This is a genomic window from Streptomyces sp. CMB-StM0423 (assembly GCF_002847285.1).
Taxonomy (GTDB): Bacteria; Actinomycetota; Actinomycetes; order Streptomycetales; family Streptomycetaceae; genus Streptomyces.
Genome location: NZ_CP025407.1, coordinates 2897023 through 2952370, shown reverse-complemented (window position 1 = coordinate 2952370; position 55348 = coordinate 2897023). Strand labels below are relative to the sequence as shown.

Here is a 55348-nt window from a genome sequence, read left to right as displayed (position 1 = left end):
GCCCCGTATCCAGAGGGCCAGCCGATCGCCCTGCTCGCCGGTCTGCTTGTGGCACGTCGCGGATCTCACGAGAATGCTGCTCACGACAAGGGGGACTGAGGGGGAGACACATGACCGTGCCGGGTGAGCAGGAACTCGGTGCCTTCGTAGGGCGCCATCAGACCGACGTGGCGCGCCACGGGCGGACCGGGATCATCTCGTTAGTGATCGGAGTGGCGGCCGGGGCCGCGTCCATCCCGATCGTCATCCAGACCTTCGAGGAGTCCTCCAGCGGCACCTTCGCCGGCCTGGTGGTGGGCGTGGCCCTCCTCTGCCTGTGGTCGGGCATCACCAACGGCCTGCGCTACACCACCCGCCACGGCGAGGTCTACACGGTCCGCGAGGGCGGCCTCGTCTACCGCAGGACCGGCGAGTCCCGGGTGATCCCCTGGGAGAGCATCCGCAAGGTCTCCGACAGCGGCCAGCAGAACGCGATCAGCGCGGCCATGGGCTGGGACGTCCACTGCCGCATAAAAGTCCACAACGGCAAACGCCTCCTGCTCACGGGCTTCACCCACGACGCGGCGAACCTCTCCCGGACGATTCAGCGGGCAGTAAAAGAGGGAATCCACCCCCTCCCTCCGGAACGCACCTGACCCTCGTCCGCCGTGGAGTGGATATCGCCTGTAAGCACGGCACTCGGCGCGGCGATCGGCGTAGGGGCCACGCTGCTCGCCGACCGGCTGCGCTGGCGGCGAGAGCGCGAGGACCGCGCGCTGGAGTCGCGAAAGCAGTTGTACGCGGACTACTCTGCGGCGCTTTCGCGCATCAGGACCGCCCTGAACGAAGCGGTGCACGACCAGACACTGTCGGGTGAAGAACGCCGCGCACGCGTACGGGAACTGTTCCTTGCCCCCGGCGCCTACGAACTGCGCCACCAACTCGCCATTCTGGCCCCGGAGACGGTGATCGCAGCCTCCACCCGCGCCTTCAAGATCCTCCGCGACACCCGGGACGCCATCCTCGAAGGCGCCGACGCGACCAGCACCGACTACACCGACCTCGAAGACGCCTTCGACCACGCGGTAGGCGACCTCCGCCGCGTCATGCGAGCGGACCTCGGAGTACGCAACGCACACCCCCGCGGCACCGACTGAACCCCGACCCTGCCCAACCGGCTCCACGCTCCACAACGACCGCTGCGGTACTAGCCCGTGACGTCGAGTGCCGTTCCGTACAGCCGGTTCACCTTCAACCGGATGACCACGCGCCGCTCGGCGACCATCTGCTCCAGGAACGCGCCCTCGTCCTCCGGCTTCGCAGCCCCCGGAACCATCGCAAGCAGTTCCCGCCCCACCGCATCCCCCGGGGCCGTCGAGACGTCGGACACCTCGGCCTCCCCTTCGGCAACGGCGAACGACCACACATCGTCCCCCCGCACATGCACCGCCGCCCGCGGATCGCGCCGCAGGTGCGCAACCTTGACCCGGTCGACCGTCGTCGAAAACCGCACGACGCGAGCGTCCGGGTCCCAGTCGTACAGCAGGGTCGTCATATGGGGATGGCCACTGCGCTTGACGGTGGCGAGAGTGCCGAACTGCTGCTTGCCGAGGAGACCCGAGAGGGCTTCGTCGGAGAGTGGGCGAGGCGCCGGTCCTTGAGTCACGACCTGATCAACGCGTGAAGAAGCCCCACGGTTTCACCGGGTCAGAATGCAACCCCGGCACAAACACCACCCGAGCCCACCGCCACTCTCGGCAGGAACTCAGCCGTCCGACCTGGCAACGCCCACCGGGCAACTCACGCCCGTGCCGCCTATGCCGCAGTAGCCGCCCGGGTTCTTGTCCAGGTACTGCTGGTGGTAGGGCTCCGCCGGGTAGAAGGGGCGGTCGGCTGCCGGGAGGATTTCCGTGGTGATGTCGCCGTAGCCCGAGGCGGACAGGACCTGCTGGTACGACGCGCGAGACGTGTCCGCCGCCTTCGCCTGGGCGGGGGTGTGGGTGTAGACCGCCGAGCGGTACTGCGTGCCGATGTCGTTGCCCTGGCGGAAGCCCTGCGTGGGGTCGTGGGACTCCCAGAACAGCTTGAGCAGGTCGTCGTACGACACCACCGCCGGGTCGTACACCACCCTGACCGCCTCCGTGTGGCCCGTCCGGCCCGAGCAGACCTCCTCGTACGTCGGGTGTGTCGTGTGCCCGCCCTGGTAGCCGACCAGGGTGGTCCACACGCCCGGCGTCTGCCAGAAGTTGCGCTCCGCGCCCCAGAAACAGCCCAGGCCGAAGTCCGCGACCTCCAGGCCCTCCGGGTACGGGCCCTCCAGAGGATTGCCCAGCACCGTGTGGCGCTCCGGGACGGGGAAAGCGGGTGCGGGGCGGCCGGGAATCGCCTCGTCCTTGGTCACCAGGTGGTTCTTGTGGCGGTTCAGGAACATCTCCGGCCTCCTCCGCTGACGCTGCTGATTTCCCTTCGAGAGAACGTATCGTGCACCTCTGACATTCCCCGCCGCCTCACTTCAACGCCGCACCCCTGCCGCCCTCGTACCCCGCTACCGCCAGCGCCCGGTACGCCGCGTACTCCGCCGCCGGCTGCTCGCTCAGCGACCACGGGAGCGCGCCCACGTACCCGTCCACGTGCCGCATCTGCTCCAGTGCCTCCTCGTACCGCTCCGCCCGCACCAGGAAGCACGCCAGCAGGTGCCGTACGTGCGGCAGCATCGGGTGGTCCGCCGGGGCGTGGTGCACGGCGTACTGCGCGCCCTCGATCGCCTCCCTGACGACCTCGCCCTCGTACAGCCCCCGCACCAGGTTCGCCTCCGGCAGGTGCTCCCAGACCGCGAACAGCGGCAGCGCAGGCAGCAGCGTCCCCGGCCCCGCCGACGCGGCCGCGCGCTGCGCGAAGTCGTACGCCGCCTCCCTGGAGCCGTGCCACTTCTCGCACGCGTACTGCAGCGCCGCGAGGTGCGCGCCCATGTGGTCGCCGGCGCGCTGTTCGACCGTGTGCCACAGCTCCTCGAAGTCCGCCTCGCGGTAGTGCGCCCCGCGCGCGATGGCCAGCTCGATGATGTACGGCATGGGGCTGCCCGGCGCCAGCATCGCCGCTTCCGCGCAGACCTTCTTCGCCTCCTCCAGGATCACCGGGAACTCCGACGCCTCCGCTCCGGCCATCCACGCCTGCCGCACCAGGAACTCCGCGTGCACCTCGGCACCGCCCACGTCCTTGGGCTTCTCCGCCCGCCACGAACGCAGCCACGCCCCGCCCTCGCCCGGTGCCCGCGCCAGCTCGAAGGCCGCCGCCCCCGCCAGTGTCTGCACCCGCTGCCAGCGCAGCTCCCACTCGTCGTCGGTGAGCGCGAGCAGCCGGGAGGCGGCCTGCCAGTCCTGGTCCTCCTGCAACTCCCGAAGGACCTCGGCGAGCTGCGGGTCGGGGCCGGGGAGACGGACGTCGAGTTCGTCGACGGGTACGAAGCCGTAGCTTCCGGCCGGGTCGACGGCCCGCGCGTTCGACTGCAGCACCTCCCGGCCGCCCCGGGCACGCCGCAGCAGGGGCACGGCGACCCAAGCGATCAGGGCGATGGCGAGGAGTGCGAACAACAGTTCCATTAATATGTCCTGGGTTCTCAAAGAGGGTGCGGGCCGGGTGGTACACGTACGGGTCCTCCCCTCCAGCAAACCAGACGGCCGCGCGCAGCGGCCCCCCTCCAGGGCTTATCCTCGGGCCGCATGAGCCAGCCCAGCTTCGAGACCGTCGCCATCCACGCGGGCCAGGAGCCCGACCCGGCGACGGGCGCGGTCGTACCGCCGATCCACCAGGTGTCCACGTACAAGCAGGACGGGGTGGGGGGCCTGCGCGGAGGCTACGAGTACAGCCGTTCCGCGAACCCCACCCGCACCGCCCTGGAGCAGAACCTCGCCGCGCTGGAGGGCGGGGCCCGCGGCCTCGCGTTCGCCTCCGGCCTGGCCGCGGAGGACTGCCTGCTGCGCACCGCGCTCACCCCCGGCGACCACGTGGTCATCCCGGATGACGCGTACGGCGGCTCCTTCCGGCTCTTCGCGCAGGTCGCGTCGCGCTGGGGGGTGGAGTTCTCGGTCGCGCACACCGGGGACCCGGCGGCGGTACGGGCCGCGCTGACCGACCGTACGAAGCTGGTGTGGGTGGAGACGCCCAGCAACCCGCTGCTCGGCATCACCGACATCGCCGCCTCCGCCGCCGTCGCGCACGAGGCCGGCGCCCTGCTCGTCGTCGACAACACCTTCGCCAGCCCCTACCTGCAGCAGCCGCTGGCGCTCGGCGCCGACGTCGTCGTGCACTCCACGACCAAGTACATGGGCGGGCACTCGGACGTCGTCGGCGGCGCGCTCGTCGTGGCCGACCGCGAGCTGGGCGAGCGGCTGGCGTTCCACCAGAACGCGATGGGCGCGGTGGCCGGGCCGTTCGACGCCTGGCTGGTGCTGCGCGGCATCAAGACGCTGGCCGTACGGATGGACCGGCACAGCGCCAACGCGGCCCGCGTCGCGCACATGCTGGACCGGCACCCGCGCGTGACGCACGTGTACTACCCGGGCCTCGAAGACCACCCCGGGCACGAGACGGCCGCGAAGCAGATGCGCGACTTCGGCGGCATGGTGTCGTTCCGCGTCGAGGGCGGCGAGGAGGCGGCGGTCGAGGTCTGCAACCGGGCGCGGCTGTTCATCCTCGGGGAGTCGCTGGGCGGCGTCGAGTCGCTGATCGAGCACCCGGGGCGGATGACGCACGCCTCGGCGGCGGGGTCGCCGCTGGAGGTGCCGGACGACCTGGTGCGGCTGTCGGTCGGGATCGAGTCGGTGGACGACCTGCTGGCGGACCTCACGCAGGCCCTGGGCGGCTGAGGACGGGGACGTACCGGGCCGGGACACGCCCGGCCCGGACACCTCGGACCTGGTTCGACCAGGCCGAGACGCACCAGGCGCGGTGTTCACCGCCCCGTTGACGCACCGGCCCCGAGGGCATCGGGGCCGTCCCCGCCCGCGGGCCGGCCGCGCGGTCTCACCAGCCGTCGAAGTCCGGCGTCGTCTGTGCCGGGTGGTCCACCCACGCGCCGCTCACCACGGCCCACACCGTCAGCGCCACCAGCGCCGCGACCAGCAGCAGCCACACCCCGGACCGCAGCAGCGTCCGGCGGCGCAGCAGCCGCCGGCCGCGCGCGGCGGCCAGGTCGGCGAGCTGCGGCGGCACGGCGGGGTGCGGGCCGTCGAGGAGGTCGCGCACGGCCTGCTCCTTGCGGGCGGTGATCGAGATCACGGCGTCGCCACCTCCCGTCGCGTACGCCCCGGGGCCGCCGGCGTGTGCCGGCTGAGCATGGCGGCGCTGGCCCGCATCAGTATCTGGTGGACCCGCTCGGGCGGCAGCCCGAGCGCGGCCGCGGTCTGCTCCTCGGCGACGCCCTCCGACATCCGGAGCACGAGCACCAGCCGCTCCTGCGGTGACAGCCGGTCGAGCAGGCCGCCGGTGGTGCGGCGGTAGCGCCAGGAGGTCTGCGCGTAGCGGGCGACGAGCTGCTGCCGCGCCGTCTCGTACGGATCCTCGCCGCGCAGCCGGTCCCAGCGGGCGTACGTACGGGCCAGGGCCTGGGTCAGGAGCCGTTCGGCCTGCGGGGCGGCGTCCGGCGGCTCGGCGGTGAGCAGTTGGGCGGCATGCAGCAGCCGGCCGGCCGCGCCCGCGCAGAAGGTCTCGAACTCCAGGGCACGGCGGCGCTGTTGTGCCGAGCGCCGCTGACGCACAGCGCTGCTCCCTTCACCGCCCTCGATCCCATAGGACGGCAGCCGGGCGCCGGGGTCAAGATGTCGGCAGCACCGAACGTCGGCAGAGCACCTGACGTCGTCAGTCGCCCCCGCCCCGCGGGCCGCCCAGGCCGTCCCGCCCCCTGCTCTCCTTGCCCCTCTCCTCCTCGCTCTCCTCCCCGTCCTGGCGGCCGGACTGCCGGCCCTCCTGCTGCCCGGCGTTGGCCTGCGAGACCGAGGTGTTGAACCGCGTGAGCAGGGTGCAGAACGTGGCCCGTTCCATCGGCGTCCAGTCGGCGGTCAGCCGTGCGACCAGCTCGCGCCGTGAATCCTGCACCTCGTGCAGCCGCGCCCTGCCGAGCGCCGTCAGCTCCAGCACGACCGCGCGGCCGTCCTCGGGGTGCGTGGCGCGCTCGACCAGCCCGCCGTCGACGAGCGGCGCGACCTGCCGGGTCACGGTCGAGGAGTCGATGCCCATGCCGGCGGCCAGGGCCTTGACGCCCGTGGGGCCGTGCTGTTCGAGGCGGTTGAGCAGCAGGTAGGCGGCGCGGTCCATCGTGTTGCGCATCTGCCCGGCGCCGGCGAGGCGCGTCTGCTCGGCGCGGCGGGCGAAGACGGCCAACTGGTGCTGCAGGTCGCTCAGCAGGTCGGCCGGTGCTGGGGTGTCGGTGGGAGAAGGCGGGGAGGGCATGGACGGTGCTCACTTCGTGAGGACGTTCACTGGCTGCGGATCTGGCTGCCGCCACGGACACGGTGGCAGGGGGTGCGAACGGATGGCTGTGGATACAGGTGGGGGCACGGACGCGGGCGCGGGTCGGTCCGTGGGACGGGGGGTGAACATCGGATTCGAACTGGGCCACAGATTACGCGGCCCCGCCGATTGCCGTACCGCCTGTGGAAAACCCCCTGTGGAAAACCCGGCGTCATCTCAGCGTGCGAGACTGTGGCCATGAGCGCAGCCGCGGCCGGTGCCGTCAGTCTGGACGACGTTCGCGACGCACAGAACATCCTCGCCGGCATCGCACGGGTCACTGCGCTGGAGGGCAGCAGGTTCCTCTCCCGGCTGGTCGACGCGCCGGTCCATCTGAAGTGCGAGAACCTGCAGCGGACCGGTTCCTTCAAGCTCCGCGGCGCGTACGTGCGCATCGCCGGGCTCGGCGAGGGGCAGCGCCACCGCGGCGTGGTCGCCGCCAGCGCCGGGAACCACGCGCAGGGCGTCGCCCTGGCCGCATCGCTGCTCGGCGTGCGCTCGACGGTCTTCATGCCGGTCGGCGCCCCGCTGCCCAAGGTGGCCGCGACGCTGGACTACGGCGCGGACGTACGGCTGCACGGGCAGGTCGTCGACGAGACGCTGGAGGCGGCGGAGTCGTATGCCGCGGCGACCGGCGCCGTCCTCATCCACCCCTTCGACCACCCCGACGTGGTGGCGGGCCAGGGCACGGTCGGCCTGGAGGTGCTGGAGCAGTGCCCCGAGGTGTCGACGATCGTGGTGGGGATCGGCGGCGGCGGCCTGGCGGCCGGGATCGCGGTGGCGGTGAAGGCGGTCCGGCCCGACGTGCGGATCATCGGCGTGCAGGCGGAGGACGCGGCGGCGTATCCGCCCTCGCTCGCGGCGGGGCGGCCGGTGGCGCTGGAGTCGTTCGGGACGATGGCGGACGGCATCCAGGTCGGGAAGCCGGGCGACGTCCCCTTCAAAATCATTGGCGAGTACGTGGACGAGGTGCGTACGGTCTCCGAGGACGCGCTGTCCGCCGCGGTACTGCTGTGCCTGGAGCGGGCGAAGCTGGTCGTCGAGCCGGCCGGAGCGGCTCCGGTCGCCGCGCTGCTGTCCGATCCGGCGGCCTTCGGGGGCGGTCCGGTGGTGGCGGTGCTCTCCGGCGGGAACGTCGATCCGCTGCTCGTCCAGCGCATCCTGAGGCACGGCCTGGCGGCGGCGGGGAGGTACCTTTCGCTGCGGCTGCGCGTGACCGACCGCCCGGGGGTGCTCGCGACGCTGCTGGGGGTGTTGTCAGAGGCGGACGCTAACGTCCTCGACGTGAGCCATGTGCGGACGGATCCGCGCCTCGGGCTCTCGGAGGCCGAAGTCGAGCTACAGCTAGAGACGAAGGGGCGGGAGCACTGTGAACGAGTGCTCGATGCGCTCCGGAAAGCCGGGTACACGGTGACTGCCTGACACACACGAGTACGGCGAGCACGAAGCGCTGTCCGACGCCCACCACGCCCCACGGGCATCACGCGTCACGGAGCGCCCCCGCGCACGACGCACCGGACGCGCGCCGCGGCGCCGCAGGTCCGGCCCGTACGCAACGACGCGCATCGGCGCACACACCTCCCTCAGCCCACCATTCACCCACCCCACGCGACTCTGTCACTCGCGACTTGACGCGATATATCGCGTGTTCTATTCTCCTGCTGTTGTCCGCCCGTCCGCCCATGTCTGACATTTATTGAGAAGTGCCGCCAGACCGTCCGACACCACCGACTTCCATCCAACCTGGGGAGATCTCTATGCCAGGCGCCATCCACGCCGAAGGGCTGGTCAAGCACTTCGGCGATGTGCGGGCACTGGACGGCGTCGATCTCGACGTCCCCGAAGGCTCCGTTCTGGGCCTGCTCGGTCCCAACGGGGCCGGCAAGACCACCGCCGTCCGTGTGCTGACCACGCTGCTGCGACCCGATGCCGGGCGCGCCGAGGTCGCGGGGATCGACGTCCTCAAGCATCCGAACGAGGTGCGTAGATCCATCGGCCTGTCCGGCCAGTTCGCCGCGGTCGACGAGTATCTGACCGGCCGCGAGAACCTCCAGATGGTCGGCCAGCTCTACCAGTTGAGTTCGCGCGACGCCAAGGCGCGCGCGGGCGTGCTGCTGGAGCGGTTCAACCTCGCCGACGCCGCGGACCGCACCGCCAAGACGTACTCCGGCGGCATGCGCCGGCGGCTCGACCTGGCCGCGGCGCTCGTCGTCGAGCCGCCCGTGATGTTCATGGACGAGCCGACCACCGGCCTCGACCCGCGCAACCGCCAGCAGCTCTGGGACGTCATCCAGGAGCTGGTCAAGGGCGGCACGACCCTGCTGCTCACCACGCAGTACCTGGAAGAGGCCGACCACCTGGCGCACGACATCTGCGTCATCGACCACGGCCGCGTCATCGCGCGCGGCACCTCCGACGAGCTCAAGGCACAGACCGGCGGCGAGCGCGTCGAGGTCGTCGTGCACCAGCGCGACGAGATCTTCGCCGCCAGCGAGGTCCTCGGCGCCCTCGGCCAGGGCGAGGTCACGGTCGCGGACCACACCCGCAAGCTCACCGTGCCCGTCAGCGGCGGCGCCCGGCTGCTCGCCGACGTCATCCGGGACCTGGACGAGCGCGGCATCGCCATCGACGACATCGGGCTGCGCCGTCCCACGCTGGACGACGTGTTCATCTCGCTCACCGGCCACGCGGCCGAGACCGAGGACGGGAACGGGAAGGCAACCGAGGACAGCGACCCCACGGCCGCCGCCGACGCCGCGAAGGAGACCGACAAGTGACCGCCTCGACCGCCCCGGCGCGCCCCGGACCCACGGCGTCACCATCCCTGGGGGGTGTCAGCCAGTCCGCCCGCGACTCGCTGGTCGTCGCCAAGCGCAACCTGCTCCGGATGTCCCGGATCCCGGAAGTCGTCATCTTCGGCCTGATCCAGCCGATCATGTTCGTGGTGCTGTTCTCGTACGTGTTCGGCGGCTCCATGAACGTCGGCGGCAGCACGAACTCCGAGGTGTACCGCGAGTTCCTGATGGCCGGCATCTTCGCCCAGACCGTCACCTTCGCCACCGCGGGGGCCGGCGCCGGTATAGCCGAAGACATGCACAAGGGGCTCATCGACCGCTTCCGGTCGCTGCCGATGGCCCGCGGCGCGGTCCTCACCGGCCGCACCCTCGCCGACCTGGTGCAGACCGCGCTGACGCTGGTGGTGCTGGCCCTCGTTGCCGCGCTGGTCGGCTGGCGGTTCCACGAGGGCCTGCTGAAGGCGCTGGCCGCGTTCGGCCTGCTGCTCCTGCTGGGCTACGCCTTCACCTGGGTCGGGGCGCTCATCGGGCTGTCGGTGCGTACGCCCGAGGCGGCCACGTCCGGCGGGCTGGTCTGGCTCTTCCCGGTGACGTTCGTCTCGAACGCCTTCGTGGACTCCACCAGAATGACGCCCTGGCTGCGGCACATCGCCGACTGGAACCCCTTCAGTGCGACCGTGCAGGCGTGCCGCGAGCTGTTCGGCAACCCGGGCGTCAGCCAGTCCGACGCCTGGCCCATGCAGCACCCGGTGCTGGCCTCGCTGATCTACTCGGTCGCCATCATCGCGCTCTTCCGCACGCTGGCGGTGCGGAAGTACCGCAACTCCGCCGGGTAACGCGCCCCGCGGCACACGTCGAAGCCCCCGGTCCGGGAATCTCGGTTCCCGCCGGGGGCTTCGCGATGGGCTGCTGCGTCCGACGCGCGGTCAGGCTGCGTACGGCTTGGCGTTGAGGATCGTCACCATCGCCTTCTTGCCGTTCGGCAGCTCGTAGCTCGCTTCCTCGCCGATCTTCTTGCCGTTGACCCCCCTGCCCAGCGGCGACTGCGGCGAGTACGTCTCGACGTCCCCGCTCGCGTACTCCCGCGAGGCCATCAGGAAGGTGAGGGTGTCGCTCTCGTCGCCGTCGAAGGCGATCGTGACGACCATCCCGGGCTCGACGACACCGTCGTCCGGCGGGGCCTCGCCGACCTTCGCATTCTCGAGCAACTGCTGAAGCTGGCGCACGCGCAGCTCCTGCTTGCCCTGCTCCTCCTTGGCGGCGTGATACCCGCCGTTCTCCCGCAGGTCACCCTCTTCGCGAGCCGCCTCGATCTTCTTGGCGATCTCGCTGCGTGCGGAACCCGACAGGTGCTCCAGCTCGGCCTTGAGCTGGTCATACGCCGCCTGGGTCAGCCAGGTGACGTTGTCGCTGGTCTGGGTCACAGGTGCTCCTTGTCGGTGGTGGTTCTGGTGCTGGGGGAAGTTCTCATGCGTCTGTGATGCAGCAATCGCCCTACCCAGAAGAATTGCGCCTTCGTGGGTGGGGCGAAACCACGATCGTAACAATTCCGGCAGCGGGACGGCGACTGTTATCGCTCGTCGGCCGCCTTGCAGCCGACCAGCTCGGCGTTGGCGCCGCGCCCGGTGGTCCGGATCGACACCACGGTGTCGACGCGGGTCTTCTGCTCGTCGATGCGCACGTCGCGCACGCCCACCTCGGACTTGTCCGCTGCCAGCGAACGCAGCGTGCAGACGGCGTCGACGTCGGCCTTCTTGCGGACCTCGATGTGCGCCTGGACCTCGGTGTCGGACATCACCTGGAAGCGGATCAGCTCCCCGGACGCCTTGGAACCGGCCGTCGCGTCGACAGCGCCCCAGGCCACGAAGCCGAGCAGGGCTGCGCCGAACACGGCGCCGATGACCTTCAGCCGCCGGTCGGCACGGGTGTCGTCCGAGCGGCCGTAACGGCCCTCGGGCAGCGTTTGGGGCGCACCGGCCATGATGGTCCCTCCCGGCAGAGCGGCTGGCTGCGGCTGACGGCGGAATGAATTGTCAGTCCGCTCAGTCACTATAGAAGCCTGCCTAGACGACCTGTTACCGAGGATTGAATCTGTGAGCGATGACCTGCGGCTGATGGCCGTCCACGCACACCCCGACGACGAGTCGAGCAAGGGTGCGGCCACCATGGCCAAGTACGTCTCGGAGGGCGTAGAGGTCCTGGTCGCCACCTGCACGGGAGGCGAGCGGGGGTCGATCCTGAACCCGAAGCTTCAGGGCGATGCCTTCATCGAGAAGAACATGCACGAAGTACGGCGCAAGGAGATGGCCGAGGCGCGGGAGATCCTCGGCGTGAAGCAGGCGTGGCTGGGGTTCGTCGACTCCGGGCTGCCGGAGGGGGACCCGCTGCCGCCGCTGCCGGAGGGCTGCTTCGCCCTGCAGGAGGTCGACGAGGCGGCGGAGGCGCTCGTCCGGCTGATCCGCGAGTTCAAGCCGCAGGTCATCACGACCTACGACGAGAACGGCGGCTATCCCCACCCCGACCACATCATGACCCACAAGATCACGATGGCCGCCTTCGACGCCGCCGGCGACCCCGCGCGCTACCCGGACGCGGGCGAGCCCTGGCAGCCGCTGAAGGTCTACTACAACCAGGGCTTCAACCGGCCGCGGACCGTCGCGCTGCACGAGGCGATGCTCTCGCGCGGGCTGGAGTCGCCGTACGGGGAGTGGCTGGAGCGGTGGAAGGAGTTCGAGCGCAAGGAGCGCACGATCACGACGTACGTGCCGTGCGCCGACTTCTTCGCGATCCGCGACAAGGCGCTGATCGCGCACGCGACGCAGATCGACCCCGACGGGCCGTTCTTCAAGATCCCCATGGAGGTCCAGCAGGAGGTCTGGCCCACCGAGGAGTACGAGCTGGCGAAGTCGCTCGTGGATACTTCCCTCCCCGAGGACGACCTCTTCGCCGGCATCCGCGACAATTGAGCGTGTGAACACCACATTGGCTGCCGATCTCGTCCCGCTCGCGGAGGAGCTCGACAAGAACAAGGTCACGCCGGGCGTCCTCGGCTTCATCGTCTTCGCGCTTCTCGGCGTCGCGGTGTGGTTCCTGCTGAAGAGCATGAACCGACATCTGGGCCAGGTCGACTTCAAGGAGAAGACCGACCGCGGCGACGCCGGTCCGGGCGGCGCCCGCCCGGAGGGCGAGGGCCCGGGAGACGGGGGCGACCCGCGTGACGACGCGCCCCGCGGGGACGCACCGCGCGGGTCGGCCCCGCGCGGTGACGCGCCCCGCGGCGGCGCCCCGCGCGACGACAGCCCGCGGGGCGAGTCGCCGCGCACCCCGGCGCCGGCAGAGAGCCCGGAGGCCGACAAGCAGCCGGTCGGCCGCCGCCGCTGACGACGGCAGGCGGGCACGGCCCTCGCGCCCGTCGGCGGCGGGCACGGCGTCTGGGCTGACAGGTGCCAGTGGCCGGTACGGACCGGTGGCCGGTACGGACCGGGTCCGCACCGGCACCGGTCGGCGCGCCGTACGTATGAGCCGTCCGGTACGCCGAGCCGGGGTGCCAGGCGCGGTCGGCGCCTGGCTATGCCGGAGCGTCATCGGCCGCGGCCGGTCTGTAGTCCCCGCCCGGCTCCGGGCCGCCGTTGAGCCTGCCGGCCGCCGGTCAGCCCGCCAGGGCGCCGTCGCCCGCGGAGGCCGCGCCGTCCAGCGGGACGCCCATGACCTCCCGGGCGTGTCGGCTCGGGACCATCCCCAGGCGCCACGCCTGCCAGCCCGTCTCCGGCTCCATGCCCCGCTCCAGCACGAGCTGGAACGTCTCCGCGTAGTCCTCCAGCGCCGGGTCGACCACCCCGCGGCGCCCCGCGGTCGCCGTCCGGAGTTCGTCCAGCAGCTCTGACAGCTCCTGCTGCGCCACCGCCGCACCCACCACCGAGCCGCCCGGCGAGGCGAACGGCAGCAGCGTGCAGCGCAGGAACCGGGCCCACGTGGCCCCCCGCCGGTCACCGATGCCGCCGAACAGGTCTATCGCCGTGTCCACCAGCTCCAGCGCCTGCCCCGCGCGGCCGTTGCCGGCGTCGATCACCGCCAGCTCGATGCAGGACCACGCCTCGCCGTGGGCCACGCCCACCCGGCGGAAGTCCTGCCTGGCGTCCTGGAGCAACTGCCGGGCGAAGCCGCTGTTGCGCAGCGTGCCGGTCTGCTCGGCGCGCAGGTCGCGGGTGACCCGCGCGGAGTGGTGCCGCGCACAGGCCAGCCCGTACACGTCCCGCATGCGGCTGAACATCGAGCGGGACCGCTCCAGCGCCCGCACCGCCGACTCCCGCTTGCCCGCGCCCTCCTGGGCCTGGCCCAGGTAGTACAGCGTCCATGCCTCACCGCGCGCGTCGTCGTTCTCCCGGTGCCGGGCGAGGGCCGCCTTGAGCTGCGTCACGGCCGTGGCCGGGTCGGCGGCGACCAGCCGGGCGCGGGCGAGCTGCGTCATCGCCCACGCCTCGCCGCGGCCGTCGCGGGTGCGCGCGTACTGCTCCAGGGCCTCCTCCAACTGCACCTCGGCTCCCGGAACGTCGCCCATCCGCAGTTGCACCTGGCCGAGCTGGAAGTGCGCCCACGCCTGGCCGTGGACGCTCTCGCTCTCCTGGTGCAGCGCGAGCGCCTGGTCGAGCAGCGTCAGCGCGTCGCCCAACTGGGCGCGGTCGCGCAGGACGGCCGCCAGCGCGTGCAGCGTCCAGGCGCGGTCGCCGCGCATGTTCTCGCCCTGCTGCATCTGCAGGGCCTCGCGCAGCTTCGCCTCCGCCTCGCGGAGGCTGCCCTGCTGCTGGAGGGTGATGCCCAGGTCGCGCAGGGCCCGGGCGGCGCCGGCGGAGTGCTGGGCCTCGCGGTAGAGGTCGACCACGGAGGACAGCGTCGAGCGGGCCTTGTCCAGCTCGCCGAGCTGCCGGGCCGCGACGCCCGTACGCCACTGCACCGAGCGCATCAGCAGGCCCTGGTCGGCGGCCTTGGTCAGCTCGTTCAGCTCGCCGAGGCGGTACAGGTCGCCGCGCAGCAGGCAGTAGTCCGCGAGGGCGCCCAGCAGATGCAGCACGGCGGCCTGGTCCACGCCCTCGGCGTGCCGCAGGGCGGCGGTGATGAAGCTCTGCTCGTCGTCCAGCCAGCGCAGCGCGGAGTCCAGCGACGTGAAGCCGTGCGAGCCGAACCGGTCGGCGCGCGTCGACGTACGCCCGTCGACCAGCCGGATCACCGAGTCGGCCAGCTCCGCGTAGCTGCGGATCAGCCGCTCGTGCGCGGCGGCGCGCACCTCGGGGTCCTCCTCGTCGAGCAGGCGGGCGTACGCGAAGCGGCGCACCAGGTCGTGCACCCGGAAGCGGGAGCTGCGCACGTGCTCCACCAGCCCGGCGCGGGCCAGCGCCGTCAGCCGCTTGCCTGCCTCCTCCTCGCCGACGTCGAGGAGCGCGGCGCAGGCCGCGGCACCCAGGCTCGCCCGGCCGACCAGCGACAGCCGGCGCAGCAGCGCCCGGGTCGGCTCCGCCAGGTCGCCGTAGCGCAGCCACAGGGCGCGCTCCACAGGACCCACAGGACCGTAGGCGTCCAGCGCCTCCGCGAGCCCGACGAGGCTGCGCCCGTCCAGCGCGGAGCCCGCGATGCGCAGCGCCAGCGGCAGCCCGCCGCAGAGCACCCCGATGCGGTCGGTGGACTGGGCGTCGTACGGGTCGGCGGAGCGCTCCGCGCCCTCCGTCCCCTGCGCCATGGCGCTCAGCAGCTCCTCGGCCGCGGTCGGCTCCAGGCCCTCGACCGGCATGTGGTGCACCCACGCGTCGAGGTCGTCGGGCAGCTCAAGACGCTCCCGCGAGGTCACCAGCACCAGGCTCTCGGAGCGCTCCGGCACCAGCAGCCGGACCTGCTCGGCGTCGACCGCGTCGTCGAGCACTATCGACACCGGCAGCGACGTCAGATGCTGGTGGTACAGCTCGATGAGCCGGCGCAACTGGGCGTCGTGCGCCGGGCGCTCGCGGAACATGAGCTGGTCGCGCGGGGCGCCGAGGCGGTTGAGCAGGTGCAGCAGCGCGTCCCGGGTGGGCAGCGGGTCCTCGCCCAGGCTCTCCCCGCGCAGGTCCACCACCACGGCGGCGCGGAACTGCTCGCGCAGTTGGTGGGCGGCGCGGACCGCGAGCGTAGTGCGCCCGGCGCCGGGCGGGCCGTGCAGCAGGACGACGGTCGGCTTGGTCTCCGTGCTGGCGCGGCCCTGCTGCACCCAGCCGGCGATCTGGGTGAGCTGCGCCTTGCGGCCCACGTACACCCGGGATGCCTCGGGGAGCTGGCGGTAGGACTGCTCCAGGGTGGCCCGCTGCCGCGCCTCCTGGCTGCGGTTCCGGCGCGACTGGGGCTCGCGGTCCGTACCCCCGCCGCCGGTCGTGCTCGGCCGGGGGCGGTCGGCGGCGGGCTCGGCGCGGCTGCCCGTGCGGGTGGCGGCCGAGATCATGCGCTGCTGGTCGAAGAAGGGCCGCACGCCGCGCAGCTCCAGCGCCGTCAGCCACTGCAGCCGGAGCTGCTCCGGGCCGCCGGGCTGCCGGGCGGCGCCCGAGCGCGTGTTACCCGAGAGCCAGTGGGCCAGGCAGATCTGCACCAGGCCCGCGGCGAGCCCGGCGAGGCCGGCCGCCACCCCGGTCCAGAGCGCGGCCGTGGAGCCCAGACCCTCTTCGGCGGAGACGAGCAGGGCGATGGCGGCGGCGGTGAGCGTCGCCGTGACGGCGGGCCCGATCGACTGCGGGGTGAAGCGCTCGGCGAGCGAGCGCCTGCCGGCGGCGGCCTCGTCCAGCGCGCGCACATACGCCCCGTACTCCTCGGTGGCGCGCTCCGCCATGTCGTCCAGCGCCGCCCGCGCCCGGCCGAGCAGCACCACGCCGTCGGTCCGGCCACCGGAGCGGCGCACTTCTTCTTCCACCGCGCGGGTGAGAAGAAGCTCCGCCTCCCCCCGATGCTTGTCGCGCAGTCGGGATGCTGTGCCCGGCATGTGCTCCCCTCCCATACCCGTCGCTCGCTCGTGCAGTTGTCTTGCACCGCCAAGTCTTCCGCGTTTCCCGGGCATTCGGCATCCCCCTGTGGATAACTCGGCCGGATGACGCGGTGAATGAAGAGCTGATATCACCGCGTACCCGGTCCTCAAGCGGAATTGGGGAGGGGGGAAAACACGGACCGGCGGGTACGACGCCGTTGTCGTACCCGCCGGTCCGGCCGGCCGCGTACCAGATCAGCCCAGGCGGTTGACCAGCGCGCGGTACTCGTCCCACAGCTCCTTCGGAGTGTGGTCGCCGAAGGTGTCGAGGTGCGCGGGGATCAACGCGGCCTCCTCGCGCCAGACCTCGGGGTCCACGGAGAGCAGGAAGTCGAGCTGCTCGTCGGTGAGTTCGAGCCCGTCGACGTCCAGTGCGCCCTTGGCGGGCAGCACCCCGATGGGGGTCTCGACGCCTTCGGCCTCGCCGTTGAGCCGTTCGACGATCCACTTCAGCACGCGGCTGTTCTCGCCGAACCCGGGCCAGACGAACGATCCGTCGGCGTCCTTGCGGAACCAGTTGACGTAGTAGATCTTCGGTAGTTTCGCGGCGTCCGCGGAGGCGCCGACCTTGAGCCAGTGGCCGAAGTAGTCGCCCATGTTGTAGCCGCAGAAGGGCAGCATGGCGAACGGGTCGCGGCGCAGCTCGCCGACCTTGCCCTCGGCGGCGGCGGTCTTCTCGGAGGCGACGTTGGCGCCGAGGAAGACGCCGTGCTGCCAGTCGAAGGACTCGGTGACCAGCGGCACCGCGGTGGCGCGGCGGCCGCCGAAGAGGATGGCCGAGATCGGCACGCCCCTGGGGTCCTCCCACTCCGGCGCGATCGTCGGGCACTGCGCGGCCGGCACCGTGAAGCGGGCGTTGGGGTGGGCGGCGGGGGTGCCGGACTGCGGGGTCCAGTCGTTGCCGAGCCAGTCGGTGAGGTGCGCCGGCGGCTCGTCGGTCATGCCCTCCCACCACACGTCTCCGTCGTCGGTGAGGGCGACGTTGGTGAAGACGGAGTTGCCCCACAGGGTCTTCATCGCGTTGGCGTTGGTGTGCTCGCCGGTGCCGGGCGCGACGCCGAAGAAGCCGGCCTCGGGATTGATGGCGTACAGCCGGCCGTCCTCACCGAAGCGCATCCAGGCGATGTCGTCGCCGATGGTCTCCACGGTCCAGCCGCGGGTGGTGGGCTCCAGCATGGCGAGGTTGGTCTTGCCGCAGGCCGACGGGAACGCGGCGGCGACGTATTTGGCCTCGCCGCGCGGCGGGGTGAGCTTGAGCACCAGCATGTGCTCGGCGAGCCAGCCCTCGTCGCGCGCCATGACGGAGGCGATGCGCAGGGCGTAGCACTTCTTGCCCAGCAGGGCGTTGCCGCCGTAGCCGGACCCGTACGACCAGATCTCGCGGGTCTCGGGGAAGTGCGAGATGTACTTCGTCGAACTGCACGGCCAGGGCACATCCTGCTGCCCGGGATCCAGGGGGGCGCCGACGGAGTGGACGGCTCTGACGAAGAAGCCGTCCTCACCCAGCTCGTCGAGGACCGCGCGGCCCATGCGCGTCATGGTGCGCATGGCGGTGGCGACGTACGCGGAGTCGGTGATCTCGACGCCCAGTGCGGAGAGCGGGGAGCCCAGCGGGCCCATGCAGAAGGGGACGACGTACATGGTGCGGCCGCGCATCGCGCCGCGGAAGAGGCCGCCGTTGCCGGAGGTGCCGGTGAAGACCTCGCGCATCTCGGCGGGGTCCATCCAGTGGTTGGTCGGCCCGGCGTCCTGCTCCTGCTCGGAGCAGATGAACGTACGGTCCTCGACCCGCGCGACATCGGTCGGGTCGGACGCGGCGTGGTACGAACCGGGCCGCTTGACGGGGTCCAGCTTCGTGAACGTGCCCTTCGCGACGAGCTCGGCGCACAGGCGGTCGTACTCCACCTGGGAGCCGTCGCACCACACGATCTCGTCGGGCTGGGTGAGGTCGGCGATCTCCTGGACCCAGGAGAGGAGCCCTTCGTGCTTGGTCGGGGTGGTCATGAGTGCCGCTTGCTCCAGATGTAGAGGGTTTTGGACGATTTCTTCTCTGATGTCACATCTATCTGGTTTTCAAGACCGTTACCCCTTGGGGGTGCCAACCCGGTTGCCGCTCATATGAGCCCATCCGGTGTCGGGTGTGCGCTCGTTTGATGATGAGGTAGCTCAGACGTCATGTCCAGCGGGCTCCTGCGTGAACAGCGCCACTCCCGGGCCGCTACCTACGGACGCGTAGGTAGCATGGGCCCATGAGTGCGACGGGCGAGGGAGAGCTGCAGCGGGTGGCGAGCGCCGCGGCCGCCGCGCTCAAGCCGCGGCTGCGCGGCTGGTTGCACGCGGTGATGTTCCCGGCGGCACTGTTCGCCGGCGTGCTGCTGACGGCGATGGCCGAGAGCCCGCGCGGCCGGCTCGCCTGCGCCGTCTACACGTTGACTGCTTGTCTGCTCTTCGGCGTCAGCGCGCTCTACCACCGCGGCGACTGGGGTCCGCGGGGCACGGCCGTGCTGCGCCGGCTCGACCACGCGAACATCTTCCTGATCATCGCGGGCACGTACACGCCGTTCACGATCCTGCTGCTGGAGGGCGGCAGGCAGCAGGCGCTGCTCTGGTTCATCTGGGCGGCGGCGCTCGCCGGGATCGCGTTCCGCGTGCTATGGGTCGGTGCGCCGCGGTGGCTCTACACGCCGTGCTACATCGCGATGGGCTGGGCGGCGGTGTTCTTCCTGCCGGACTTCATGCGCGCGGGTGGTATCGCGGTGCTGGTCCTGGTGGTCGTGGGCGGTGTGCTGTACAGCGCGGGCGGCGTGGTCTACGGGATCAAGCGGCCCAATCCGTCGCCGCGTTGGTTCGGCTTCCACGAGGTCTTCCACTCGTTCACGCTGGCGGCGTTCGCCGTCCACTACGTGGGGATCTCCCTCGTGGCGTACCGCCACGCCTGAGTCGCGCGGGGGCGCGTTCGTACAGGAGTGTCCGACTGTCCGGGTGATCCGATCGTGTCGGCCCGTGAACGTCCCGGGGCGAAAGCCGCGAGGGTGCTGTTATCGGTGGGTACTACCATCCCCCGCTCCTCGTGGAGGCAGAAGATGCGCATCCGTACGCTCGCCCGCTCCCTCGCCGCCAGTGCCCTCGTGATCGGTCTCGCGGGTGTCGGCGCGGCTTCGGCCCAGGCCACCTCGCACCCGAAGCACGACAAGCAGTGCTGCTCCAAGTGGTTCAACCAGGAGATCAGCAAGAAGATCAACACCGAGGTCCACAAGAAGTGGAACAAGACCGAGGTCGAGATCGACGTCGACAACAACATCAACAACCGCGTCAGCGGCAACAAGTACACGGAGATCAACCCCACCGCCTCCGTGCAGTTCGGCTCGCAGCAGAGCCACAACCGCGAGGCGATCGTCATCGGGCGCTGAGCCCTCCGGCCCTGCTGCGGCAGGGCGCTCGCGGCACCACGCGGAGGCACTCTCCACGGATCCCCGGGTCCGGCCCGCACGTCCTGACGTGCGGGCCGGACCTTCGCCGTGCCCGCGGTCCGCCGGTTGTCCACAGGCGGTTGTCCACAGGTCTGGCGATCAAATCTGGGAGTTGCTACTTTTTGCGAGTGACTTCCAAAAAGCGCTGGTGGGCTCTCGGCGGGCTCGTCATGTCCGTGCTCGTGCTCGGGTTCGACCTGACGATCCTCAATGTCGCGCTGCCCACGATGGCGGCGGACATCGGGGCCGACACCGGCGAGCTGCAGTGGATCGTCGATTCGTACGCGGTGGTGTTCGCCGCGTGCATGCTGCCCGCGGGGCTGCTGGGGGACCGGTTCGGGCGCCGCCGGATGCTGGTGGCCGGGTTGGTGATCTTCCTGGCCGGCAGTCTCATAGGCCCGTTCGTCTCCAGTCCGGAGGCGGTGATCGTCGCGCGTACGGTGATGGGCCTGGGCGGGGCGCTGATCATGCCGCTCGCGCTCTCGGTGATCCCCACGCTCTTCGACGACGACGAGCGCACGAAGGCCGTCGGCGCGGTGACCGCCGGCATGGCCGTCGGCATGCCCGCGGGGCCGCTGCTGGGCGGCTGGCTGCTCGACCACTTCTGGTGGGGCTCCGTCTTCGTGCTGAACATTCCGCTGGTGGCCCTCGGCATCGCGGCGGCGCTGCTGCTGATACCCGAGACCCGCGACCCCTCGGTGCCGCGGGTCGACCCGGTCAGCACGGTGCTCAGCGTCCTCGGCCTCGGCGGGCTGGTCCTCGGCGTCATCGAGGGGCCGACGCGGGGGTGGGGCGATCCGCTTGTGGTGGGGCCGCTGGCCGGCTCGGCGGTGCTGCTCGGCTGGCTGGTGCTGCGGGAGCGGCGTGCGGTCCGGCCGATGCTGGACCTGGGGTTGCTGGGCGACCGCGCCTTCCGCTGGAACGCGATCGTGGCCGTGCTCGCGACCTTCGTCATGGCGGGGCTGCTGTTCGTGCTGCCGCAGTATCTGCAGGCGGTGCTGGGCAACGACCCGTTCGGCACGGGGCTGCGGCTGATGCCCGTGATGGCGGGGCTGCTGGTGACGGCGCGGGCGGCACCGCCGCTGATGGCCCGGTTCGGCTCGCGGGTCGTGGTCAGCGCGGGGATGGCGCTCTTCGCGTTCGCCATGCTGCTCGGCAGCCGTACGGACGTGTCCGACGGGTACGCCTTCACGGCGGTGTGGCTGACCGTCACCGGCTTCGGCCTCGGGTTCGCGCTGGTGCCGACGATGGACGCCGCCCTCGGTGCGCTGCCCGCGAGCCGCGCGGGCAGCGGTACGGGGCTGCTGACCACGCTGCGGCAGGTCGGCGGTGCCGTCGGGGTCGCCCTGCTGGGCAGCCTGCTGAACGGGGTGTTCACGGACCGGCTGGACACGGAGGGGGTGCCGGGGGCCGCGGCGGAGAAGGCGCGGGAGTCCGTGGTCGCGGCGCACGCGGTCGCCGGGCGGCTGGGCGCACCGCGGCTCGCGGAGTCGGCCGACTCCGCGTATGTGCACGGCATGGGCCTGGCGTTGCTGGTCTGCGGAATCGCCGCGCTGCTCACGGCGGTCGCCACCGCCGTCCGGCTGCCCGACGGCGGACGAGAGGAGGACCGGGGATCCGGGAGCCCGCGGAAGGAGGGGAGAACGGGGCGCGGCGCCGGAATAGCCGCGGCCAAGGGCGGTGCAGGACAATGAGGAGCATGGCCTCCTCCCGTACCTCCGCCGCCCCACCCGTCGCCGCCTCCCAGGCGGCTTCGGTCGCCGAGGCCGGGCTCGGTCTGCGCGAGCGCAAGAAGCTGCGCACCCGCCAGGCGATCCGGCAGGCGGCGTACCGGCTGATCGGGAAGCAGGGGTACGAGCAGACCACCGTCGAGCAGATCGCCGAGGCCGCCGAGGTCTCGCCGAGCACCGTCTTCCGGTACTTCGCGACCAAGGAGGACATCATCCTGACCGACGAGTACGACCCGGTGCTGGAGCAGGCCATCCTCGACCGGCCGGCGGACGAGCCGCCGCTCGTCGCGCTGCGGGAGGCGGTGGTCGCCTCGCTGCGGCTGCTCTACGACGAGTTCCGGCCCGAGTTCGTGCTGCGGATGCAGTTGGTGCGCGAGGTGCCGGCGCTGCGGGCGCAGATGCACCAGGGCATGGACCAGAACGTCGAGTTGCTGTGCAGGGTGCTCTCCGAGCGCACCGGGCGGCCGAGGGACGACTTCGAGCTCCGGGTGGTGGTGGGGGCCATCTTCGGGGCGCTGACGCAGGTGCTGTTCGAGTGGGTCGACCGGGGACCGGACTGCGACCTGGTGGAGACGGTCGACCGGGCGCTGGCGGTCCTGGAGCGCGGCCTGACGCTGTGAGGCGTGCCCGCGCGCTGTGAGGCGTGCCCCGTCTCAGCCCTGCGCGGGTGCGGCCGGGGTCAACTGGGCGCGTAGCTCTTCGGGCCCCGTCACCGGGGCGGCGCAGACGAAGTGGCGGCAGACGTACGCGGCGGGAGCGCCGTCGACGAGGGGCCGGTCCGCGAGGAGGGGGACGGCGTCCGGATCCTCGGGCAGTGCGGCGGCGGGCTGTGCCGCGGCGGATTCCGCGGTCGCGGCCGCCTCCGGCGCCTCACCCGTACCGGCGGGCGGCCCGGTGGCGACCACCGCGCCGGGGGCGGGGGAGAGGAGGGCCGTGCGGTGGAGCTCCGCGCGGCGGGGGTCCTCCGGGGAGCCCACGACGGCGACCTCGCGGGGACCGTCCAGCGCCGCCTCCGCCGCCGCGAGGCCCCAGCCGACGAAGCGGGGAGCCCGCGGGCCCAGCTTTGCCACGATGCCGAGGGCCTGTTCGGCGGCCTCGCGGTGCCGTTCGCTGCCGGTGTAAGCGGCGTAGGACAGCAGCGCCGCGGCGGATGCCGTCCAGCCGGACGGCGTCGGGTTGTCCGTCGGGTCCTGGGGGCGCCGGATGAGCTGTTCGGCGTCGTCGGCAGTGTCGTACAGCGTGCCGCCCTCGCCCCGGAACCGGTCGAGCACCGTGTCGAGCATCAGCCCTGCGAGGTGCAGCCACGTGCCCTCGCCGGTGACGGCGGTGAGCGTGAGGAAGCCCTCCGCCACGTCCCCGTAGTCCTCCAGCACACCGGCGTTGCCGCCGGCCGCACCGCCGCGCGAGGTGCGCACGAGCCGGGCCACCGTGCCGGGCCCGCCGGCGCCGTCCGTCATGTGCACCCGTACCAGCAGATCCGCCGCGGCCACCGCGGCGTCGACCAGGTCCGGCCGGTCGAAGTACGCACCGATCTCGGTGAGGGCGGCGATGGCCAGCCCGTTCCACGCCGTGACCACCTTGTCGTCGCGGAACGGCCGCGGCCGGTCCGCCCGCGCCGCCGCCAGCCGCTCCCGTACGGAGGCGATCCGCTCGGCGTCGAACGCCACCCCGGTGTCCGGCAGTTGCAGCACCGAGGCACCCTCCTCGAAGGTCGCCGCCTCCGGCGCCCCGGGCACCCCGTAGTACGTACCCGCCAGCGCCGCGTCCTCCGCGCCGAGGACCTCGCGCAGCTCGCCGGGCGTCCACACGTAGTACGCGCCCTCGGCGTGCCCGCCGCCGTCCGGCCGGTCGCTGTCGGCATCCAGCGCGGAGGCGAAGCCGCCCTCCTCGGTGCGCAGTTCGCGCACCATGAAGTCCGCGGTCTCCAGCGCCACCCGCCGGGCCAGCTCGCTGCCGGTCGCGCGCCAGAGGTGGGCGTAGACGCGGGCCAGCAGGGCGTTGTCGTACAGCATCTTCTCGAAGTGCGGGACGATCCATTCCGCGTCGACCGAGTAGCGCGCGAAGCCGCCGCCGAGCTGGTCGTAGATGCCGCCGCGGGCCATCGCCTCGCAGGTGGCCTGCACCATCTCCAGCGCCGCCGCCGAGCCGGTACGGGCGTGGTGGCGCAGCAGGAACTCCAGCACCATCGGCTGCGGGAACTTCGGCGCGCCGCCGAACCCGCCCCGTACCGCGTCGAACTCCTTCGTCAGCTCCAGCAGCGCCCCATGCACCTCAGCCGCCCCGGGCGCCCCGCCCTCCGCCGCGCCGAGCGTCCGCCCGGCAAGGTCGGCGGCAACCCGCGCCGCCACCTCGGCAACCTCCCCCCGCCGATCCGCCCACGCCGCCGCAACCCCCTGCAGCACCTGCCGGAACGACGGCATCCCGCCCCGCGGCCGCGGCGGAAAGTACGTCCCGAAGTAGAACGGCTCCGCATCGGGCGTCAGAAACACCGTCATCGGCCACCCACCCTGCCCGGTGGCAGCCTGCACCGCCTCCATGTACACGGCGTCGACGTCGGGCCGCTCCTCGCGGTCGACCTTGATGCTGACGAACCCGGCGTTCAGCTCCTCGGCGGTCGCCTCGTCGGCGAAGGACTCCCGCGCCATCACATGACACCAGTGACAGGAGGCATACCCCACCGACAACAACACGGGCACATCCCGCCGCCGCGCCTCCTCGAAGGCCGCCGGCGACCAGGGCCACCAGTCGACGGGGTTGTCGGCGTGCTGCAGGAGGTACGGGGAGGTCTCGTGCGCGAGTCGGGTCGCCATTCGGCCATCGTGTCACTGCCGGCGCCCGGGGCGCCGATCGGCACGGCTCGGGATCCGGTGTGACAAGCCTTGGGGGTACGGGCCCGTCCAGCTCCACGGCCCACAAGGGGCTCAGGATCGCCCGCGCCGAGCTGCGCGGCCGGCCTGCGTGACCTAGCGCTGGCGGTAGCCGTCCAGGAAGGTGCCGATGCGGGTGATGGCGTCCGTCAGGCCGTCCTTTTCGAGGAGGGTGACGATGCGGAAGTGGTCCGGGCGGGGCCAGTTGAAGCCGGTGCCCTGGACCAGGAGGATGTTCTCCGCGCGCAGGAGGTCGAGGACGAAGCGGGCGTCGTCCTTGATCTTGTGGACCTTGGGGTCCAGGCGGGGGAAGGCGTAGAGGGCGCCCTTGGGTTTGACGCAGGTGACGCCCGGGATCTGGGTGAGCAGGTCGTACGCGGTGTCGCGCTGGACGAGGAGGCGGCCGCCCGGGAGGATCAGGTCTTTGATCGACTGGCGGCCGCCGAGGGCGGTGGCGACGATGTGCTGGGCGGGGACGTTGGCGCACAGGCGCATGTTCGCCAGGATCGTCAGGCCCTCCAGGTAGCTGCGGGCGTCCTGCTTCGGGCCGCAGACGGCCAGCCAGCCGCTGCGGTAGCCGGCCACGCGGTACGCCTTGGAGAGGCCGTTGAAGGTGAGGACCAGCAGGTCCGGCGCGTAGGTGGCGGTGGGGGCGTGGGTCGCGCCGTCGTAGAGGATCTTGTCGTAGATCTCGTCGGAGCACAGCACCAGGCCGTGGCGGCGGGCGATGTCCGTCAGCCCGCGCATCAGCTCGGCGTCGTAGACGGCGCCGGTGGGGTTGTTCGGGTTGATGACGACCAGGGCGCGGGTGCGGTCCGTGATGCGGCGCTCGATGTCGTCGAGGTCGGGCATCCAGTCGGCCTGCTCGTCGCACTGGTAGTGCACCGGGGTGCCGCCGGCCAGGGAGACCGAGGCGGTCCACAGCGGGTAGTCAGGGGCCGGGATCAGGACCTCGTCGCCGTCGTTGAGGAGGGCCTGCATGGACATCTGGATCAGCTCGGAGACACCGTTGCCCAGGAAGACGTCCTCGACGTCGAGGTCGATGCCCTTGGTCTGGTAGTGCTGCATCACGGCGCGGCGGGCGGGGAGGATGCCCTTGGAGTCGCCGTAGCCGTGGGCGCTGCCGGCCGTGCGGAGGAGGTCCTCCAGGATCTCCGGGGGGCACTCGAAGCCGAAGGGGGCCGGGTTGCCGATGTTGAGCTTGAGGATCTGGTGACCTGCTGCCTCGCGCCGCATCGCCTCTTCGAGCACCGGGCCCCGGATGTCGTAGCAGACGTTGGCGAGCTTCGTAGACTGGATCACCTGCATGCGGCCACTGTACGGGCCGGTCCCCGACCCCGCCTCCGGATAACGTGCGAGGCCGGTCACATGGCCGGGGCCCGCCGGGGCCGGTCCGTAGCTGCCACAATGTCCGGATGGCGGCCCAACCCCCCACCGGCACACCGACGTTCGCCTCCCTCGGGGCCGGCACGCTCGCCCTGGTCAACGACGAGCCCGTGGCCGCCCCCGGCGACGACATCCTGGGCACCGGCCTGGCCGCCGCGCAGCTCGCCCGGCTCCTGCACGCCTCCCGCGCGTCGACGCCGTTCACCCTCGCCGTGGACGCCGGCTGGGGGATGGGCAAGTCCAGCCTGATGCGGCTGGTCGACGCCAGGCTGCGGGCCGAGCCGGACGTGGAGACGGTCTGGTACAACGCCTGGACCTCCACCGGCGCCGATGCCCTCGAAGGGCTCGTGAAGTCGGTGCTCGTCCGCTTCGAGCGGCGCACGCTCAAGCGCGCGCTGGCGCGGATCTCCCGGGCGCGCGCGGTGACGCGCGGCGTACGCGCCGTCACCACAGCGCTCGGCGGGGCGCTCGGCGCCGCCGGACTGGTCGACGAGCTGTGGACGAGCTGGGACGCGGGCCCCGAGGCGCGCAACGGGATGCGCGAGGAGATCGACCGCATGGCCCGCGAGTGGGCCGGGAACCGGCCGCAGCGGCTGCTGGTCGTCTTCATCGACGACCTCGACCGCTGCTCCGAGGAGACGGTCCTCGCCGTCTGCGAGGCCCTGAAGATCTACCTCGACGTGCCGGGGCTCGTCTTCGTCGTCGGCTGCGACCGCTCCGCGCTCGGCCCCAGCGGGCTGCTGCGCGACCTGTCGCCCGCGGGGTCCGCGTTCATGGAGAAGATCTTCCAGACCAGCTACCGCATCCCCGTCGCGGACAACGACGGCGTCGGCCGCTACGTCGAGTGGTGCGCCCGCACCGCCGGCATCGAGGGCATGCTCGACGAGGCGCTGAAGAAGCTGCTGGTCGAGCGGTCGGGGCGGAATCCGCGGCGGATCAAGCGGCTGGTCAACGGCTTCGTGCTGGAGGCCACGCTGAACCCGGTGTGGTCCGGGTTCCGCCCCGAGGCGGTCATCAGGACGCTGCTGCTCCAGTACTTCTATCCGGAGTTCTACCGGATGATGACGGGCGCGTCCGGCGCCCCGGGCGGTGACGTGGTGCAGGAGTTCACGGCCTACCGCCGGGTACGCCGCACGCTGCTGTCGTCGGTGCCGCCGGAGGCGCAGGCGCTGTCGCCGGAGTTCGCCTCGGCCGCGGAGGCCGGCGCGTTCTTCGAGCAGTACGAGTTGTCCGCGCCCGAGACCCGGGGGGAGTCGGAGCACGCGCTGGAGCAGATGGAGCGGCGGCTGCCGGTCGGCTTCCCCGAGCACGCGGACGACCAGGGGTTCACGTCCCTGCTCGGCGACCTGCTGCGGGTGCCCGACGCAGAGCGGCTGCTCGTGCTGCTGCGCGAGGGGGCACCGGTGCCGGTGGAGGGGACGGGCCAGGCGCAGCCGCCGGTCGGGCTCCCGTACGTCGCCGGGCGGGACATGGCGATCGGCCCCTGGGGGGCGTCCGCGGGCGGCGGACCGTACGAGACGGCCTCCCACGGCCACCACCAGCCGTTCCCGGTGCCCTCCCGGCCGGTTCCGAGCCAGCAGGCGTACCCGCAGCCGGGCTACGCGTACCCGCAGGGCGGGAGCCAGCCCCAGCCGGCCTACGCGAGCCCCCTCCCTCCGAGGGGCGACATCGACCTCGGCCGCCCGCTGCCGTCCTCCCTCGCGCTGGAGGGCCTGCGGATCCTGTGGGTCGACGACCATCCCGAGAACAACACGGCCCACGTCCGCCGGCTGCGCAGCCTCGGCGCCAGGATCGCCCTCGCGCGGGATCGCCAGGAGGCCGAGCAGGAGCTGGCCGTCCTCCCGTTCGACCTGCTGATCTCCGACATCACCCGCGGCGGCCAACAGTCGGCGGGCCTCGACGACCTGCGGGCCTGGCGCACCTCCGGGAGGTACGGCGGCCGCGCCGTATTCCTGTCCAGCCGGGTCACTCCCGAGCGCGAGGAGATCGCGGCCGGCCTGGACGCCCGGATCTTCAACAGCGGGGACGCTTTACTGGGCTACGCCATGGAGCTGGCCGCGTCCCTCAGCGCCCTCCGTGTCCCCGCGCCGTCCGCTACCGAACCGTCCGCCCCGGAGCCCTCCGCCCCGGAACCGGCCGCCGCCGAACCGTCCGCCCCGGCACCGCGGTCGTCCGACGCCCCTCCCGGATGACGAACTCCCCGCCCACCAGCACGTACGGCACCCCCACCGGACCCCGCCGCGGCTCGTCGTACGTCGCCCCCGCCGCCACCGTCGCCGGGTCGAACAGCACCAGGTCCGCCACGTAGCCCTCCCGCACCAGGCCCCGGTCCGGCAGCCGCAGCCGGGCCGCCGGGCGGCCGGTGAGGTGGTGGACGCACTCCTCCAGGGGCAGCACGCCCAGCTCGCGCACGTAGTGCCCGAGGTAGTGCGGGAAGGTGCCGTACGCCCGCGGGTGCGGCTTCGCGCCGTGCAGGATGCCGTCGCTGCCGCCGGTGTGCGCCGGGTGGGCCATGATCGCCCGGACGTTCTCCTCGTGCCCCACGTGCTGGAGGATCGTCGTCGCCAGCCGGTCGTCCAGCAGCAGCCCGCGGGCCGCGGCGAAGTCCGGCAGCCGCCGCCCGACCCAGTGCGCGAGCGCCGGATCGCCCACGCCCGAGACCTCGATCGTCGACCAGTCCATCGGCACCCCGTGCGACCCGTCGGAGCCCTCCACGTCCAGCGCGTGCCCGATCCGCGCCGCCGTGTCCGCGTCCCGCAGCCGCGCGAGCGCCGCCTCCGGGCCGCCCACCGCCGCCCAGCTCGGCAGCAGCGCGCCCAGCGTGGTGCAGCCGGCCAGGTACGGGTACGTGTCCAGGGTGACGTCCACGCCCTCGGCGAGCGCCCGGTCCAGCAGGGCGGTCAGCTCGGCGGCGCGGCCGGCGTTGACGTCGAAGTTGAGGGTGGCGTGCGCGAGGTGCAGCGCGCAGCCGGCGTCCCGGGCGAGGCCGAGCATCTCGGCGTACGCGCCGAGGGCACCGGCGCCGTACGAGCGGTGGTGCGGGCAGTAGTAGCCGCCGTACGCGGCGACGACCCGGCACAGCTCCGTCAGCTCTGCGGTCGGCGCGTACATCCCCGGCGTGTACGTCAGCCCCGACGACATCCCCACCGCGCCCTGCTCAAGCCCCTCCGCGACCAGCCGCTTCATGTGCGCCAGCTCGTCGTCCTTGGCCGGCCGGTCCTCCCAGCCCAGCGCCAGCATCCGCACGGTGCCCTGCGGTACGAGGTACGCGGCGTTGACGGCGAGCCCGTCGCCGTCGGGGCCGCGGTCGAGGCGGTCGAGGTACTCGCCTACCGTGCGCCAGTCGAACACCACTGCGTCGTCGCCCGGCCCGCCGCCGTTCCAGCCGGCGATCTGGCGGCGCAGCTCGCCGAGGGTGCGGTCGTCCACGGGCGCGTACGACAGCCCGTCCTGGCCGATGACCTCCAGCGTCACGCCCTGCGCGGCCTTGGCGGTGTGCGCGGGGTCGCGCAGCAGGACGAGGTCGGAGTGGGCGTGCATGTCGACGAAGCCGGGGGCGAGGACGAGGCCCCCGGCGTCGAGGACGGTGCGGCCGGTGAGCCGCGGGCCGATGGCCGCGATCCGGCCCTCGGCCAGCCCCACGTCGGCGCGGTGTCCCGGCGCCCCCGAGCCGTCGACGACGAGGGCGCCGCGGATCACCAGCTCCATGTCTCCCGCTCTCGGGCGCCGCTCAGAAGAAGGTCCGTACGTACTCCGTGACGGTACCGTCCTCCTCCACCAGCGGGATGAGCTGCCACTTGTCGAAGATCGTGCACGGGTGCGACATCGCCAGCGCCACCCAGTCCCCGACCTCCAGCTCCACGCCGTCGGGCGCCACGTCCAGCCAGGCGTGCTGGTCGGAGAGCTTGCGTACGGTGATGCCCGTCGCCGCCCGCTCCGCGCCCGCCCCGCCGGCCGCGTCGAATCTGCGCACCGCCGCCGGCACCGGCAGGTCCAGGTCGTACGCGGCGTCCCGCTTCCCGGCGTTGACGAACGCCTGCCCCGGCTCCGGCCGCGAGACCACCTGCGTCCACAGCCGGAACGCCGGCGTCAGCGACCCCTCGCCCGGCACCCGGTTGAACGGCGTCACCCGGGTGTAGTGCCCGTCGTCGTGGCTGATGTACGCGCCCGAGCGCAGCAGCTTGAGCACCGGCCGGGACAGCTCCGGCACCGCCGCGAAGCCGTCCGCGACGGCGTCGAACCACGCGCTGCCCCCGGCGCTGACCACGATCTCGCCGGTGTCCGCGAAGAGCCCCGCGGCGTCGAACTCCGCCGCAAGACCCAGCAGCCGCGCCATCCAGCCCCGTACCACCGCCGCGTCCGCGCCCGGCGCCTCCGCCTCGTACCCGGCGACCCCGACCAGCCGCAGCGTCCCCGCCCGCGCCGCCGCCTCGGCGACCGCGCGGCAGTCGGCCTCCGTACGCGCCCCGGTGCGCGCGTCAGGCCCCCCGCCCAGCTCGACCGTGACCTCCACGGGCCGGGTGGCCCCGGCCGCCCGCAGCGCCGCGTCCATCAGCTCGACGCCGCGCACCGAGTCGACGTAGCAGACCAGCCGGAAGTCCGGGTCCGCGGCCAGCTCGGCGGCGAGCCAGCGCAGCGCGGCCGCGTCGACCAGTTCGTTGGCGAGGAAGATCCGCCGGACGCCGAACGCGCGCGCCACCCGCACCTGGTGGGGGACCGCGACCGTGATGCCCCAGGCGCCGTGGCCGAGCTGGCGGTCGAAGAGTTGCGGCGCCATCGTCGTCTTGCCGTGCGGCGCGAAGGCCAGCCCGTGGGCGGCGGCGAAGCGGGCGAGCGCGCCGAGGTTGTGCGCCAGCGCGGGCGCGGAGAGCGCGAGCACCGGGGTGGTGAAGCCGCCGGTGAAGAGCGAGCGGCGCTCGGCGGCCAGCTCGCCGACGGTGAGCCCGGCCGCGTCGGGCGGCAGGCCCTTGAAGCGGTGGTCAACGCGTTCTTCTGCCAGCTCGGCGAGCGACGCCATGAAGCCCTCCAGCAGGTTGGTTGCGCAACACGCAACGTGCATTGCGTATATCGACACCGCTGTCTAACATCCGGGCGAACGGCCGGTCAACGGTCGGCGGTACGCAGCCGGGGGTCGCAGCCGGCGTACGGAGCCACGCCAGCGGGAGGTCGCGATGAGCCAGTCGGTCGGCCGCGCGCTCGCGATCCTGCCCATGCTCGCCGAAGGACCCGCGGGCCTGGAACAGGTCGCCACCCGGCTCGGCGTGCACAAGACCACCGCGATGCGGCTGCTGCGGACCCTCCACGAGCACGGCCTGGTCTACCGCCAGGACGACCAGCGCTACCGCCTCGGCGCCCGGCTCTTCGCCCTCGCCCAGGCGGCGGCCGAGAGCCTGGACGTCCGCGAGATCGCCCACCCGCACCTGGTGCAGCTCGGCGAGCTCACCGGGCACACCGTGCACCTCGCGGTCTACGAGGACCGCGAGGTGATGTACATCGACAAGGTCGACAGCCGCTACCCGGTGCGGATGTACTCGCGCATCGGCCGGCCCGTCGCGATCACCGTCGCGGCCGTGGCCAAGCTGCTCCTCGCCGACCTGCCGGAGCCGGAGCGGCGCGCCGTCGCCGAGCGGCTCGAATACCCCATGTACACCCCCCGTTCGACGCCCGACGCGCAGGCCCTGCTCGCCGAGCTGGCCGCGGTGCGCGAGCAGGGGTGGGCCACCGACTTCGGCGGCCACGAGGAGTCCATCAACTGCATCGGCGCCCCCATCCGCGGCGCCGACGGCCGTACCGCCGCCGCCTGCTCCCTGTCGGCGCCGAACGTCGTCGTGACCGCGGACGAGCTGATGACCCTCCTCCCGCAGCTCCGCCGCACGGCGGCAGCGATCAGTGACGACTACTCCGGAAGAGTGCCCGCATGAGCGACAAGGCCCAGAAGACCGACGTCACCCCCGCCACCCACGTCCCGCCGCCGGCGCGCTTCTCCGCGGGCGTGCGCAAGGGCAACATCCTCCAGGTCGCAGGACAGGTCGGCTTCCTGCCGGCCGAGGAGGGCAAGCCGCCGACCCCGGCGGGCCCGGATCTGCGGGCACAGACCGAGCAGACGCTGTCCAACGTCAAGGCGGTGCTGGAGGAGGGCGGCGCGTCGTGGGAGGACGCGGTGATGATCCGCGTGTACCTCACCGACACCGCCCACTTCGCCGAGTTCAACCAGATCTACGACGCCTACTTCGCGGAGCTGGAGCAGCCGCCGGCGGCGCGTACGACCGTGTACGTCGGGCTGCCCGCCGGGCTGCTCGTGGAGATCGACTGCCTGGCCGTCCTCAGCTGAGCGGACGTCCTCCCGGCCCGGCCGTCAGCGCCCCGCGCCGACGGCCGGGCCGCGGAACGTCCGCCGGTAGGCGTTCGGCGTGGTGTCCAGCCGGCGCAGGAAGTGGTGGCGCAGCGTCGCCGCGTTGCCGAAGCCCGCGCGGGTGGCGATGGCGTCCACCGTGGCGTCGGTCTCCTCCAGCAACTGCTGTGCCAGCAGCAGCCGCTGGCCGAGCAGCCACTGGTACGGCGTCGTGCCCGTCTCCTGCTGGAAGCGGCGGGCGAACGTCCGCGGCGCCAGATGCGCCCGCGCCGCCAACTGCTCCACCGTGGCGTCCTCGTCCAGGTGCTCCTGCATCCAGGCCAGCACGCGGGCGATGGCGTCGTCGTCGCACGTGCCGCGCACCGGCCGGTCGATGTACTGCGCCTGGCCGCCGTCCCGGTGCGGCGGTACGACCATGCGGCGGGCGATCGCGTTGGCCACCTTGCTGCCCTGCTCCTCGCGTACGAGGGCGAGGCAGGCGTCGATGCCGGAGGCGGTGCCGGCGGAGGTGAGCACCGGGCCGTCGGCGACGTAGAGCACGTCGGGCTCGACCAGCGCGTCCGGGTACTCGCGCTTGAGCATGTCGGTGTAGAGCCAGTGCGTCGTGCAGCGGCGGCCGTCCAGCAGCCCGGCCTGGGCGAGCAGGAACGCGCCCGTGCAGACGCTGAGCACCTTCGTGCCGCGCGCCACCGCCTCGCGCAGCGCGTGCAGCAGCTCCGGCGGGAAGTCGCGGTGCGCGAACTTCTGGCCGGCCGGGATGGCGATCAGGTCGGCGTCGGTGAACCGCTCCAGGCCGTGCGGTACGTCGACGGGCAGGCCCGGGTGGACGGTGACGCGGCCCGGGCGCGGGGCGGCGAAGGAGAAGTCGTAGAGCGGCAGGCCCTCCTCGCGGCGGTCCATGCCGAAGACCTCGCAGACGACGCCCAGCTCGAAGGCGTTGACGTCATCGGTCAGCAGGCACACGACATTCGACAGCATGGGTCGAGTATGCCATCCCGATGGCAGCAATTCGAAGTTCTATGGCAGGGCTGCCACTGTTTGTGTGTGCAAGGATCCGGGATCGTAGACGACATGAACGCGATCCTCGACTACACCGTCGGCACCCTGGTCCTGCTCCTGATGGCCGCGATCCTCGCGGGTCCGGCCCTGTACTTCGACCGGCGCGAGCGCCTCATCGACCGCCGGCTCAAGGCCGCCGAGCGCGGCGCCGACCCGGCGCCCGCGAAGGACGTCTCCGTACGGGACGCACTCGCCCGCTACGGCCGCGCCGCCTGACCGCAAGCCCCGCAAGCACCGCAAGGTACGGCGCGCCCCCGGTCCCGGGGGCGCGCCGCCGGCGTCAGCCGGTGCAGTACTGAGCCTCCTTGCCGATCGAGCGGTACATGCAGTCGGCGTTCTCCAGCAGTTGCAGCACCGCGTCGCGGTTGCGGCTGGTCTCCCGGTCGATGACCTCGTCGGGCGGGTAGAACCCGCCGCCGCCCGCCGAGCGCGGGTACATCTCGAACGTGTAGCTGAAGATCTTCTGCTCGCCCCAGAGGTAGTCGTTGACCGACCCGTCCGTGATGTAGAGGTCGCTCGACTGCTGCGCCGTGTAGCCGTTGCTCGCGGCCATCTTCCCGCCGACCGCGGCGAACGCGTCGCGGTCGTCCTGCGTCAGGCCCGGCCCGGTGTCGTTGTACGTGTACCCGTACGGCCACAGCACCAGCTCGCTGTACGTGTGGAAGTCGATGCCCGCCTTGATCTGCTGCTTGCCGCCCACGACCCGGCTGCGCGCGAAGTCGGCGACGACCTTGACCTCCTTGGCCGACTCGCCCGCGCTGCCGCGGTAGGTGTCGGAGGACGGGCTGCCGGAGGAGCCGCCGCAGCAGCCCCAGCGGTACTTCCAGTTGCGGTTCAGGTCCGTGCCGACCGCGCTGGAGCCGGAGTTGGGCTGGCGGTTCTTGCGCCAGCTCCGGTACGAGCCGGTGGCGATGTCGTACTCGCCGCCGTCCGGGTTCAGATCCGGCACGATCCAGATCTCGCGGCCGTTGACGGCATTGGTGATCCGCTGGTCGGTGCCGTAGCCGTCGGCGAACTCGCCCAGCAGGTACAGCGCCATCTCGACGGTCAGGTGCTCGCGGGCGTGCTGGTGGTGGGTGAAGAGGACCTCGGGCTCGGCCTCGTCGGTGCGCACGTTGTCGCTGACCTTGACGGCGACGATGTCGCGGCCCTCGTGCGAGGTGCCGATGACCTGCTTGCTGATGAGGTTCGGTTTCGCGGCGATCAGCCGGTCGATCTCCGCGGTCATCTCCGCGTAGTTGTGGTAGCCGGAGTCGGCCGGCGGGAAGTCGAGCGTCGTGGGGGGCTTGTCCGCCAGCCGCGCGGGCGGGGCGGGAAGCCGTTCGAGCCGGTAGCCGAGCGCGCGGAGCTGCCGGGCCTGGGCGCCGTCGGCGGAGACGACCACGGAGTGGTCGCGTACCTCGTCGACGGACACGCCGGTGGCGGCGAGGCGGGTACGGGCCTCGCGGCCGGTCTGGCCCGGGACCTCGTACTGCCGGATCTGCCCGCTCTGCTCGCTCCGTTCCGCCTGAGCCGTACTCCCGGTCTGCGCCGGCTCGGCGCCGGGTTCCGCGCCGGCGGCGCTGAGGGCGCCGGCGGCGGTGAGGGCGAGCACCGCGGTCAGGGTCACCGACCGAATGCGTAGTCGCATGCCTGCTCCTGGATGTGGAGGTGTGGGGTGGTGCATGGCGACGTCGTGTCGTGTGGGGCTGTGATGCGCGTCAATGGTTCTGAACCTGGCGTGATCAGGTCAAGAGGCCGTGCCGGTCTTCCGCCGCGTACGCCCTCTTGTGCGGCCGTCCGGGGATCCCTTTCAATGCCGGAGATCGCAGGGGGGACGAGCTGCGAAGGAGCCGCTCATGGCTGACCGCACCGAGCCTGCGTCCGCACCGCCCGAGATGAGAAAGGCCAAGTGGCGCTACGTCGGGCCGGGGATCGTCGTCGCCGCGACCGGCGTCGGCGCCGGCGACCTGGTGGCCACGCTGCTCGCCGGCAGCAAGTTCGGCTACACCCTGCTGTGGGCCGCCGTCATAGGCTGCGTCGTCAAGGTCGCCCTCGCCGAGGCCGTCGGCCGCTGGCATCTGGCCACCGGACGCACCCTGTTCGAGGGCTGGCGCACCCTCGGCACCTGGACCTCCGTCTACTTCGTGATCTACGTCGTCGTCTGGGGCTTCGTCTACGGCGCCACCGCCATGTCGTCCTCCGCGCTGCCGCTCGTCGCGCTCTTCCCGGACGGTCCGGAACTCAAGACCTGGGGCATCCTCACCGGCCTGTCCGGCCTGGTCTTCGTCTGGTTCAACCGCTACGCGGTCTTCGAGAAGGTCATGACCGTCCTCGTCGGCGTCATGTTCGTGGTCGTCGTCTACGTCGCGATCCGCGTCTCCCCGAACGCCGGGGACGCCTTCGCGGGGCTGTGGCCCACCCTGCCCGACGACTCGCTGCTCTACACCCTCGGCCTGATCGGCGGCGTCGGCGGCACGATCACCATGGCCGCGTACGGCTACTGGGTCAACGCCAAGGGTTGGACGGACATCGGCTGGCTGAAGGTCATGCGGCTGGACAACCGGGTCGCGTACATCACCACCGGCATCTTCGTCGTCGCGATGCTGCTCGTCGGCGCCGAGCTGCTGCACTCCACGAGCCTCTCGCTGGAGTCGGGCGACAAGGGCCTGGTGGACCTCGGCGACATCCTGGAGGAGCGCTACGGCGCGGCCACCGCGAAGCTCTTCCTCGTCGGCTTCTTCGCCACCTCGTTCACCTCGCTCATCGGCGTCTGGCACGGCGTCAGCCTGCTCTTCGCGGACTTCGTCGAGAACGTGCGCGGCGCGGGCGGCGGCGGCGACGGCAGCGCGCGGGAGGTCGCCGCGGGCGGCCGGGAGCGGTCGCTGCCGTTCCGCGTGTACCTGCTGTGGCTGACGTTCCCGCCGATGACGTTGCTGTGGCTCGACGAGCCGTTCGCCATCGTCATCACGTACGGCGTGCTCGGCGCTTTCTTCATGCCGTTCCTCGCGCTGACGCTGCTGTGGCTGCTCAACACCGACCGCACGCCGCGGCAGTGGCGCAACGGCCTGCTCAGCAACTCGCTGCTGACCGTCTCCGGGCTGCTCTTCCTCGTGCTGTGCGTGCAGCAGATCAGGGACCTGCCCTGGTAGCGGGCGGATACGGGCCCGCCCGCCCGGGTTGCACGGGCGGGCGGGCCGTGGGCCGCCGCCGCGGCCGGCAGTGCGGGAGGCGGCCGGCCGCGGGCGGCCGGTCAGGGCAGGGCGTGCACGTGCGGCCCCACGGCGCCGGACCAGGAGTTGCCCGCGGTGGCGTCCCAGTTGGTCGACCAGGTCATCGCGCCGCGCAGGTCGGGGTACGTCCGCGGGGGCTTGAACGAGCCGCAGTTCGTGCCGCGGGCGAGGCAGTCGAGCGCGGCGTTGACGACGGACGGCGCGGTGTAGCCGCCGCCCGCGGCGCGGGTGGACGCGGGCAGGCCGAGGCCGACCTGCGAGGGCGCGAGCCCGCCTTCGAGCTGGATGCAGGCCAGGGCGGTGAGGAAGTTGATCGTGCCCTGGGCGTACACGCCGCCGTCGCAGCCGAGCATCGTCCCGCTGTTGTAGTACTGCATGTTGACGACGGTGAGGATGTCCTTGATGTTCAGCGCCGTCTTGAAGTACTCGCCGGCGGTCGACTGCATGTCGATGGTCTGCGGCGCCATCGTGATGACGAGGCCGGGGCCCGCCTTCTGCGACAGCGAGCGCAGCGCCTGCGTCATGTAGGTGGAGTTCAGGCCGTTCTCCAGGTCGATGTCGACCCCGTCGAAGCCGTACTCCGTCATCAGCGCGTACAGGCTGTTCGCGAAGTTCGTCGCCGCGGTGGAGGAGTTGACGGCGACCGTGCCCTTCTCGCCGCCGACCGAGATGATCACGGACTTGCCGGCCTGCTGCTTGGCGGCGATGTCCTGCTTGAACTCGGCGACGGTGTAGCCGCCGAGCCCGGCCGAGTCGAGGTTGAAGGTCACCGCGCCCGGCGTGCCGGTCGCGTCGGCGAAGGCGACGGCGATGATGTCGTACTGGCTGCTGACGTCGCGGATCTTCTGGACGGTGGCGCCGTTGTTGAAGTTCTGCCAGTAGCCCGTCACCGCGTGCTTCGGCACGCCGGGGCCACCGCCGCCGTCCGGGGTCGTCGTGCCCGTGACCGCCGCGGACTTCGGGGACTCGCCGGCGGCGTTGGTCGCGGTCACCTGGAACTGGTACGCGGTCGAGGGCGTCAGCCCGGTGACGGTCGCGGAGGCGCCGCCGGTGCTGAGCACCTTCGTGCCGTCGCGGTAGACGTTGTAGCCGGTCGCGCCGGTGACCGGGGACCAGCCCAGCGAGACGGAGCGGGCGGCGGTGCCGGTGGCCTGGAGGCCGGTGGGCGCGGCGGGGACGGTGCCGGGATCGCCGCCGGGTCCGGTGAGGCTGACGTCGTCGGCGTGGTAGGCGGGCTGGCCGTACCAGCCGTGGGTGTAGACGGTCACCGAGGTGGTGTTGGGCCCGGTGGTGAAGCTCGTCTTGAGCTGGGTGTACGAGGACGCGCCCGAGGTCCAGGTCGAGACGTCGGTGGTGCCCGTCCCGCCGGCGCCCAGGTAGATGTACGAGCCCTGCACCCACGCGCTCAGCTCGTACGCGGAGTTGGGCCGGACCGCGACGCTCTGCGTGCAGCGGGCGTTGTCCTGCCCCGCCGGGGTGGCGCGCAGCGCCGCGGTGCCGCCGTGCACCGGGCCGGCGACGGTGGTGGCGGCGGTGCCGGAGCAGGTCCAGCCGCTGAGGCCGGACTCGAAGCCGGGGTTCTGGACGAGGTTGGGCTCCGCGGACGCGGCGAGCGGGGCGCCGAGGAGCGTGGCGAGGAGGCCGCCGGCCGCGGCGACGGCGAGCCGGCGGAAGGAGCCTCTGGCGGTACGGACGGTGCGGGGCGTGCGGGGTCTGCGTGCTCGGAACACGGGGGCCTCCGTAACGGGGGAGCGCGTGAGGAGCTGGACCGTGCGGGGTAGTGGGTGGGCCGGGGACGTACGGGTCAGGGACGGTTGCGGGTCGGTGCAGGGTGCGCCGCACAACTTGGTCCAGACCAATGCGGGTGTCAAGTCTTCCCGTACGGGAGCCGCACCGCGAACGGCGCCGTCCGGCCCGCCCCCGCCCGGCCGCCGCGCACCCCAACCCTCTTTGCACAAAAGGTGTTTCCGCAGCCCACGTCCCGGTTATGGTGCTCAGAGCGTGTCTGAGACCGGTGGGGGGACGCCCGACGTGCCAACAGCCATCGCAGTCACCGGCCCCGACCTCGTGCTCCCCGCCCCCGGTCGGCACGGGCCGCTCGGCCGGCAGGGCCCGCCCGGCCTTCCAGGACCCACGGTGATGGCGCTGCGCCACCCGCGGGAGCAACCCCTGGAGGAGGCGCTGGCGGAGGTGTCCGCCGTGCTGGAGCAGCACGGCTTCCTCGTCGTGCTCCACCCCGCCGCCGGCCCGGCCGAGGTGGTCCGCCGGCTGCACACCGTGCGGTCCGTGCTGGAGAGCGACCGGATGGCGCTGATCGCGCTGCCGTTACCGCCGCTGGCCGTCGCCGTCATCGCCCGCCAGTTGCTCCAGTTGTCCACCGCCGACCTCGGCGCCGGCGTGCTCGCCACCGCCGCCCGGCTGCTCACGCACTACATCCACGCGGGCGCCGTGCTCGGCAGCGTCGCCAAGCTCGACCGGGTGCCGGTGACCCTCGGCGCGCACGCCCGCTCCTGGGTGCCGGGCGCGCAGTTCGCCGTCCTCGCCGCGCCCCGCCCCCAGTTGGTACGGATCGGCCGCGACCCCGTGCCGCCGGGACCCGACTTCGCCACCGGGCTCGTGCACGCCTCCGGGCGCGCCGACGCGGCCTGGGTCACGGGCGAACTCGCCGCCGGATGGCGGGTGCAGGCGATGGAGATGGCGCCGCTGCCCGCAGCCTCCGCGCCCTGGTGGGCGACGGACAAGGTGTGCGAGTTCGCCGCCGGGATCACCGATCCGCTGGTGCTGAGCCGGCTGGTCGCCTCGGTGCAGCGGGCCCGCTGCTCGTGGTGCGGGCTGGAGATCATCGGCGACCGGTGCCTGCTGTGCGCCACCCCGGTGCCGCCGGGTCCCGCCGCCCCCTCGCCCCCGCTGCCGCAGGCGGTTCCGCAGTCCATGCCGCAGCCCGTACCGCACCAGGGCGCGCCCCCGCCCCTCGCGCAGCCGCCGCCGCGGTCCGTACCGCAGCCGCACCACCAGCCCGCCGTCGGCGCGGCGCCACCGTCACCCCCCGAGATCAACCGTTGAGGTCCCGTCGATGAACTCACGCCAGCGTCGCGGCATCATCCTCGTCCTGCTGTCGGTCCTCGTCGCACTCGGCGCCTTCGCCGGTGTGCTGGCGTTCGTCAGCGACGTGGAGTCCAAGGTCGGCGACGAGGCCACCGCGTACCGGCTCACCACCGACGTCGAGGCGTACGAGCCGCTGGAGCCCGACCAGTACGAGAAGACGACCATGCCGAAGCGCTGGCTGCCCGACACCGCGGTCACCGACCCGGGCGACCTGGCCGGGAAGGTCGCGCTCACGCCGCTGAAGCAGGGCTCGCTGCTGCAGAGCGACATGGTCAGCGGGCGCCCCGACCTGGAGCCCGGACAGCAGGAGATCGCCATCATGATCGACGCCTCCACCGGCGTCGCCGGGAAGATCACGCCGGGCGCGCGGGTCAACATCTTCGCCACCTTCGACGCCCAGGGCGACGGCGACAAGCCCGTCTCCCAGGTGATCGTCGCGGGCGCCCGGGTCATCGACGTCGGCGAGCTGACGCCGATCGAGCGCACCGGCGACGACGACCCGCGGGCCGACGAGGGCGAGGCCGTGCCGATCACCTTCGCCCTCGGCACCTCCGACGCGCAGCGCGTGGCGTACGCGGAGTCCTTCGCCACCCACGTGCGCCTCGCGCTGGTCGCCCCCGGCGAGGAGGACACCGACATCGCCCCCGAGGACCGCACGTACACCCTCGACGAGGACCGGTGAGGGGCCGCACATGACCATCCGCATCCGGCGCAGGGCCGTCTCCCCGCGGGCGTACGGGACGCGGGGCGCGCCCCCGTGCGCGTACCCGGCGGAAGGGGGCCGGCGGCCATGACCGTACGCATCCAGCCCGTCATCGCCGACCCCGACGCGGCGCGCGCCACCGTCTCGCTGCTCCACCAACTGCCCGACGCCGAGGCCGCCGCACCGATCGGCGACTCCGTCGCGCTCCTCGACCACCTCGCGACGCTCGCCGGCACCGGCGTGGCAGAACTCCCCGAGGTCGTCCTCGTGCACGAGCGGATCGGGCCGGTGCCCGCGCTGGAGCTGATCCGCGACGTCGCGCTGCGCTTCCCCGCCGTCGGCACCGTCCTCGTCACCGCCGACACCTCGCCCGCCGGTTATTCCGCCGCCATGGACGCCGGCGCCCGCGGCGTCGTCGGGCTGCCGCTGGCGTACGAGGAACTGGCCGCCCGGGTGCAGGCCGCCGCGCAGTGGAGCGGCGGCGTCCGGCGGCACCTCGGCGCCGCGACGGGTCCTGAGGCGTTCGGCGGCCCCGGCGGCACGCTCGTCACCGTCAGCGGTGCGAAGGGCGGCGTCGGCACCACCGTCGCGGCGGTGCAGCTCGCGCTCGCCGCGCGGGCCGCCGGGCGGCAGGTGGCGCTGGCCGACCTGGACCTGCAGTCCGGCGACATCGCCTCGTACCTCGACGTGCAGTTCCGCCGCTCGGTCGCGGACCTGGCGGGCATCAAGGACATCTCGCCGCGCGTGCTGCAGGACGCCGTCTTCACCCACCACACCGGCCTCGGCCTGCTGCTCGCCCCCTCCGAGGGCGAGCGCGGCGAGGACGTCGACGACCGGGCGGCGCGGCAGACGCTGAGCGCGCTGCGGTCGCGGTACGAGGTGGTGGTGCTCGACTGCGGCAGCCAGGTGACGACGCCGAACGCCGCGGCTGTCGAACTCGCCGACGTCGCCGTGCTCGTGACGACGCCCGACGTGATCTCCGTGCGCGGCGCGAAGCGCATGCTGCGGCTGTGGGACCGGCTGCAGATCCGCAAGGCGGAGGACACCGTCGTGCTGGTCAACCGGCTCACCCGGAACACCGAGATCCAGCCGTCGATCATCGCGCGGGCCACCGGGACGACGGTGGCGCGCACGGCGGTGCCCGCGGCGTTCAAGGAGTTGCAGCCGCTGGTGGACGCCGGGCGGCTGCAGGACCTGGAGCAGAAGTCGACGGTGCGGCAGGCGCTGTGGGCGGTGGCGGGGGAGCTGGGGCTGACGGTGGTGCCGGACCAGGCGGGCCCGGGTGCGGCCGGTGGTCCCGGCGGTCCGGGGGCGCACGGAGGCGGCGGGCCGCGGGCGCTGGGCGCGGGCGCCGTCGCCGCCGGCGGCCGCGGCACGGGCCCCGCGCCCCAGGTCGCGCAGACCGGCGCGAAGCCGGCGCTGCCGCCCGGCGCCCCGGGGGCGCCGGGGCCTGCCGCCGCGCCGGGTCCCGCGGCAGGGCGCGGGGGGCGCCGCTGGGGGACCGCGGGCAGGTGTCGGTGGAGTTCGCCGGCATGCTGCCGCTGATCGCGCTGGTCCTCGTCGTCGTCTGGCAGTTCGTCCTCGTCGGCTACACCTACTCGCTCGCCGGCAACGCCGCCGACATGGCCGCCCGCGCCGCCGCCGTCGGCGACGACCCGGCCGCCGCGGCGGCGGAGGACCTGCCGGACGCCTGGGACGCCTCGGTGTCGGTCGGCTCGTCGAACGGCGTCACCACCGCCCAGGTCGACCTGAAGGTGCCGGTCCTCTTCCCGGGCGGGCTGGACTTCCCGTTCACGGTCAGCGGCACCGCGGGCGCGACGGACGAGGGAGGCTGAGGTGGGGAGTGGATCGCGTACGGAGACGCTCCGCGCGGAGAGGACCGAGAGCCGAGAGCTGCCCGCGCGGCGACGACGGCGTGACCGCGGACCGTGCCCGCGCGCCGGCGCCCGCGCCGGGCGCCGCGCGCCGGCCGCCGAAGGCCCGCCGCCCGTGCCGGCCGCGCGCGCGGGCGGCGGCACGCCTGCCCGCCCCTGCGCCGAGTCCGCACGCCGCGCATCGGCGGCTGACGGCCCGCCGGACCCGCCGCCGCGGCGAGGGAACCGCGGACCGCGGGACCCGGACGTCGGCGGAGCCGGGCACCCCGCGCCGGCCGCCTCCCCGGGCCCGCCGGCCCCGCGCCGGGACCGGGGGTCCGTGGCGATCGAGTACATCGGCTTCCTGCCCGTGCTCATCTTCATCGCGCTCGCCGCCGTGCAGTTGGGCATCGCCGCCTACACCGCCTCCCAGGCCGGCACCGCCGCCCGCGCCGCGGCCCGGATGGAGTCCCTGGACGACCCGCCGTCCTCCGCCGCGGCCGCCGGCGCCGCGGCGATCAGCGACTGGCTGGACGCCGGCTTCTCGGTCTCCTCCGGCGACGGCGAGGTCACCGTCACCGCCAGCGTCGAGATCCCGTCCCTCATCCCCGGCGTCGACAACTTCGGCTCGGTGGAGCGCAGCTCCACCATGCCGCGGGGGAAGGACTGACGATGAGCCTGCGGGCCCGTATCACCACCCCCGACCACACCACGGAAGGCCACGGCGAGACCCTCGTCCCCACCTACCGCGCCAAGCTGCTGGAGGAGATCGACCTCGCCGAGATGTCGGCGCTGTCGCCCGCCGAGCGGCGCGCCCGGCTGGAGCGGGTGCTCGGCCACATCCTCAGCCGCGAGGGCCCGGTGCTCTCCACCGCCGAGCGCTCGCAGCTCATCCGCCGCGTCGTGGACGAGGCGCTGGGGCTCGGCATCCTGGAGCCGCTGCTGGAGGACCCGAGCGTCACCGAGATCATGGTCAACGGCCCCGACCGGATCTACGTCGAGCGGGCCGGCCGGGTCGAGCAACTGCCGCTGCGGTTCGCCTCCGACGACCAACTGATGCAGACCATCGAACGCATCGTCTCCACCGTCAACCGCCGCGTGGACGAGTCGACCCCCATGGTCGACGCCCGGCTGCCCACCGGCGAGCGCGTCAACGTCATCATCCCGCCGCTGTCGCTGACCGGGCCGACACTGACGATCCGCCGCTTCCCGCGCTCGTACACCCTCGCCGAACTCATCGGCCTCGGCACCCTCGATGAGCACATGCTGCTGCTGCTCTCCGGCCTGGTCCGGGCGAAGTTCAACGTCATCGTCTCCGGCGCCACCGGCGCCGGGAAGACCACCCTGCTGAACTCGCTCTCCGGGCTCATCCCCGAGCACGAGCGGATCATCACCGTCGAGGACGCCGCCGAACTGCAGTTGCAGCAGTCCCACGTCATCCGTCTGGAGTCGCGCCCGCCGAACGTCGAGGGCAAGGGCCGGATCACCATTCGCGACCTCGTACGCAACTCGCTGCGCATGCGCCCCGACCGCATCATCGTCGGCGAGGTGCGCGGCGGCGAGACGCTGGACATGCTGCAGGCCATGTCCACAGGACACGACGGCTCGCTGGCCACCGTGCACGCCAACTCCGCCGAGGACGCGCTGATGCGGCTGCAGACCCTGGCGTCGATGTCCGACGTCGAGGTGCCCTTCGAGGCGCTGCGCGACCAGATCAACTCGGCCGTCGACGTGATCGTGCAGCTCGCGCGGCACACCGACGGCACCCGCAAGATCGACGAGATCGTGATGCTGTCGTCCCGCGGCCGGGAGGTCTACCAACTGGTGTCCGTCTGCCGTTTCCGCGCCCTGCCGATCAGCTCGGACCGGATCGTCCGGGGCCAGTTCGAGTTCTCGCCGCTGCCGCGGCGCACCGGCGACCGCCTGTTCTACGCGGGCGAGCCCGTACCGCCGGCGTTCGGGGTCGCGCCCTCGGAGCGGCACCTGCAGACGCGGGAGGCGAGGTGATGGACCGCCAGCAACTGTTCGCGCTCGTCGTCGGCCTGTCGCTGCTCGCCGGCGCGCTCGCCGTGGGCGGCGTCGCCGTCTACGCCGCGGGCCGCGCCCGCCGCGCCGAGCTGCTCGACCGGCTCGCCGACGCCGGCGACCGGCGGCCCGGGCGCCGCTTCGCGGAGGTCGACCGGCGGGTGCGGCCGACGCGCGTCGGCCGTTATCTGGAGCGGCGCATCGCGACGACCGGGCTGGACGTCACCCCGGGCGAGTTCACGGTGTACGTGCTGGCCGGCGTCGCCGTGCTGTGGCTGCTCGCCGACGCGCTGTTCGCCGCGTTCTTCGGCCCGATCGCCGGGCTCATCGGGGTGTGGTGCGCGCACGCCTACCTCAACTGGCAGCGGCAGAAGCGCATCGAGGCGTTCATCAACCAGCTCCCCGACCTCTCCCGCATCCTCGCCAACGCCACCCAGGCCGGCCTCGCCCTGCGCACCGCGCTCGGCCTCGCCGCCGAGGAGCTGGAGGCGCCGGCCGGCGAGGAGCTGACCAAGGTCACCGACCAGCTCGCCGTGGGCGTACCGCTCGACGACGCCCTCGGCGACCTCGCCGAGCGGCTGCCGTCGCGCGAGCTGTCCGTGCTCGTCTCCACGCTGGTGCTCTCCAACAAGGCCGGCGGCCAGGTCGTCGGCTCGCTGCGGAACCTCACCGGCACCCTCAACGACCGCAAGGAGACCCGCCGCGAGGTGCGCACCCAGCTCTCGCAGGTCACCCTCACCGCGTACACCGTGCCCGTCATGGGCATAGGCACCCTGCTGCTGACCGACCAGGTGATGCCAGGATCCATCGAGCGCATGGGCTCCTCGCCGCTCGGCCAGGGCGCGGTCCTGACGGCGGTCGGGCTGTACGCGCTGGCCATCCTGCTCATCCGCCGGCTCGCGAAGATCGACGTCTGAGGGGCCGGGACTCACATGGCATACGGAACCCTCGGCCTGCTCCTCGCCGCCGCCTTCGGCCTCGCCGCCTTCGGCGTCCTCAGCGGCATCCGCGTCTACCGCGCCGAGGTCAAGCTCCCCAGCGACCTCCAGGTGGCCCTGGAGGTCGGCGCCACCCGCACCACCGTCGTCGGCTCCCTCATCGACCGGCTCGGGATGCGGTTCGCGCCGCTGGTGCTGAAGCTGATGGGCCGGCGGGCGGTGGAGAACAAGCGCCGCAAGATAGACCGCGCGGGCAACCCCGGCGGCCTGACGATCGACCGCTACGCCGCCCGCCGCGCCGTCTACGCCGCCATCGGCTACGGCGGCGCGCTCACCCTGCTCTCCTCCGGCCAGTGGGTCGGCGCGCTGGTGCTGGCGGCCTTCGGCTACGGCTGGGCGGAGGTCGGCATCTGGGCGGCCGTACGCAAGCGGCGCGACGTCATCGAACGCACGCTGCCCGACTTCCTCGACGTCCTGGCCGTGGTGGTCAGCGCGGGGCTCGGCTTCCGGCAGGCGCTGGACCGCGTCAGCGAGCGCTACTCGGGCCCCTGGGCGGACGAACTGCGCATCACCCTGCGCCAGATGGACATGGGCGTCTCCCGCCGGCAGGCGTTCGAGGAGCTGCGCCGCCGCAACGACTCCGAGCAGGTCGCCCAGTTCGTCACCGCGCTCCAGCAGGGCGAGGACCTGGGCGCGCCGATCGTCGAGACGCTGATACAGATCGCCACGGACCAGCGGCGCACGGACGCCCAGAACGCGCGCCGGCGCGCGTCCCGGGCGATCCCGAAGGCGACGCTGCTGATCACCAGCCTGATGGTGCCGGCGACGATCATCCTGCTGGTGACGGCGGTGTATCTGGGCTCCGGCTCGGAGTTCGGCGTGCTGACGGAGTAGCGGACGGGGCTCGCCGTGAAGGCGCTACGACACCAGCGGACGCACCTCCTCCGCCACCCACCGGACGAACGCCACCGGATCCGGCTCGTCGGCGGTCGGCTGGAGCACCACCGTCGTCGCCCCGGCCGCCGCCCAGCGGTCCACGGCGGCCGCGACCGCCGCGGCGTCCCCGGCGACATGGGCCTCCGCGGCCGGATCCCAGCCCATCCGGCGGGCGTCCCCGGCGAGCCGGCGCTCGGCGCCGGGGCCGGTGGCGACGAGGATCGAGGCGACGAGCGGATGCTCCCCGCCCCGCCCGGCGGCGTCCCGCCCGGCCCGTACCGCCTCGGCGGCCTCCTGCACCACCTCGGGGGAGGCACCCCCGGCGAGGATCGTCCCGTCGGCCGACTCCGCGGTGAGCCGCAGCGTCTTGGGCCCCGTACCCCCGGAGAACACCGGCGGCGCCGCGGCCGGCGGCCAGGCCAGCTCGACGCCGTCGAGGGTGACGTACCGCCCGTCGACGGTGACCTTCTCCCCGGCGAGCAGCGCGCGCAGCGCGGTCAGATGCTCCCGCAGCAACGTCAGCGGCGACGCGGCCCGCGCCCCCACCTGCCCCATCCACGACTGCACCCCGTGCCCCACCCCGAGCGTCACGCGCCCGGGGAACAGCCGGTGCAGGGTGGCGGTCTCCATGGCGACCAGCGCGACGTTCCGAAGCGGCACGGGCAGGATCCCGATGGCGACGTGCACCCGCTCGGTCCAGGCGAGTACGGCGGCGGCGGTGGCGACCCCGCTCTCGTAGAAGCAGTCCTCCCACACCCACAACTCGTCGATCCCGGCCTCGTCGGCGGCGCGAGCGACGGCGCGAAGCTGCTCGGGAGGGAACTGGGGGATGAACACGGTGGCAAGTCTCGTCATGCGGCGACGGTACCCGGGACGACCGACACCACCCGGGAGGCGGACATCCCGGGGTATTCCCCGCCGACCTCTCGCGTGCGCGAGGGGGGTGTGGGACAGTCGGCAAGCGGCCGGTTACGCTGCGCAGGTGAACGCGCCGCGGCGCGGGCTGCCGCAGGTGTAAGGCGGGCGGCGAGGGGGAGGACGGAAAATGGCCGTTCCTGACGCCAAGTCCGCTGTTACAGACCACAATTGGCTTGACGGACCGACGGCAACGGCCGCGTTGTCCGACTCCGGAGGTAGACCGCATGTGGAAACCCAACGACGTGCTGCTGAGGTCCCTGGCCGCCACCCAGCGGCTGCACCGCGGCCGCAAGCGCGATCGGGGGCAGACAGCGGTGGAGTACCTGGGGATCATCGCGGTTTCCGTGGTGATCGTGCTGGTGCTCATCCAGTCGGGGCTGGGGGACACGATCCTCAGCAAGATCAAGGCGCAGATCGACAAGCTGCCCTGAGGTCCGATGCCGGGCAGGCATTTCCCCTCTATATCGCGGCCATCGGCGGACTGCTTTTTCTGGCCGTCGCGTACTTCGCCGTCGGCCAGGCCGTGGCGCACCGCAACTATGCCCAGGGGGCGGCCGACGCCGCCGCGCTGGCCGCCGCCCACGACGCGCGCGAGCAGTTGTCGGAGGGGTTGCTGGACACGCTCCTCGACCCGGACTCGTGGGACGACATCCTCGGGGGCGAGGGCTTCGAGTACGGGTCCGCCTGCGCCGCGGCGCAGGACTTCGCCGCCAAGAACGACGCGGACACGACCGCGTGCGACCGTGTTTACGACCCGGACGACGGCTTCACGGTGACCGTGCGGAATCGTGAGGCCGTGGGGGACACGCTCGTCCCGGGAACGGAAAGCAAGCGCTCCGAGGCCACGGCGACGGCGGTGCTCGAATCCCGGTGTGATCTGAAGGAGCCCGAGGGCGGCGACGAAGGCGGTGGCGGAGACGAGGACCGTGACGAGGACCGGGACGAAGACCGGGACGAGCCGCCGCCGCTGGAGCTCGACTGCGACGGCGGCGACTGGTCCATCGACCCCGAAGACATCGACCTCCTGCCCGACCCGGAGGACCTCTTCTCCGTACGTCTCGTCGAATGAAGCGAAGGAACCCGGCACATGAGCATGTGGCGCACGAGCAGAGCCGCCCAGGGGATCGCCGCCGCGGCGCTGGCTGCCGGCCTGGCCCTCTCCGCCGCCGGCTGCGGCAGCGGCGACGGGGACGGTGGCGACGACGGAAAGTCGTCCGAGTCCTCCCAGACGCAGGACAAGAACGGCCAGGCAGGCGGAAGCCAGGACCAGGGCGAGGAGGAGGTCCCGGAGGAGCCGATCGTCGAGGTGAAGAACCAGGCCGGCGTCGTGCTCGGCGTCATGGAGATCCGGCGGGACTCCGGCGGCTTCGTCACGCTGAACGGAGAGCTGGAGAACACCGGCGAGGAGTCCTACCTGGACACGCACCTGTGGGCCGGCAGTGAGCAAGGGGTCGACAAGACCTCGCTCATGGGGGCCACGCTGGTGGACGGGGACGGGAAGAAGCGTTACTACGCCCTGCGCGACACCGACAAGCGTTGCCTGTGCACCTCCGGGCTGAGCATCCTCGAAGCCGGCAAGACCGTTCCCGTCTTCATACAGTTCCCCGCCCCGCCCGACGACACCACCGAGGTCGAGTTCCAGCTCCCCACGTTCCCGCCCGTCACAGTCGAGATCACGGACTGAGGTGAGCACCGCGATGCCCTCCCGCACAGCAGTAGCGCTCGCGCTCGCCTCCTTTCTCGCCGCCACCCCCGGTGTCGCGCACGCGCTCCCCGCGCAGGACGACGTCCCCGTCCCCTCCTCTCCGCCCGGGACCAGCACCTCCGCGCCGCCGCCCGTCGAGACCGACGCCAACGACCCCGATCTCCAACTGGAGGACGGCGCCACCCTCGACGAGCCCAAGGTGCTGGACATCGTCTCCGTCGTCGAGACCCAGGGCGGCGAGGAGCGGCGGTCCGACTCCAACTCGACCATCACCATCGCGCTGCAGGCCGAAGTCCTCTTCCCCAAGGACAGCGCCAAGCTCACCGGCCAGGCGCAGTCCCGGATCGCCGCCATCGCCGACGAGATCGAGCAGAACAGCCCGGACACCGTCCGCGTCTTCGGCTTCACCGACGACCTCGGGTCGTACGAACACGGCGTCACGCTCTCCAAGAACCGCGCCAACGCCGTGCACCAGGAGCTGACCAACACCCTCCAGGCCGCCGACGTCACCTACGTCGTCCGCGGCTACAGCGAGGACTACCCCATCGCCGACAACGCCACCGAGGAAGGCCGGAAGCAGAACCGGCGGGTCGAGGTGAGTTTCCCCCGGGGGCAGTGACCCGGATGTCCGTCGTGCCCGGTATGCTCGCCTCGGCGCGCCTGCGTGCCGGGAGGGGGCGAGGACCGCGTGACCTTCGTGGGGCGGGTGCTGCGGGTTGCCGGTGCCGTGGCCGGTGCCGCGGTGGTGCTGGGCGGCGTGCTGTGGCTCGCCGACGACGTGTTACGGGGGCTGCCCGCCGACTCCGCCCAACTGCGCCCCGCCGCCGGGCGGTCGGCCGGCACGTCGACCTACGCCGCCGCCGATTTCGCCGAGCACGTCACCGGAGTCGAGACCGAGTGGGAGGGCGACACCGCGGTGCGTACGGTCATCTCCACCGACCTCGCCGACGACGCCGCCGGCCGCCGTATCGCCGTCGGCATCAAGGTGGCGCACATGCAGCAACTCCTCGCCGACTGCGTCGAGAAGCTCCCCGTCGTCGTCGTCAACGACCGCGAAGGCGACGAGATCCGCCACGGGGACCTCCTCAGCTTCTCCCGGCAGCGGGGCGACGACTGCCCGGGACGGGCGGCCCTGACCTCCTGAGCCCCGCTCAGAACCTGCGCACCGTCCCCGGCGTGCGCGTCGCGTACACCGTGAACGCCGCCCACGCCTCCGGCGTGAACGTGAGCACCGGCCCGTCCGGCGTCTTGGAGTCCCGCACGTGCACCACCCCGGCCCCGGCGGCGACCTCCACGCACTTGGCCCCGGCCCCGCGGCTGTAGCTGCTCCTCCGCCATTCCAGGCCATCAGGGCCGTGCTCGGTGCTCATCGGTCTCCCCGCCGTATGTCACGTACCGCGCGCCGGACCACGACGCGCCCAAGGCGGCCCAATGCGGGCACAAACCTCGAAACGAATGACGACACGGCACGGCACTTAGTTCCCGTAGGGCCCGTTGTTACCGCTTCTTCCGCGCGTTCCGGTCAGCCGGCGGCGCGTTCGGCGTCGGCCGGCCGCGCGTTCCCCGTCGCTCCCCGCGCGTTCCCGGCGGGCCGACCGCCCGTTCCCGTCCCTCCGCAGGCCGCCGGCTCCTCCGCCTCACACACCCTGCCGCCCCCGCGGCCCGCGGCAGCAGGCCGTGCCGTCCGGGCCGCGGCGGACGAGGAGTCCCGCCGCCGGGTCGGGTACGGCGTCCAGCGCCGCCCGTACGCCCGGCAGCCGGCGCCACGCCTCCCCGTCGCTCTCCTCGCGGAACGCGATCTCGAAGACGATCCCGTCGGAGTGGACGTGCCACTCCCAGGTCGATGCCTTGTTGCTGATCGCCGACTCGACGAGCGCGTACTCGTACGCGTCCTTCCACCGCAGTGCGGAGGAGTGCGCGTCGAACACCTCGATGGACCACCAGTCGCCCATGGCTGCTTCCTTCGGCTTCCCGCCGCGGTCTTCGCCGGTTCTTCGGCCCACCACCGTAGGCCGGGTGCCTGTGCGCGTACCAGGGGCGCTCGGGGTGCGTCGAGGGGCGTTGTCCCGCGGGCCGCCGGCGGTCCACGACCGGGTAACTCCCGTGCGCTCCCCGGGTGTCGGGCTCAGCCCTCGATGAGCCGCTCCAGCACCGCCTGGAACTCCTCGTCCACCATGATCTTGATGCCGTCCTCGTCCATCGCGCTGAGCCGGGTCAGCGCACCGGCCCGCCACCAGTAGACGTCCGGCGTGATCCGCCCGACGCCCTCCTCGAAGCCCGCCGCGGCGAACTGCGCCAGGGTGTTGAGGCCGGCTATCACGTGCCGGTCGCGGATCGCGTGGAACGCGAGCTGGTGCCGGAACGGCACCGCCACCAGCGCCCCGTCGGTGCTCAGGCCGCGGCCGGTGATCCGGGGCACCAGCTCGTCCAGCGTCAGCACCAGGCTCGCCGTGAACATCGACTCGCCCATCACCACGTCGACGCGGGCGCCCTCCTCCTGCTCGATCGTCTCGTGCGCCTCGACGCGCAGCCTGCGCAGGTTGTCCAGCGCCCGCGCCCGCAGCACGGCGACGTCGCCGAAGGGCTCCAGCGAGGAGCGGGGGAGGACCATGACGCTCTCCGGGAGGTCGAGCGCCAGCACCTCGCGCAGCCCCTCGGCGAGCGGGCGCGCGTAGTCGAAGCCGTCCGGTCCTGTCATCTCGTCGGCGAGCAGCCGCGGGTAGAGCTGGGAGCGGAACTTCTCCGCCGGCATGGTCTCCAGCACCGAGGGGCCGTCCATGGCCCGCAGCATGATGCCGATGTGGCGGCGGGTCAGCTCGGGCCAGACCCGCGGCCCGCGGGTGTCGTTGTGGCAGACCGCCGCCAGGTTGCCCAGGCCGAACTGCCGGCCCGAGCTGTCGGTCACCGCGTCCGCGCCGACCGTCACCTCCAGGCCCTGCTCGGCGAAGGCCGCGTGGACCCCGGCGCGGAAGCGGGCGCCCTCGCCCTCGGAGAAGAACTCGAACGAGGCGTCGCGCGTGGTGTCCCGCCCGTCGCGGCGTGGCTTGCGACCGAATATCCCCACGGTGGTGCCCCCTGTACGTCCGTACGTCGTCCGCCCCGCAGCCCGGGCGTGCGGGCCGCGATCACGGTCGTTTTCGATCGTAGCGAGCGCCACTGACGCTCCCGCCGCCCGGTCAGTCCGCCCCCGGCGGGGCGGGGCCGACGCCCAGGCGCACCCCCGGGCGGATGCCCCAGCCGGCGAACGCGCCCGCCTCCGCCTCCAGCACGTGCCGGGCCCGCAGCCGGGGGCGGCCGAGGCGTCCCGGGGGCATGGTGCGTACGGCCAGGACCGTCAGCCGGCGGTCGAGGTACGCGACGTCGATGGCGAAGCGCATGCCGAGGGTGTGCACGCCCTGGGCGGGGGTGAGGAGGAGGGCGCCGGCCAGGCCGTCGCGGCCCAGCAGGCCGCGGCTGCGGCGGGCGAAGGAGGACGCCACCTCCAGCGGCAGCGGGTCCGTGCCGGTGCCGACGGTGAGCGCGGCCGGTCCGTCGGGCCAGGTGGGCATGGCGGGCCTCCCCCGGAGGTGTCGCTACGGGCCGGGAGGCACCGGTACGGTCCCCTCGCCCCCGGCTCCCGAGCCGCCACCGTACCGCCGCGGGCCCGCCGCTGTACCGCCGTGAACCCGCCGCCGTCCCGCCGCCGACCCGCCCCTGCCCCACCCGCGGGAGCGCCGTTAGGCTCACCCCGTGCTCGCCGTCCTCCTCGTCGTCCTCGCCGCCGGCTACGGCGCCGCCGCCGGGGCCCTGCTGCCCCGGGGGGCCTACCGGCTCTCCGTGGCCGCCGACGAGCCGTGGCGCGACCGCTGCCCGCAGGACCACCCCCTGCCGGGCTGGGCCGGCCCGGCGACGTGCAAGGAGTGCGGGGGGAGCCCGTACGGGCTGCGCGTCCGGCTCCCCGCCACCGCGACCGCCGCCGCCTGCGCCGCGCTCGCCGCCGCCACGGGACCCGAGCCGGAGCTGGCGGTCTGGCTGCTGCTGGCGCCCTTCGGGGTGCTGCTCTTCGCCGTCGACCGGGCGGTGCGGCGCCTCCCGGACGTCCTGACGCTGCCGCTCGCGGGGGCGGCCGTGGCACTGCTGGGGGGTGCGGCGCTCGTAGGAGGCGCGGGATCGTGGACGCGCGCCCTGCTGGGCGGCCTCGCGCTGGGGGCGATCTACTTCCTGCTCTTCTTCCTCAACCCCGCCGGCATGGGCTTCGGGGACGTGAAGCTGGCGCTCGTGCTGGGCGTCGCGCTCGGCTGGTACGGCTGGGACGTGCTGTTCACCGGCTCGTTCGCCGGTCTGCTGCTGGGCGCGGGGTATGCGATCACCATGCTGGCGGCCCGCCGGGTCGGCCGGAAGACGGGCATCGCGTTCGGCCCCTTCATGATCGTCGGGGCCTTCGCGGGGCTCGTCGTCGGCGGACTGGCGGCCGGCTGAGCGGCGCGGGGACGGGTCCGCCCGTACGCCCCGCACGCCCCCGGAACCCCTCCCGTGCGCCGCGGACCGCCCCGTGCGGGTGACCTGATCGCAGCGGAGTTCGTATACGGACCGTCACCGCACGAGTACTTTTCGAGGTGACCCGTCCGTTCCGGTACTGAGCACCCCTCACCCTGGGTTATGGTGGAACTCCCCCCCTCGGGCCGGTCCGTATCCCCCCCACGGACCGGCCCGTTCCCTTGTCCATGGACGGCCCCTCCCGAAGCCCTCCGATACCGGCTCTCAGCCCCGTCCGGCCCAGATGTTGACGCCGCTCGTCGTCTTCGCGAACCCGTCGATCTCCGCCAGCTCCGCCGCCGTCAGCTCCGCCGCGCCCAGCGCCGCGACGTTCGCCTCCAACTGCGCCACGCTCGACGCGCCGATGAGCGCCGACGTCATCCGCGGGTCCCGCAGCACCCAGCCGAGCGCGAGCTGCGCCAGCGACTGCCCGCGGCCGCGGGCGATCCCGTTCAGCCCGCGCAGCCGCCGCACCACCTCGTCGGTCAGCAGCTCGGGATCCAGCGACTTGTTCTGCGCGGCCCGCGAACCCGCCGGGATGCCTTCCAGGTACTTGTCGGTCAGCATCCCCTGCGCCAGCGGCGCGAAGGAGATACAGCCCATGCCCTCCGCCTCCAGGGTGTCGAGGAGTTCGTCCTCCTCGGTCCAGCGGTTGATCATCGAGTAAGAGGGCTGGTGGATCAGCGGCCGTACGCCCATCTCCCGCAGCAGCCGGGCGGCTTCGCGCGTCTGCTCCGCGGTGTACGAGGAGACGCCGGCGTACAGCGCCTTGCCCTGCTGCACGGCGGACGCCAGCGCGCCCATCGTCTCCTCCAGCGGGGTGTCCGGGTCGTAGCGGTGCGAGTAGAAGATGTCGACGTAGTCCACGCCCATGCGGCCGAGGGACGCGTCCAGCGACGACAGCAGGTACTTGCGCGAGCCCCACTCGCCGTAGGGACCGGGCTGCATCAGGTAGCCCGCCTTGGTCGACAGCACCAGTTCGTCGCGGTACGGGCGGAAGTCGGCGGCGAATATCCGGCCGAAGTTCTCCTCCGCGGAGCCGGGCGGCGGGCCGTAGTTGTTCGCCAGGTCGAAGTGGGTCACCCCGAGGTCGAACGCGCGCCGCAGGATGGCGCGCTGCGACTCCAGGGAGCGGTCGTCGCCGAAGTTGTGCCAGAGACCGAGGGAGATCTCCGGGAGCTTCAGGCCGCTGCGACCCGTCCGGCGGTAGGTCATCGCGTCGTAGCGGGTGTCTGCTGGCAGGTAAGGCAAAAGACTGTTCACAAAACCTGCCTATCACGAACCCGGTGCGCCCCTGTGACAGGACTGTGGCACAACGGGAAGTACTGTGGCGCCTTCCGGGGGGTGTTCCGAACGTACGACGGAAGGGCTGAACGCCGGATGACCTGGCGCGGCATCGTGTATCGCGTTTACGAGAAGCGGCTGGAGCGCCGTCTCGACCCGGCCCGTGTGCCCAAGCACATCGGCGTCATCCTGGACGGCAACCGTCGCTGGGCCCGCGCCGCGGGCGGCACCACCGCGCAGGGCCACCAGGCCGGCGCCGAGAAGATCCACGAGCTGATCCGCTGGTGCCGCGAGACCGACGTCGAGGTGCTCACGCTCTGGCTGCTGTCCACCGACAACCTGGACCGGCCGGAGCCGGAGCTGAACCCGCTGCTCGCCATCATCGAGGAGGCCGTCTCCGGCGTCGCGGGGCGCGGCGGCGCGCAGGTGCACCACGTCGGCAACCTCGACCTGCTGCCCATGCGGACCCAGCGGATCCTCAAGGAGGCGGAGGAGGCCACCCACGACGTGGTCACCGGGCCCGGCAGCGGCGCCGTCCTGGTCAACGTCGCCGTCGCCTACGGCGGCCGCCAGGAGATCGCCGACGCCGTCCGCTCGATGCTCGGCGACGCCGCCGACCAGGGCAGGTCGCTCGCCGACGTGGCCGAGACCGTCGAGGTGGAGCACATCGCGCAGCACCTCTACACCCGCGGCCAGCCCGACCCCGACCTGGTGATCCGCACCAGCGGCGAACAACGGCTGTCCGGGTTCATGCTGTGGCAGTCGGCGCACTCCGAGTACTACTTCTGCGAGGTCTTCTGGCCCGCGTTCCGCCGCGTCGATTTCCTCCGCGCCCTGCGCGACTACGCGGCCCGCCACCGCCGCTTCGGCGGCTGAAACCCCCGCGGCGCACGCTTTAGCACGTATCCACCGTTACGGCCCCTCGGCCACAGGCATTGCATGCCCCGGGGCTCGCGAGGGAATATCCGTGCTA

General features: G+C 72.6%; 54 protein-coding genes and 1 pseudogene. 32 read left to right on the top strand and 23 right to left on the bottom strand.

Annotated elements, in window-relative coordinates; translation table 11 throughout:
• Nucleotides 1–110 precede the first annotated feature (110 nt).
• Nucleotides 111–635 carry a hypothetical protein gene (locus CXR04_RS12460; RefSeq protein ID WP_234380199.1) on the top strand — a complete coding sequence of 175 codons (525 nt, stop codon included), beginning with the start codon at nt 111–113 and terminating at the stop codon, nt 633–635.
• Nucleotides 636–647: 12 nt separating this feature from the next.
• Nucleotides 648–1136 (top strand): hypothetical protein, encoded by a 489-nt coding sequence (locus tag CXR04_RS12455; protein ID WP_101421950.1) that lies wholly within the window; start codon nt 648–650, stop codon nt 1134–1136.
• Between the two features lie 50 nt (nt 1137–1186).
• Here the strand turns inward: CXR04_RS12455 and CXR04_RS12450 are convergent, their stop codons facing one another.
• From CXR04_RS12450 to CXR04_RS12440, 3 genes are all read right to left on the bottom strand, one after another.
• Complete coding sequence (locus CXR04_RS12450; protein WP_101421949.1) at nt 1187–1645, bottom strand: PPOX class F420-dependent oxidoreductase; 459 nt, start codon at nt 1643–1645, stop codon at nt 1187–1189.
• 99 nt (nt 1646–1744) lie between these two features.
• Complete coding sequence (msrA, locus tag CXR04_RS12445; RefSeq protein ID WP_101421947.1) at nt 1745–2410, bottom strand: peptide-methionine (S)-S-oxide reductase MsrA; 666 nt, start codon at nt 2408–2410, stop codon at nt 1745–1747.
• A gap of 76 nt (nt 2411–2486) precedes the next feature.
• Nucleotides 2487–3578 carry a hypothetical protein gene (locus CXR04_RS12440; RefSeq protein WP_199850448.1) on the bottom strand — a complete coding sequence of 364 codons (1092 nt, stop codon included), beginning with the start codon at nt 3576–3578 and terminating at the stop codon, nt 2487–2489.
• 120 nt (nt 3579–3698) lie between these two features.
• On the opposite strand from CXR04_RS12440, the gene CXR04_RS12435 reads away from it, so the two are divergent.
• Nucleotides 3699–4844: a cystathionine gamma-synthase gene (locus tag CXR04_RS12435; protein WP_101421945.1), complete on the top strand. Its 1146-nt coding sequence runs from the start codon at nt 3699–3701 to the stop codon at nt 4842–4844.
• 157 nt (nt 4845–5001) lie between these two features.
• Here CXR04_RS12435 and CXR04_RS12430 read toward each other — a convergent pair whose 3' ends face one another.
• From CXR04_RS12430 to CXR04_RS12420, 3 genes are all read right to left on the bottom strand, one after another.
• On the bottom strand, nt 5002–5256 hold the full coding sequence (locus tag CXR04_RS12430; protein WP_101421943.1) for a hypothetical protein: 255 nt from the start codon (nt 5254–5256) through the stop codon (nt 5002–5004).
• Entirely contained in the window at nt 5253–5735 is a 483-nt protein-coding gene (locus CXR04_RS12425; RefSeq protein WP_101421941.1) for a sigma factor-like helix-turn-helix DNA-binding protein, read from the bottom strand. The genes CXR04_RS12430 and CXR04_RS12425 overlap by 4 nt, the downstream gene beginning before the upstream one ends.
• Before the next feature lie 100 nt (nt 5736–5835).
• Nucleotides 5836–6426 carry a MarR family winged helix-turn-helix transcriptional regulator gene (locus CXR04_RS12420; protein ID WP_234380198.1) on the bottom strand — a complete coding sequence of 197 codons (591 nt, stop codon included), beginning with the start codon at nt 6424–6426 and terminating at the stop codon, nt 5836–5838.
• Nucleotides 6427–6684: 258 nt separating this feature from the next.
• Between CXR04_RS12420 and ilvA the strand changes: the two genes are divergently transcribed.
• The 3 genes from ilvA (at nt 6685) to CXR04_RS12405 (ending at nt 10117) form a co-directional block, all read left to right on the top strand.
• Nucleotides 6685–7908, top strand: coding sequence for a threonine ammonia-lyase (gene ilvA / locus CXR04_RS12415; RefSeq protein WP_101426329.1), 1224 nt, complete (start codon nt 6685–6687; stop codon nt 7906–7908).
• Between the two features lie 335 nt (nt 7909–8243).
• The gene (locus CXR04_RS12410) at nt 8244–9263 is read left to right on the top strand and encodes an ATP-binding cassette domain-containing protein (RefSeq protein ID WP_101421939.1); all 1020 of its coding nucleotides are present in this window, start codon (nt 8244–8246) and stop codon (nt 9261–9263) included.
• Nucleotides 9264–9310: 47 nt separating this feature from the next.
• The gene (locus CXR04_RS12405; RefSeq protein ID WP_199850626.1) at nt 9311–10117 is read left to right on the top strand and encodes an ABC transporter permease; all 807 of its coding nucleotides are present in this window, start codon (nt 9311–9313) and stop codon (nt 10115–10117) included.
• A gap of 90 nt (nt 10118–10207) precedes the next feature.
• On the opposite strand, the gene greA is transcribed toward CXR04_RS12405, so the two are convergent.
• Together greA and CXR04_RS12395 are read right to left on the bottom strand one after the other, a co-directional pair.
• The gene (greA, locus tag CXR04_RS12400) at nt 10208–10705 is read right to left on the bottom strand and encodes a transcription elongation factor GreA (protein ID WP_101421935.1); all 498 of its coding nucleotides are present in this window, start codon (nt 10703–10705) and stop codon (nt 10208–10210) included.
• A 146-nt stretch (nt 10706–10851) separates the two neighbouring features.
• Entirely contained in the window at nt 10852–11262 is a 411-nt protein-coding gene (locus tag CXR04_RS12395; protein WP_101421933.1) for a DUF4307 domain-containing protein, read from the bottom strand.
• A 112-nt stretch (nt 11263–11374) separates the two neighbouring features.
• Here CXR04_RS12395 and mca point away from each other — a divergent pair, with 112 nt between their 5' ends.
• On the top strand, nt 11375–12247 hold the full coding sequence (gene mca / locus CXR04_RS12390) for a mycothiol conjugate amidase Mca (RefSeq protein WP_101421931.1): 873 nt from the start codon (nt 11375–11377) through the stop codon (nt 12245–12247).
• Nucleotides 12248–12251: 4 nt separating this feature from the next.
• Nucleotides 12252–12467 (top strand): annotated as a pseudogene (locus CXR04_RS36885) (hypothetical protein); the annotation flags it as partial.
• 463 nt (nt 12468–12930) lie between these two features.
• Here the strand turns inward: CXR04_RS36885 and CXR04_RS12380 are convergent.
• Nucleotides 12931–16275: a tetratricopeptide repeat protein gene (locus CXR04_RS12380; protein ID WP_199850446.1), complete on the bottom strand. Its 3345-nt coding sequence runs from the start codon at nt 16273–16275 to the stop codon at nt 12931–12933.
• 237 nt (nt 16276–16512) lie between these two features.
• A complete protein-coding gene (locus CXR04_RS12375) occupies nt 16513–18321 on the bottom strand; it encodes a phosphoenolpyruvate carboxykinase (GTP) (protein WP_101421924.1) in 1809 nt (602 codons plus the stop codon).
• Nucleotides 18322–18566: 245 nt separating this feature from the next.
• Between CXR04_RS12375 and trhA the strand changes: the two genes are divergently transcribed.
• The 4 genes from trhA to CXR04_RS12355 all read left to right on the top strand — a co-directional run bounded on the left by trhA (nt 18567) and on the right by CXR04_RS12355 (nt 22137).
• Complete coding sequence (trhA, locus tag CXR04_RS12370) at nt 18567–19256, top strand: PAQR family membrane homeostasis protein TrhA (RefSeq protein ID WP_101421922.1); 690 nt, start codon at nt 18567–18569, stop codon at nt 19254–19256.
• 144 nt (nt 19257–19400) lie between these two features.
• On the top strand, nt 19401–19727 hold the full coding sequence (locus tag CXR04_RS12365; RefSeq protein WP_101421920.1) for a hypothetical protein: 327 nt from the start codon (nt 19401–19403) through the stop codon (nt 19725–19727).
• 230 nt (nt 19728–19957) lie between these two features.
• Nucleotides 19958–21481: an MFS transporter gene (locus tag CXR04_RS12360; protein WP_101421918.1), complete on the top strand. Its 1524-nt coding sequence runs from the start codon at nt 19958–19960 to the stop codon at nt 21479–21481.
• Between the two features lie 5 nt (nt 21482–21486).
• A complete protein-coding gene (locus tag CXR04_RS12355; RefSeq protein ID WP_199850445.1) occupies nt 21487–22137 on the top strand; it encodes a TetR/AcrR family transcriptional regulator in 651 nt (216 codons plus the stop codon).
• Between the two features lie 33 nt (nt 22138–22170).
• Here the strand turns inward: CXR04_RS12355 and CXR04_RS12350 are convergent, their stop codons facing one another.
• Nucleotides 22171–24327 (bottom strand): thioredoxin domain-containing protein, encoded by a 2157-nt coding sequence (locus tag CXR04_RS12350; RefSeq protein ID WP_101421916.1) that lies wholly within the window; start codon nt 24325–24327, stop codon nt 22171–22173.
• 153 nt (nt 24328–24480) lie between these two features.
• Nucleotides 24481–25692, bottom strand: coding sequence for a pyridoxal phosphate-dependent aminotransferase (locus tag CXR04_RS12345; protein ID WP_101421914.1), 1212 nt, complete (start codon nt 25690–25692; stop codon nt 24481–24483).
• 107 nt (nt 25693–25799) lie between these two features.
• Between CXR04_RS12345 and CXR04_RS12340 the strand changes: the two genes are divergently transcribed.
• Nucleotides 25800–27962 carry a P-loop NTPase fold protein gene (locus CXR04_RS12340; RefSeq protein WP_101421912.1) on the top strand — a complete coding sequence of 721 codons (2163 nt, stop codon included), beginning with the start codon at nt 25800–25802 and terminating at the stop codon, nt 27960–27962.
• On the opposite strand, the gene CXR04_RS12335 is transcribed toward CXR04_RS12340, so the two are convergent.
• Complete coding sequence (locus CXR04_RS12335; RefSeq protein WP_101421910.1) at nt 27865–29478, bottom strand: N-acyl-D-amino-acid deacylase family protein; 1614 nt, start codon at nt 29476–29478, stop codon at nt 27865–27867. The genes CXR04_RS12340 and CXR04_RS12335 overlap by 98 nt on opposite strands.
• Before the next feature lie 22 nt (nt 29479–29500).
• Nucleotides 29501–30829 (bottom strand): alanine racemase, encoded by a 1329-nt coding sequence (locus CXR04_RS12330; RefSeq protein ID WP_101421908.1) that lies wholly within the window; start codon nt 30827–30829, stop codon nt 29501–29503.
• Between the two features lie 112 nt (nt 30830–30941).
• Between CXR04_RS12330 and CXR04_RS12325 the strand changes: the two genes are divergently transcribed.
• A complete protein-coding gene (locus CXR04_RS12325; RefSeq protein ID WP_101421906.1) occupies nt 30942–31691 on the top strand; it encodes an IclR family transcriptional regulator in 750 nt (249 codons plus the stop codon).
• Nucleotides 31688–32101 carry a RidA family protein gene (locus tag CXR04_RS12320; RefSeq protein ID WP_101421904.1) on the top strand — a complete coding sequence of 138 codons (414 nt, stop codon included), beginning with the start codon at nt 31688–31690 and terminating at the stop codon, nt 32099–32101. Before CXR04_RS12325 ends, CXR04_RS12320 begins: the two co-directional genes overlap by 4 nt.
• A 24-nt stretch (nt 32102–32125) precedes the next feature.
• Here CXR04_RS12320 and CXR04_RS12315 read toward each other — a convergent pair whose 3' ends face one another.
• Nucleotides 32126–33100 (bottom strand): GlxA family transcriptional regulator, encoded by a 975-nt coding sequence (locus CXR04_RS12315; protein ID WP_101421903.1) that lies wholly within the window; start codon nt 33098–33100, stop codon nt 32126–32128.
• Between the two features lie 93 nt (nt 33101–33193).
• On the opposite strand from CXR04_RS12315, the gene CXR04_RS12310 reads away from it, so the two are divergent.
• Nucleotides 33194–33397, top strand: a complete 204-nt coding sequence (locus tag CXR04_RS12310) for a hypothetical protein (RefSeq protein WP_101421901.1) — start codon at nt 33194–33196, stop codon at nt 33395–33397.
• A gap of 64 nt (nt 33398–33461) precedes the next feature.
• On the opposite strand, the gene CXR04_RS12305 is transcribed toward CXR04_RS12310, so the two are convergent.
• Nucleotides 33462–34811: a M14 family metallopeptidase gene (locus CXR04_RS12305; RefSeq protein ID WP_101421899.1), complete on the bottom strand. Its 1350-nt coding sequence runs from the start codon at nt 34809–34811 to the stop codon at nt 33462–33464.
• Nucleotides 34812–35019: 208 nt separating this feature from the next.
• Here CXR04_RS12305 and CXR04_RS12300 point away from each other — a divergent pair, with 208 nt between their 5' ends.
• Nucleotides 35020–36312: an Nramp family divalent metal transporter gene (locus CXR04_RS12300; protein WP_101421898.1), complete on the top strand. Its 1293-nt coding sequence runs from the start codon at nt 35020–35022 to the stop codon at nt 36310–36312.
• 101 nt (nt 36313–36413) lie between these two features.
• On the opposite strand, the gene CXR04_RS12295 is transcribed toward CXR04_RS12300, so the two are convergent.
• Complete coding sequence (locus CXR04_RS12295) at nt 36414–38123, bottom strand: chitinase (RefSeq protein ID WP_101421896.1); 1710 nt, start codon at nt 38121–38123, stop codon at nt 36414–36416.
• A gap of 337 nt (nt 38124–38460) precedes the next feature.
• Between CXR04_RS12295 and CXR04_RS12290 the strand changes: the two genes are divergently transcribed.
• The 8 genes from CXR04_RS12290 (at nt 38461) to CXR04_RS12260 (ending at nt 45911) form a co-directional block, all read left to right on the top strand.
• Nucleotides 38461–39456 (top strand): hypothetical protein, encoded by a 996-nt coding sequence (locus tag CXR04_RS12290; RefSeq protein ID WP_101421895.1) that lies wholly within the window; start codon nt 38461–38463, stop codon nt 39454–39456.
• Between the two features lie 10 nt (nt 39457–39466).
• Nucleotides 39467–40180 (top strand): Flp pilus assembly protein CpaB, encoded by a 714-nt coding sequence (cpaB, locus tag CXR04_RS12285; RefSeq protein WP_101421893.1) that lies wholly within the window; start codon nt 39467–39469, stop codon nt 40178–40180.
• A gap of 108 nt (nt 40181–40288) precedes the next feature.
• Nucleotides 40289–41746: an AAA family ATPase gene (locus tag CXR04_RS12280; RefSeq protein ID WP_234380196.1), complete on the top strand. Its 1458-nt coding sequence runs from the start codon at nt 40289–40291 to the stop codon at nt 41744–41746.
• Nucleotides 41734–42036, top strand: a complete 303-nt coding sequence (locus tag CXR04_RS35790; RefSeq protein ID WP_234380195.1) for a pilus assembly protein — start codon at nt 41734–41736, stop codon at nt 42034–42036. Before CXR04_RS12280 ends, CXR04_RS35790 begins: the two co-directional genes overlap by 13 nt.
• A gap of 358 nt (nt 42037–42394) precedes the next feature.
• Nucleotides 42395–42724 (top strand): TadE/TadG family type IV pilus assembly protein, encoded by a 330-nt coding sequence (locus CXR04_RS12275; protein ID WP_047020329.1) that lies wholly within the window; start codon nt 42395–42397, stop codon nt 42722–42724.
• Between the two features lie 2 nt (nt 42725–42726).
• A complete protein-coding gene (locus CXR04_RS12270; RefSeq protein WP_101421891.1) occupies nt 42727–44061 on the top strand; it encodes a CpaF family protein in 1335 nt (444 codons plus the stop codon).
• Nucleotides 44061–44996, top strand: a complete 936-nt coding sequence (locus CXR04_RS12265) for a type II secretion system F family protein (protein WP_101421889.1) — start codon at nt 44061–44063, stop codon at nt 44994–44996. Before CXR04_RS12270 ends, CXR04_RS12265 begins: the two co-directional genes overlap by 1 nt.
• 15 nt (nt 44997–45011) lie before the next feature.
• Complete coding sequence (locus tag CXR04_RS12260) at nt 45012–45911, top strand: DUF5936 domain-containing protein (RefSeq protein ID WP_101421887.1); 900 nt, start codon at nt 45012–45014, stop codon at nt 45909–45911.
• 24 nt (nt 45912–45935) lie between these two features.
• Here CXR04_RS12260 and CXR04_RS12255 read toward each other — a convergent pair whose 3' ends face one another.
• Nucleotides 45936–46808 (bottom strand): LLM class flavin-dependent oxidoreductase, encoded by an 873-nt coding sequence (locus CXR04_RS12255; protein ID WP_101421886.1) that lies wholly within the window; start codon nt 46806–46808, stop codon nt 45936–45938.
• 287 nt (nt 46809–47095) lie between these two features.
• On the opposite strand from CXR04_RS12255, the gene CXR04_RS12250 reads away from it, so the two are divergent.
• From CXR04_RS12250 to CXR04_RS12230, 5 genes are all read left to right on the top strand, one after another.
• Complete coding sequence (locus CXR04_RS12250) at nt 47096–47302, top strand: hypothetical protein (protein ID WP_101426327.1); 207 nt, start codon at nt 47096–47098, stop codon at nt 47300–47302.
• Complete coding sequence (locus CXR04_RS12245; protein WP_101426326.1) at nt 47299–47940, top strand: pilus assembly protein TadG-related protein; 642 nt, start codon at nt 47299–47301, stop codon at nt 47938–47940. The genes CXR04_RS12250 and CXR04_RS12245 overlap by 4 nt, the downstream gene beginning before the upstream one ends.
• 18 nt (nt 47941–47958) lie before the next feature.
• Nucleotides 47959–48555, top strand: a complete 597-nt coding sequence (locus CXR04_RS12240) for a hypothetical protein (RefSeq protein ID WP_101421884.1) — start codon at nt 47959–47961, stop codon at nt 48553–48555.
• A 13-nt stretch (nt 48556–48568) separates the two neighbouring features.
• The gene (locus tag CXR04_RS12235) at nt 48569–49195 is read left to right on the top strand and encodes an OmpA family protein (RefSeq protein ID WP_101426325.1); all 627 of its coding nucleotides are present in this window, start codon (nt 48569–48571) and stop codon (nt 49193–49195) included.
• 69 nt (nt 49196–49264) lie between these two features.
• Nucleotides 49265–49720, top strand: a complete 456-nt coding sequence (locus CXR04_RS12230; RefSeq protein ID WP_101421882.1) for a hypothetical protein — start codon at nt 49265–49267, stop codon at nt 49718–49720.
• A 7-nt stretch (nt 49721–49727) separates the two neighbouring features.
• On the opposite strand, the gene CXR04_RS12225 is transcribed toward CXR04_RS12230, so the two are convergent.
• From CXR04_RS12225 to CXR04_RS12210, 4 genes are all read right to left on the bottom strand, one after another.
• On the bottom strand, nt 49728–49946 hold the full coding sequence (locus CXR04_RS12225; RefSeq protein ID WP_026276051.1) for a DUF397 domain-containing protein: 219 nt from the start codon (nt 49944–49946) through the stop codon (nt 49728–49730).
• Nucleotides 49947–50213: 267 nt separating this feature from the next.
• Nucleotides 50214–50528: a hypothetical protein gene (locus CXR04_RS12220; protein WP_234380194.1), complete on the bottom strand. Its 315-nt coding sequence runs from the start codon at nt 50526–50528 to the stop codon at nt 50214–50216.
• 173 nt (nt 50529–50701) lie between these two features.
• A complete protein-coding gene (locus CXR04_RS12215) occupies nt 50702–51640 on the bottom strand; it encodes a hypothetical protein (protein WP_101421881.1) in 939 nt (312 codons plus the stop codon).
• Nucleotides 51641–51752: 112 nt separating this feature from the next.
• Complete coding sequence (locus tag CXR04_RS12210; protein WP_101421879.1) at nt 51753–52124, bottom strand: DUF192 domain-containing protein; 372 nt, start codon at nt 52122–52124, stop codon at nt 51753–51755.
• A 181-nt stretch (nt 52125–52305) separates the two neighbouring features.
• On the opposite strand from CXR04_RS12210, the gene CXR04_RS12205 reads away from it, so the two are divergent.
• The gene (locus CXR04_RS12205; protein ID WP_101421877.1) at nt 52306–53034 is read left to right on the top strand and encodes a prepilin peptidase; all 729 of its coding nucleotides are present in this window, start codon (nt 52306–52308) and stop codon (nt 53032–53034) included.
• A gap of 282 nt (nt 53035–53316) precedes the next feature.
• Here CXR04_RS12205 and mgrA read toward each other — a convergent pair whose 3' ends face one another.
• Nucleotides 53317–54354 carry an L-glyceraldehyde 3-phosphate reductase gene (gene mgrA / locus CXR04_RS12200; RefSeq protein WP_324841589.1) on the bottom strand — a complete coding sequence of 346 codons (1038 nt, stop codon included), beginning with the start codon at nt 54352–54354 and terminating at the stop codon, nt 53317–53319.
• 117 nt (nt 54355–54471) lie between these two features.
• On the opposite strand from mgrA, the gene CXR04_RS12195 reads away from it, so the two are divergent.
• Nucleotides 54472–55251, top strand: coding sequence for an isoprenyl transferase (locus tag CXR04_RS12195; RefSeq protein ID WP_101421874.1), 780 nt, complete (start codon nt 54472–54474; stop codon nt 55249–55251).
• The last annotated feature ends 97 nt before the right edge of the window (nt 55252–55348 follow it).

Coding starts and splice junctions, on each gene's coding strand:
- trhA (WP_101421922.1), top strand. CDS start 18,567: ATGAGTGCGACGGGCGAGGGAGAGCTGCAGCGGGTGGCGAGCGCCGCG.
- CXR04_RS12310 (WP_101421901.1), top strand. CDS start 33,194: ATGAACGCGATCCTCGACTACACCGTCGGCACCCTGGTCCTGCTCCTG.
- CXR04_RS12410 (WP_101421939.1), top strand. CDS start 8,244: ATGCCAGGCGCCATCCACGCCGAAGGGCTGGTCAAGCACTTCGGCGAT.
- ilvA (WP_101426329.1), top strand. CDS start 6,685: ATGAGCGCAGCCGCGGCCGGTGCCGTCAGTCTGGACGACGTTCGCGAC.
- CXR04_RS12340 (WP_101421912.1), top strand. CDS start 25,800: ATGGCGGCCCAACCCCCCACCGGCACACCGACGTTCGCCTCCCTCGGG.
- CXR04_RS12395 (WP_101421933.1), bottom strand. CDS start 11,262: ATGGCCGGTGCGCCCCAAACGCTGCCCGAGGGCCGTTACGGCCGCTCG.
- CXR04_RS12380 (WP_199850446.1), bottom strand. CDS start 16,275: ATGCCGGGCACAGCATCCCGACTGCGCGACAAGCATCGGGGGGAGGCG.
- CXR04_RS12235 (WP_101426325.1), top strand. CDS start 48,569: ATGCCCTCCCGCACAGCAGTAGCGCTCGCGCTCGCCTCCTTTCTCGCC.
- CXR04_RS12350 (WP_101421916.1), bottom strand. CDS start 24,327: ATGGCGACCCGACTCGCGCACGAGACCTCCCCGTACCTCCTGCAGCAC.
- CXR04_RS12220 (WP_234380194.1), bottom strand. CDS start 50,528: ATGGGCGACTGGTGGTCCATCGAGGTGTTCGACGCGCACTCCTCCGCA.
- CXR04_RS12435 (WP_101421945.1), top strand. CDS start 3,699: ATGAGCCAGCCCAGCTTCGAGACCGTCGCCATCCACGCGGGCCAGGAG.
- CXR04_RS35790 (WP_234380195.1), top strand. CDS start 41,734: ATGCTGCCGCTGATCGCGCTGGTCCTCGTCGTCGTCTGGCAGTTCGTC.
- CXR04_RS12320 (WP_101421904.1), top strand. CDS start 31,688: ATGAGCGACAAGGCCCAGAAGACCGACGTCACCCCCGCCACCCACGTC.
- CXR04_RS12335 (WP_101421910.1), bottom strand. CDS start 29,478: ATGGAGCTGGTGATCCGCGGCGCCCTCGTCGTCGACGGCTCGGGGGCG.
- CXR04_RS12375 (WP_101421924.1), bottom strand. CDS start 18,321: ATGACCACCCCGACCAAGCACGAAGGGCTCCTCTCCTGGGTCCAGGAG.
- CXR04_RS12260 (WP_101421887.1), top strand. CDS start 45,012: ATGGCATACGGAACCCTCGGCCTGCTCCTCGCCGCCGCCTTCGGCCTC.
- CXR04_RS12250 (WP_101426327.1), top strand. CDS start 47,096: ATGTGGAAACCCAACGACGTGCTGCTGAGGTCCCTGGCCGCCACCCAG.
- CXR04_RS12355 (WP_199850445.1), top strand. CDS start 21,487: ATGGCCTCCTCCCGTACCTCCGCCGCCCCACCCGTCGCCGCCTCCCAG.
- cpaB (WP_101421893.1), top strand. CDS start 39,467: ATGAACTCACGCCAGCGTCGCGGCATCATCCTCGTCCTGCTGTCGGTC.
- CXR04_RS12360 (WP_101421918.1), top strand. CDS start 19,958: ATGTCCGTGCTCGTGCTCGGGTTCGACCTGACGATCCTCAATGTCGCG.
- CXR04_RS12460 (WP_234380199.1), top strand. CDS start 111: ATGACCGTGCCGGGTGAGCAGGAACTCGGTGCCTTCGTAGGGCGCCAT.
- msrA (WP_101421947.1), bottom strand. CDS start 2,410: ATGTTCCTGAACCGCCACAAGAACCACCTGGTGACCAAGGACGAGGCG.
- CXR04_RS12265 (WP_101421889.1), top strand. CDS start 44,061: ATGGACCGCCAGCAACTGTTCGCGCTCGTCGTCGGCCTGTCGCTGCTC.
- CXR04_RS12345 (WP_101421914.1), bottom strand. CDS start 25,692: ATGCAGGTGATCCAGTCTACGAAGCTCGCCAACGTCTGCTACGACATC.
- CXR04_RS12225 (WP_026276051.1), bottom strand. CDS start 49,946: ATGAGCACCGAGCACGGCCCTGATGGCCTGGAATGGCGGAGGAGCAGC.
- CXR04_RS12240 (WP_101421884.1), top strand. CDS start 47,959: ATGAGCATGTGGCGCACGAGCAGAGCCGCCCAGGGGATCGCCGCCGCG.
- CXR04_RS12280 (WP_234380196.1), top strand. CDS start 40,289: ATGACCGTACGCATCCAGCCCGTCATCGCCGACCCCGACGCGGCGCGC.
- CXR04_RS12330 (WP_101421908.1), bottom strand. CDS start 30,829: ATGCACGTTGCGTGTTGCGCAACCAACCTGCTGGAGGGCTTCATGGCG.
- CXR04_RS12325 (WP_101421906.1), top strand. CDS start 30,942: ATGAGCCAGTCGGTCGGCCGCGCGCTCGCGATCCTGCCCATGCTCGCC.
- CXR04_RS12420 (WP_234380198.1), bottom strand. CDS start 6,426: ATGCCCTCCCCGCCTTCTCCCACCGACACCCCAGCACCGGCCGACCTG.
- CXR04_RS12440 (WP_199850448.1), bottom strand. CDS start 3,578: ATGGAACTGTTGTTCGCACTCCTCGCCATCGCCCTGATCGCTTGGGTC.
- CXR04_RS12255 (WP_101421886.1), bottom strand. CDS start 46,808: ATGACGAGACTTGCCACCGTGTTCATCCCCCAGTTCCCTCCCGAGCAG.
- CXR04_RS12365 (WP_101421920.1), top strand. CDS start 19,401: ATGCGCATCCGTACGCTCGCCCGCTCCCTCGCCGCCAGTGCCCTCGTG.
- CXR04_RS12305 (WP_101421899.1), bottom strand. CDS start 34,811: ATGCGACTACGCATTCGGTCGGTGACCCTGACCGCGGTGCTCGCCCTC.
- CXR04_RS12315 (WP_101421903.1), bottom strand. CDS start 33,100: ATGCTGTCGAATGTCGTGTGCCTGCTGACCGATGACGTCAACGCCTTC.
- CXR04_RS12300 (WP_101421898.1), top strand. CDS start 35,020: ATGGCTGACCGCACCGAGCCTGCGTCCGCACCGCCCGAGATGAGAAAG.
- CXR04_RS12195 (WP_101421874.1), top strand. CDS start 54,472: ATGACCTGGCGCGGCATCGTGTATCGCGTTTACGAGAAGCGGCTGGAG.
- CXR04_RS12210 (WP_101421879.1), bottom strand. CDS start 52,124: ATGCCCACCTGGCCCGACGGACCGGCCGCGCTCACCGTCGGCACCGGC.
- CXR04_RS12270 (WP_101421891.1), top strand. CDS start 42,727: ATGAGCCTGCGGGCCCGTATCACCACCCCCGACCACACCACGGAAGGC.